Raw genomic sequence first — 56,267 nt, forward strand, 5'->3', positions numbered from 1 at the left:
CCGGTAACAACAGTACCACGGCCAGAGATTGAGAAGACGTCTTCGATTGGCAGCAGGAACGGCATGTCGATCGCACGCTGTGGTTCTGGGATGTAGTTGTCCAGATGCTCAGCCAGTTCGATGATTTTCGCTTCCCACTCAGCTTCGCCTTCCAGCGCTTTCAGCGCAGAACCACGAACGATTGGGGTGTCGTCGCCTGGGAAGTCATATGCTGACAGCAGGTCACGGACTTCCATCTCTACCAGTTCCAGCAGCTCTTCATCATCAACCATGTCACATTTGTTCAGGAACACGATGATGTAAGGAACGCCAACCTGACGACCCAGCAGGATGTGCTCACGGGTCTGTGGCATCGGGCCATCAGTCGCAGCAACAACCAGGATCGCGCCGTCCATCTGCGCAGCACCGGTGATCATGTTTTTCACATAGTCGGCGTGGCCTGGGCAGTCAACGTGTGCGTAGTGACGAGTCGGGGTTTCATACTCAACGTGTGAAGTGTTGATGGTGATACCACGAGCTTTCTCTTCTGGTGCGTTATCGATCTGGTCGAATGCACGAGCCTGGCCGCCGTAAGTTTTAGACAGTACGGTGGTAATAGCTGCAGTCAGGGTGGTTTTACCGTGGTCGACGTGACCGATGGTGCCCACGTTTACGTGCAGTTTGTTACGCTGAAATTGCTCTTTCGCCATGGCGATAATTCCTTACGTTGTGCCTTCACCATCTGGGTGAAGGCATCAGTTCAAATTTAAACCGTAGCTTATTTGCTACGAGCTTCAATAACGGCCTGCGCTACGTTGTTCGGCGCATCGTCATACTTCAGGAACTCCATGGAGTAAGAAGCACGACCTTTGGTCAGAGAACGCAGCTGAGTTGCGTATCCGAACATCTCAGACAACGGAACTTCAGCGTGAATCTGAACGCCAGTAGCGTTAGATTCCTGCCCTTTGAGCATACCACGACGACGACTAAGGTCACCGATGACATCGCCCGTGTTCTCTTCTGGCGTTTCAACTTCAACCTTCATGATAGGCTCAAGCAGAACAGGTGTCGCTTGTTTAAAGCCTTGTTTGAAGGCAATAGACGCGGCCAGTTTAAACGCCAGCTCTGAGGAGTCGACATCATGGTAAGAACCGAAGTGCAGACGCACGCCCAGATCCACCACCGGATAACCCGCCAGAGGGCCTGATTTCAGCTGCTCCTGGATACCTTTGTCAACCGCAGGGATGTATTCACCAGGAATCACACCACCTTTGATGTCGTTGACAAATTCATAGCCTTTCGGATTCGAACCTGGCTCCAGTGGGTACATGTCGATAACAACATGACCGTACTGACCACGACCACCAGACTGCTTGGCGTGTTTACCTTCAACATCGGTAACTTTGTTACGAATCGCTTCACGGTAAGCAACCTGTGGTTTACCCACGTTTGCTTCAACGTTGAACTCACGCTTCATGCGGTCAACGATGATGTCGAGGTGCAATTCACCCATACCCGCGATGATGGTCTGGTTAGATTCTTCATCAGTCCATACGCGGAATGATGGGTCTTCTTTCGCCAGACGGCCCAGAGCCAGACCCATTTTTTCCTGGTCAGCTTTGGTTTTTGGTTCAACGGCGATAGAGATTACCGGCTCCGGGAATTCCATGCGCTCAAGGATGATGACGTTCTCTGGGTCACACAGGGTGTCACCAGTGGTCACATCTTTCAGGCCGATCGCAGCTGCGATATCACCCGCACGGACTTCTTTGATCTCTTCACGCTTGTTAGCGTGCATCTGAACGATACGGCCCAAACGCTCACGGTTTGACTTAACCGGGTTGAACACGGTGTCACCCGTATTAACAACACCAGAGTAAACGCGGAAGAAGGTCAGGTTACCTACAAACGGGTCAGTAGCGATTTTGAACGCCAGTGCAGCAAACGGCTCGTTGTCGTCTGAGTGACGAACAGCCGGCGTGTCTTTACCGTCGTCCAGCATACCGTTGATCGCGGTTACGTCAGTCGGTGCTGGCAGATATTCAACAACTGCATCCAGCATCGCCTGAACACCTTTGTTCTTAAATGCAGAACCACAGGTTACCAGGATGATTTCGTTGTTCAGAACACGCTTACGCAGAGAGGTTTTGATCTCTTCTTCAGTCAGTTCTTCACCACCGAAGAATTTCTCCATCAGCTCATCAGAGCCTTCAGCAGCGGCTTCAACCAGCTTTGCACGCCATTCTTCAGCCAGTTCCTGCATATCAGCTGGGATATCTTCGTAAACGAAGGTCACACCCTGATCTTCGTCGTTCCAGTTGATTGCTTTCATTTTCACCAGGTCAACAACACCGGTGAATTTCTCTTCTGCGCCAATAGCCAGCTGCAGAGGAACTGGAGTTGCGCCCAGACGAACTTCCATCTGGTTAACAACTTTCAGGAAGTTAGCACCCATGCGGTCCATTTTGTTAACGAACGCAATGCGTGGAACTTTATATTTGTTAGCCTGACGCCATACGGTCTCAGACTGTGGCTGAACGCCACCAACTGCACAGTAAACCATTACCGCGCCATCAAGCACACGCATAGAACGTTCAACTTCGATGGTGAAGTCAACGTGTCCTGGGGTGTCGATGATGTTGATGTGGTGTGGTTCAAACTGCTTGGCCATACCAGACCAGTAACAGGTGGTCGCAGCGGAAGTGATGGTAATACCACGTTCCTGTTCCTGCTCCATCCAGTCCATGGTTGCTGCGCCGTCATGTACTTCACCGATTTTGTGGTTTACACCGGTGTAGAACAGAACGCGTTCGGTAGTGGTAGTCTTACCGGCGTCGATGTGCGCACTGATACCGATGTTACGGTAGCGAGCAATGGGTGTTTTACGAGCCATTTGATTCCTCGGTTTTTCGGACGTTCAAAATTAGTCAACCCCAGCGGGTTGGCCCTCTGGGCGCCCGCTGGTTTAACAACTACGCGACTGTTACCAGCGGTAGTGTGCGAACGCCTTGTTGGCTTCAGCCATACGGTGAACGTCTTCACGTTTCTTAACTGCAGTACCTTTGTTCTCTGCAGCATCAGAAAGTTCGTTCGCCAGGCGAAGAGCCATTGATTTATCACCGCGTTTACGAGCAGCATCTACGATCCAGCGCATTGCCAGGGCATTACGACGAACCGGACGGACTTCAACTGGTACCTGATAAGTAGAACCACCAACGCGACGTGACTTAACTTCGACAGTCGGACGCACGTTTTCCAGCGCTACTTCAAAGGCTTCCAGGGAGTTTTTACCTGAACGCTGAGCCAGGGTCTCAAGCGCGGTATAAACGATTGATTCTGCAGTAGATTTTTTACCATCTACCATCAGGATATTTACAAATTTGGCCAGCAGCTCTGATCCGAACTTAGGATCTGGCAGAATTTTACGCTGACCAATGACGCGACGACGTGGCATGGAAATACTCCGTTGTTAATTCAGGATTGTCCAAAACTCTATGAGTTTATTATGACATTTAATTTAAAACGTTTGGCCTTACTTAACGGAGAACCATTAAGCCTTTGGCTTCTTCACGCCGTACTTGGAGCGAGCCTGCTTACGGTCTTTAACACCTGAGCAGTCCAGCGCGCCACGAACGGTGTGGTAACGCACACCTGGCAGGTCTTTTACACGACCGCCACGGATCAGGATCACGGAGTGTTCCTGCAGGTTATGACCTTCACCGCCGATGTAGGAGGTAACTTCAAAACCGTTGGTCAAACGCACACGGCAGACTTTACGCAGTGCGGAGTTTGGTTTCTTAGGAGTGGTGGTGTACACACGAGTACAAACGCCACGTTTTTGCGGGCAAGCTTCCAGCGCCGGCACGTTGCTCTTTGCAACTTTGCGGACGCGTGGTTTGCGAACCAGCTGGTTAACTGTTGCCATTAAATAGCTCCTGGATTTGCTTTTGCTTCGTAAACACGTAATAAATCGCCTCGTAGAATTACGAGGAGGCAGAATTTTAGGGCTGAGTCAAAGGGGTGTCAAGAAATAACCAGGTTTTAGCCGATTACCAGACCATTTGTTGCTGATGCCTGATCGTTAGCGTGACAAAGCCAGTATAGTCTATTGACTGCACACTGGTCGAAATTTGTCCAGCAAGACCGCGAGCCTGAACATCTTCATCCAGCACCCACAGCGTGGCTTCACATTCTGACAGCCGCATCAGTGCGCGACTGCCCGCTAAGGCAGCCAGCACGCCATCCTGCAGCAGCAGCAGGTCATCACCCTCACCCGCGATTAAAAGCAGGGTTTCGAGGTCACAGTATGCGGGTGAATGCATTAAGGTGTGCAGCATTAACGTCTCTTAAAAAGTCAGAATGCGATCGTAGCTGGCCAGCGTCTGCCGCAGCTCCGGCGCGTCCAGTAGCGTAACATCCAGCAACCGGTCAGCGTCAACCGCTAATCCACGCGCTATCAGCGATGCCCGGCAGAGATAGCACTGTTCAATGTCATACAGCGTCAGCACGCCAAAGGTCGCGGCATAGTGACGACTCTTAATCGCCTCAGGCTGCTGGTGCAGATTGAGCTGCAGCACGCCATCACCAATAAAAAACAGGCCGATATCTTCACTGAGTGCACCCGTAGCCAGCGCGGCATCCAGCCCTTCGCGCCCTGCACTGCTGCCATGCGGCGCCTGGGTAAAGACAAATGCGACACGATTCATCAGAACTGCACCACGCGTTCACAGCTTAGCGCCGCTTCCGCCAGCGCACCCAGGCCACTCAGCGTAAAGCCTGGCTGCAGGTTACTGCCCGCCAGCTGGAGTCGGGCCGCTTCCTGCTGATCGCTGACGCCACGCCGCAGCGCAGCCGCTACACAGATGTTCAGTGCCACACCCTGCTCCTGATGTAATGCCTGCCACGCGCGCACCAGATCAAACTCATCACTGGCCGGTGCGGTCAGCTGATTAGCGTTCAACACGCCTTCGCGATAAAAGAAAACGCTGTCAAGCTGATGACCTGCCGTCAGCAGTGCACGGGCAAACAGATATGCACTGGTCGCCTGTTGCGTACCGTAAGCCGGGCCGGTGACCAGCAGGGTATAGCGCATTACCGATCCTGTCCCTGAAAGTCGCCATTTTTAAACTGGCGGATGTAGAGATAAACGGTGTGCTTCGAAATGTTCAGCCGATCGGCCACCTGGTTGATGGCATCTTTGATATCGAAGATTCCCTTCTCATACAGGTTGAGCACAATCTGGCGATTCTTGGCATTGTTCGACACATTGCGATCAGCGCTGACTTCTTCAATGGTGAACTCCAGTGTCTGCATCACCAGATCATCGACCGAACTGGCAAAGTTGACGTTGGAGTCAACCTGCTGCATCTCGGGCGGCATAAAGGTCGACATGATCTGTGAGAACGGCACATCAAGATTCATGTTGATGCAAAGCAGGCCAATAACCCGTTGCTGACGGTTGCGAATCGCAATGGTGACTGACTTCATCAGCACGCCGCTTTTGGCACGCGTGAAATAGGCACGTGACACGTTGCTGTCCGCGCCATGCATATCATGCAGCATACGCAGGGCCAGGTCGGTAATCGGCGAACCGACTTTACGACCCGTGTGCTCACCATTGGCGATACGCACGGCCGAACACTTCAGATCTTCCAGCGAATGCAGGACGATTTCACAATGCGAGCCGATCAACATCGCCAGGCCATCCACGACAGCCTCGTACGATTTCAGAATATCGTAATCAGTTTCTTCGAACGGGCGCTGCTCCAGAAGATCGAAGTCGCTCAGTTCACCCGGATTGAATGGATTAGACATTGAAGAGTATCACCCTGAATGGCTGGAGCCTGTCACAGCGGCTTATGGGCAGACTCAATATTGGGATAATTAGGCAGGCATTAGTCTGGCAAATGTCGTCGGCTTATGCCAGAGGTTTGTCGTGAAGCTAAAATGAAACCGCCGCCCTGAGGCGGCGGTCAGCAGATTACTGCGCTTTTTCTGCAGCAGCAGGCGCAGGGGCCTGTGCTTTTTCATCTGCTTTAGGCGCGGGTTTGATATCAAGCAGTTCAACATCAAAGATCAGAGTGGAGTTAGCCGGAATGCCCGGAACGCCATTTTTGCCATAAGCCAGATTCGGTGGGATCACCAGCTTGATCTTGCCGCCTTTCTTCACGTGCTTCAGACCTTCAGTCCAGCCTGGGATAACACCGTCCAGACGGAACGAGAGTGGCTCGCCACGGGTATAAGAGTTGTCGAATTCATTACCGTCGATCAGCGTACCTTTGTAGTTCACCACGACAGTGTCGCTGTCTTTAGGTGCGTCGCCGGTACCCTCTTTCTCAACTTTATACAACAGGCCGCTTTCGGTTTTCTTCACGCCGCTCTCTTTAGCAAATTTGGTCGCGAAAGCGTCGCCCTTTTCGGCGTTCTCTTTCGCATCTTTTTCCATTTTCGCTGAGGCTGCGCCTTTCACGCGGCCTTCAAAGGATTGCAGCGTCTGCTCAATCTCTTCGTCAGACAGTTTGCTCTTGCCACCAAACGCATCCTGAACACCCGCAATAAGCTGCTGCTTATCCAGTTTGATGCCCAGTTTTTCCTGTTCCTTCAGGGAGTTGTCCATGTAGCGACCCAGTGAAGCACCCAGTGCGTAGGCAGACTGCTGGTCTTCATCTTTGAAAGCAGCATTCTTAGGTGCCTGAGGCGCGGACTGTGGCGCGGCAGCTGGTGCAGCCTGTGGCGCCGCAGCGGTGTCTGCTGCCATTGCCATTGATGCATTCAGCGCAACAGCCATGGTGGTAGCTAACAATGTGACTTTAAACAGTGATTTCATCCATTCTCCAAAACCGAAGCGTCTAACCTCGGGAAACATTGCGGACTTCAGGGCCCACACTATAACTTTACGTGGCAGTGTCGAACACTCCCACAATGTAATTACCCGGTCTACCTCCGACCTTTATAACATCGGGAAGTTTCATCAGAGATGATGCCGCGCTGGCTTTTTTCAAGCGCAACGCCTCCGGGCGTAAAAAAAACAGGTGATTCCTGGCCTTCAGGTCGTAGAATCACGCCCCGAGTCGCACCTTAACAGAGGAACAGGTCATGCAACAATCTGAGTGGGAACAGCGTCTGGAGACGTTAGAGAGCAAACTGGCCTTTCAGGAGATGACGATAGATCAGCTGAACAGCGCAGTGGTTCAGCATGAGCTGGAGATGAATAAGATGCGTGAGCAGATGCGCATCTTAACCGACAAGCTCAAAGCGAATGCGCCCTCGATCGTCGCCTCACAGTCTGAAGAGATCCCGCCCCCGCACTACTGATCGTGGGCTATCTGGCTCCGGTTAGCCGGTCAGAACCAGAGTGACAGCCAAAAGAAAGGCCACCCGGAGGTGGCCTTTAGAGCTCTGTTGAGAGTTAGTGGCTGCAGCCGCAACCGCCAGTACCACAACCGCCTTTACCGTGGTCGTGGTCGTGATCATGGCCGTGATCGTGGTCATGATGATGACCATCTGCACCGTGAACGTGGCCATGAGCCAGTTCTTCCGGTGTGGCTTCACGGATAGCGACCACTTCAACGTTGAAGTTCAGGTTCTGACCCGCCAGCATGTGGTTACCATCAACCACGACGTGATCGTCTTCCACTTCGGTGATTTCTACCGGTACCGGACCCTGATCGGTCTCTGCCAGGAAGCGCATGCCAACCTGAAGTTCATCAACGCCCATGAAGACGTCTTTAGGCACACGCTGCACCAGGTTGTCATCGTACTGACCGTAAGCATCGTTTGCCGGGATATGCACGTCAAACTTGTCGCCGGCAACGTGATCTTCCAGCGCATTTTCCAGACCAGAAATCAGGGAACCATGACCGTGCAGGTAGTCTAACGGTGCACTCACCGGTGACTCATCAACCAACACGCCGTCTTCTGTACGTACCTGATAGGCCAGGCTTACCACCAGGTCTTTTGCTACTTTCATGATATCTCCTAACCGTTGAGAGCTGAGATCCCGTCTCATTGGTCTATTTTTGCGTGCAATAACACCAACCAGAAAGGTTCGGGGTTGAGTGCAAGAGGGGTTTCACTTTCTCTTGCGACTTCAGCCTTAATGGCGTCAATTGTAACGGAATTCAATCCCGCTGTAAGTTTAAGCGTAAAAAAAGCTGCCCGATTACGCTATTCAGGATGGAAAATGCCGATAACCTGCTCATTGGTCCGAACCTGCTCGCGCGCCTGCTTATCTGCCTCACGCATCTGGTGACCACACTTTACGCACTCCACCACATCGACATTGTTTTCACGCCACATCGCCAGCGTGTCCTTCTCCTGGCAGTGCGGGCATGTCGCACCAGCAATAAAACGTTTACGCATTAGGTTCTGCCTGTTTAAAAAGGTTATTGATCATCGTCCCAGCCGTCGATCTGCCGCTTTTCGCGCTGCATTTCGCGCTGGAAGATATCTTCCAGTTCACGCCGCGCTTCACGGACGCGTGAGGCCTGCGCCGCGCTTTCAGAGAGCGTTGGCACCAGCTCGCGCAGCATCCGCATATCAAGCCGGCGAAAATGCTGCTGAGCACGGTGCGCCTGATGAGGATGCATCCCCAGCGACATCAATGTCTTACGGCCCAGCTCCAGCGCACTGGAGAAGGTCTCACGTGAGAACTGCGTGACCCCTGCCTGTAGCAGCTCATGCGCTTCCACACGGCCCCGGGCGCGCGCCTGAATCTGCAGGTGCGGAAAATGCTGCTGGCACAGATGCACGAGAGTCATCACATCTTCCGGCTCATTACAGGTGATTACAATCGACTGGGCGCTGGCTGCACCGGCGGCACGCAGTAACTCCAGCTCGGTGGCATCACCGTAATAGACCTTGTAGCCATATTTACGCATCAGACTCACCACACTGATATCGCGCTCCAGCACGGTAATGCGTGTGTTGTTCGCCATCAGCAGGCGGCCGATCACCTGACCGAAGCGACCAAAGCCCACCACAATCACCTGCGGCTGATCATCTTCGACAAAGTGTTTCTCTGCATTTTCGTCCGGCTCATTAAAGCGGCGTGCCAGCAGTCGGTCGATACCCTTCATCAGCAACGGCGTGGTCATCATCGACAGCGTCACCGTCACCAGCAGCATCGGCAGTTGATCGCCTGAGAAGAGCTTTGCCGACGAGGCCGCTGAAAAGAGGACAAAGGCAAACTCGCCGCCCTGACTCAGCACGCCCGCGAACTGCTGACGCTCGGAACTGCGCAGGCCATAAATGCGCGCCAGCAGATAGAGCACCAGCGTTTTCACTGCCACCAGCGTCACCACGCCCAGCAGGATGGTCACAATATGGGTATAGAGCACACCGAGGTTGAGCGCCATGCCCACCGAAATAAAGAACAGGCCCAGCAGCAGACCCTTAAACGGGTCGATAGCGACTTCCAGCTCATGCCGGTATTCACTTTCTGCCAGCAGGATCCCGGCAATAAAGGTGCCCAGCGCCATCGACAGCCCGAGCGCATCCATAAACAGCGCGGAACCCAGTACCAGCAGCAGCGACGCTGCGGTAAAGACTTCGCGCACGCCTGATGCCGCGATGTAACGGAAGATCGGCCGCAGCAGATAGCGTCCGCCCACCAGCATGCCGGCAAACGCCAGCACTTTCATGCCGACCTTCATCCAGTCTATGTGACCGCTGTCGGTGCCGGCCAGCAGCGGGATCAGCGCCAGTGCCGGGATGACCGCGATATCCTGAAACAGCAGCACCGAAAAGCCCAGTTGCCCCGCTTCGCTGCGGTTCATGCCCTTATCCATCATCAGCTGCAGCGCCATGGCGGTCGAAGACATCGCCAGACCAATCCCGCCGATGATTGCCGCCTGCCAGCTAAAGTTGGTCAGCCACAATAAGCCGCCCAGAATAGCCGCTGAGAAGATCACCTGCGCCGCGCCGACGCCAAAAATGGAGCGGCGCAGCGCCCACAGCTTTGCCGGGTTCAGCTCCAGCCCGATAATAAACATCAGGAAAACCACGCCGAGCTCAGAGAAGTGGAGAATCTCATCGACGTCGCTGATAAAGCCTAATCCCCACGGGCCGATGGCGATACCTGCCACCAGATAGCCCAGAACTGCACCAATACCGAGGCGAGCCGCCACCGGTACAATCAAGACCGCCGCGACCAGATAAATCACCCCGGCGGTCAGCAGCGTTTGCCCTTCCATCTATACCCCTCCATTCGGCAGCGGTGCTGCCAGCCAGTCGCCATAGGCGCGGGCATAATTTTTCATTAACTCCGGGCTCTGCCGACGCGCCCAGTAGACGATCATCGGTGGCATCCAGTGCATACGGCACATCTGCGCGGTCAGCTCAAAAGGACGCATAATGTCATTGAGCGAATAGCGGTTCAGACCCTGCTGTTTAAAGGCACTTTCCGGTTCCCCGGTCGTCACCACGCTGCGCCAGTACTTGCCTTCCAGCGCATTGCCATCCACACCATTGGCGAAACCGCGTGACAGAACGCGATCCAGCCACTCTTTCAGCAGCGCCGGACAGCTATAGGTATAGAGCGGATGCTGGAAAATGATGACGTCGTGTTCGCGCAGCAGCTGTTGTTCATAGTGAATATCGATAAAAAAATCCGGATAGGTCGCGTACAGATCGTGCACGGTGACGTGTTCCAGTGCCTGAGCCGGCTGTAGCAGAATCCGATTTGCGATCGAATCCTGTGATTCCGGATGAGCATAAAGCAGCAAAACTCTGGGTGGCTGCGACATCCTTTCCCTCCAAAGCGTCGTCATTGGTGCGGTTTTCCGCTACCATGCACGACGCAGCAAAATCTCATTATGTTGCCAGTAAATTAACATATTCTGACGATACGGCGCTTACATGATTGTCTTCTCAGCCTTACAAATTCGCCGCGGCATCCGCGTCCTGCTCGACAATGCCACCGCCACCATTAATCCCGGCCAGAAGGTCGGACTGGTGGGTAAAAACGGCTGTGGGAAATCCACGCTGCTGTCGCTGTTAAAAGGTGAAATCACTAGCGATGCCGGTACCGTCACGTTCCCCACACACTGGGCGCTGGCCTGGGTGAATCAGGAAACCCCTGCGCTGGATAAAGCCGCGCTGGAGTATGTGATTGATGGCGATCGCCAGTATCGCCAGCTTGAAGCAGAACTGGCGGAAGCCAATCTGCGTGACGATGGCAATGCCATTGCGCTGTTGCACGGTCAGTTGGACGCGGTGCAGGCGTGGAGCATCCATGCACGCGCCTCAAGCCTGCTACACGGTCTGGGCTTCAGTCAGGAACAATTGCAGCGTCCGGTCAGCGATTTCTCCGGTGGCTGGCGTATGCGCCTTAACCTGGCACAGGCGCTGATTTGCCGTTCCGATCTGCTGCTGCTGGATGAACCGACCAACCACCTCGATCTCGATGCGGTCATCTGGCTGGAACGCTGGCTGAAGAGTTATGAAGGCACGCTGATCCTGATCTCGCACGATCGTGACTTCCTCGATCCGGTCATCGACAAAATTATCCATATCGAACAGGAGTCGATGTTCGAATACACCGGCAACTACAGCTCCTTCGAGCGGCAGCGTGTCGCCAAACTGGCTCAGCAGCAGGCGCTGTATGAGAGTCAGCAGGAGAAAGTAGCGCATTTACACAGCTATATTGATCGCTTCCGCGCCCAGGCCACCAAAGCCAGGCAGGCGCAGAGCCGCATCAAGATGCTGGAGCGCATGGAGATGATCGCGCCGGCCCATGTCGACAACCCGTTCAGCTTCACCTTCCGCAAGCCGGAGAACCTGCCTAATCCGCTGATGAAAATGGAGAAGGTCACTGCGGGCTATGGCGACCGTATCATTCTCGACGCCATCAAACTCAACCTGGTGCCGGGATCGCGCATCGGCCTGCTGGGACGTAACGGCGCCGGTAAATCGACCCTGATCAAGCTTCTGGCGGGTGAGCTGGAAGCGATGGACGGCAAGATGGGGCTGGCGAAAGGGATCAAGCTCGGTTACTTCGCCCAGCATCAGCTGGAGTACCTGCGGGCTGATGAGTCGCCGCTGCAGCATCTGTCGCGCATAGCACCTAAAGTGCTGGAACAGCAACTGCGTGACTATCTGGGCGGCTTCGATTTCCGCGGCGATAAAGTCACTGAAAACACCGAACGCTTCTCCGGCGGTGAGAAAGCGCGACTGGTGCTGGCGCTGATTGTCTGGCAGCGCCCTAACCTGCTGCTGCTGGATGAACCGACCAACCACCTGGATCTCGATATGCGCCAGGCACTGACCGAAGCACTGATCGACTTCGAAGGTGCGCTGGTCGTGGTCTCGCACGACCGTCACCTGCTGCGCGCCACCACCGACGATCTCTATCTGGTTCATGATGGCAAAGTGGATGTGTTTGAGGGCGACCTTGATGATTATCAGCAGTGGCTGAGCGATCTGCAGAAACAGCAGGCGCAACAGGATGCCGCGCCGAAGCAGGATAACGGCAACAGCGCCCAGGCGCGTAAAGACCAGAAGCGCCGTGATGCCGAACTGCGGACCCAGACGCAGCCGTTACGCAAAGAGATAGAGAAGCTGGAAAAGCAGATGAGCAAATGGCAGAGCCAGCTGGCCGATGCTGAAGCGCAGCTCTCAGACAGTGCGATTTATGATCAGAGCCGTAAAGCGGACCTGACCGCCGCGCTGCAGCGTCAGGCGGAGAGTAAATCTGCGCTGGAAGAGGTTGAGATGGCATGGCTGGAAGCCCAGGAACAGCTCGAACAGATGATGGCCTCATAAAAACAATCTCCCCGTTCGCGAGGAGATTGAGATTGTTGACAAAGTCTGCCCCGGCCAGCGGTGAGATCGAGCATGCGAAGGGAAAACGCGCCGTTCGGAAAGTCGCTTAAACCCTCCATGGCCGCTCGGCCCGCGCGATTACGCACCTCATCCCTGAGGTGCGCCCGTAGCCGGGCCAACGCGTTGCGTTGTTCAAAAACGCCTGGCGTTTTTGTCCCAGGCGCGGGACGCTTGCCTCCTCTGTCCGTTCTCCCTGCGCTTTTAGCTAATGCGTTACTGGCAGGGCAACCCTGACTGGGTTTGTCAGCAGTCTGAGATTCTTATTTAACGGGGTTTATCCCCCAGCACGGTTGCCCGCTGCATGATCCGCCGGGCAGGATAGTAGTCGGCATTGGCGTAATGCTGCGTGACCCTATTATCCCAGATTGCCAGATCGTCTGGCTGCCAGCGCCAGCGCACCTGGAACTCCGGTTTAGTCGCATGCGCAAACAGGAAGCCCAGCAGCGCATCACTCTCCTTCTCGCTTAACTCCACAATCCGCGTGGTAAAACCCTCATTCACAAACAGCGCTTTTTTGCCGCTGACCGGATGCGTACGGATCACCGGATGCTGCACCGGTGGATGCTTAGCCACCGCCTGCTGCCAGCGCTGATGCTCCTCTTCGGTTTTGCGGTACTTGTACTCCTGAAATGACTTTTTGAAATCATGCTCGGCGTTTAACCCGGCCAGCAGTTGCTTAAAAGGTTCCGAAAGCGCCTCGTAAGCCGCAATGCCACTGGTCCAGAGCGTGTCACCGCCCGCTTCCGGCAACACTTTTGAGGCCAGTAAAGCGATAGCCGGTGGCGTGTCGATAAAGGTGACATCGGTGTGCCAGTTGTCGTTATCTGGCGGATTATCCCGATGCGTATCCAGCACGATTATCTCCTCAACGCCTTCTGCGTGGGGATAGACCGGATGGATATGCAGGTCGCCAAAGCGAATCGCCAGTGCGCGGTGCTGTTCCGGCGTCATCTTCTGGTCACGCAGAAACAGCACCTGATGACGCAGCAGGCCATGGTAAAGCTGTTCAAACTGCGCATCACTTAATGGCCGGGAAACATCCAGGTTAGAGACCTGCGCGCCGATATAGGGGCCAAGCGGGGTAAAACTGAGACGTTCATTCATGACTGTTCTCCACTCCAGGGCGTCAGACGGCGCTGTAACGCGCGGAGCCCGAGTTCTAAGCTAAAAGCGATAAAGGCGATCACTGCGATACCCGCCAGTACCACATCGGTGGCGAGAAACTCTCCCGCTGACTGCACCATGAAACCGAGGCCGCGCGTGGCGGCAATCAGCTCCGCTGCCACCAGCGTTGACCAGCCCACTCCCAGCCCGATGCGCAGACCGGTCAGAATCTCTGGCAGCGCGCCCGGCAGGATCACCCAGCGCAGCAGCTGCCAGCGGTTAGCCCCCAGCGAGCGAGCGGCGCGAATCCGTACCTGCTGCGTGTTACGCACCCCGGCCAGGGTAGAGAGTGTTACGGGCGCGAAGATCGCCAGATAGATCAGCAGGATTTTCGACGTCTCACCAATGCCGAACCAGATCACCATCAGCGGCAGATAGGCGAGTGGCGGAATCGGGCGATAGAGCTCGATCAGCGGATCAAGCAGGCCGCGAGCGACCGGGCTGAGGCCCATCAGAATCCCCACCGGAATACCGATAGCGGCAGCAGCCGTCAGCGCAATCAGCATCCGCGTCAGGCTGGCAGCCAGATGCTGCCACAGCGTGGCATCCATAAAGCCCTGCGCGCTGGCAATCACCAGCAGCTTGCTGAACACCTGCTGCGGCGACGGCAGGAACAGCGGAGCAATCAGGCCCAGCGCGGTGACGCCCCACCAGAGCAGTAACAGCAGAGAGAGGCTCAGCACGCTCAGCGTAAAGGCGGTTGAAAATGGCCAGCGCAGCCTGCGGCGCATCGGCAGAGACTTATCGTGGATTAACGCGCTCATGCAAACGCCTCCCGCTGATCAAACACCCGGCTCAGCACATATTCGCGCTGAGCGATAAACTGCGGATCGGATTTGATGCTGCGGCACGACTCTCCGGCGGCAAAACGGCGGCCAAATTCGGGCCGCAGCCGCTCCACGATGCGGCCCGGTCCAGGCGACAGCAGAATCAGTTCGCTGGCGAGGAAAATCGCCTCTTCTATATCGTGTGTAATCAGCAGGATCTGTTTACCGCTGTCGCGCCACAGCGTCAGCAGCAGTGTCTGCATCTGCTCACGGGTAAAAGCATCCAGTGCGCCAAACGGCTCATCCAGCAACAGCAGTTGCGGATCGGTGGCCAGCGCGCGCGCAATACCTACCCGTTGACGCTGACCGCCGGACAACTGCCAGATGGCGCGCTTTTCCGCCCCTTCCAGCCCGACCTGCCTGATAAGTTTCCGCGCTATGACCTCACGTGCCTGGCGCGGCATCCCCGCCAGTTGCAGTCCAAAGGAGACGTTATCCAGTACGTTGCGCCACGGCAGTAACCCTTCATGCTGAAACACCACGCCGCGCTCCGCGCCTGGCCCGATCACCGGCTGGTTATCCAGCGTGATGCTGCCCGACTCCACCGGCAGGAATCCGGCCACCAGATTGAGCAGCGTGGTTTTGCCACAGCCGGAGGGGCCGAGCACGACCAGCAGTTCGTGGCTGTCCAGGTGCAGATTGATATCCTGCAACACCGGCTGTCCGGCATAACGGGCATTAAGGTGAGCGATACGCAGCATAGTGCCTCCTTATGGTTTAACTAATGGCGCGACGAAGCGGGAGGTTACATAACTGCTGTAGTCGTTATCTGCCTGCGGCACCCGGCCCTGCGCTTTCAGGAACTGCGCGGTATCGACGATCGCCTTATTGACCGGTTTACCCAGCTGCTCAACCTGCTGCTGCGCCGTCAGGTAGGTATTGCCCTTCACCAGACCGGGAACCTGCGCTTCCGGCACGCCACTGAGGCGTGAGAGTTTGCTGAGGTTATCGGGCTGCTTCAGCCAGCTGTCGGGACTGTTAAGATAGGCCTGCTGCGCATCGATCGCGCTGCGGGCAAAAGCGGTGACGATCTCGGGATGCTGTTCGGCAAAATCTTTGCGTACTACCCAGACGTCCAGCGTCGGCGAACCCCAGCTCCCCACTTCCGCAGAGTCGGTTAACACTTTGCCCTCTTTCTCCAGCTCATTGACTGCAGGGGCCCAGACATAGGCACCATCAATATCGCCACGCTGCCAGGCCGCGATAATCGCTGGCGGCTGCAGGTTTATCAGCTGCACCTGTGACGGCTTAATGCCCCAGTGTTTCAGTGCAGCCAGCAGGCTGTAGTGGGTGGTGGAGATGAACGGCACCGCGATGCGTTTGCCGATAAGATCTTTGGGAGTAGTAATGTTCTTTTTCACCACCAGCGCTTCAGAGTTACCCAGCTGAGAGGCGAGTAAGAATGCTTCAATCGGCAGCTTCTGCGCCGCCGCAACCGCTAACGGGCTGGAACCGATGTTGCCAATCTGCACGTCGCCGGACGCCAGTGCGCGTAAGACGCCTGCGCCGCTGTCAAACTTACGCCAGTCAACGCTGGCCCCGCTCTCTTTCGCAAAACTGTTGTCAGCCTGCGCCACTTTCGCGGGTTCGGCGGAGGTCTGGTACGCCACGGTGACATTGACCGCATCAGCCTGAAACGCCAGCAGCGCCAGCGCTGCGGCTAAAAAAGTTAAACGTGTTGCTGCCATGATCCTTACCCCACCGTTTTTATCGTGGAGGCAGTGTCTATGGCCCCTATAGTTTCATAAAGGAATTAAAAATTATCCCTAATAGAAATAAGTTCTTAGATCACTATCTGCAAAACTAAGTCAAAAATCGCAAATGCTGAAAATAGCTAAAGTAAGCAAAAATGTCAGGCGCTCACATTGTCCCTGTGCTATTGATATGCGTTACCAATTTTTGCCTGTTAAGGTCTCTGTATCCGATGTCGATCGAGAAAGTCGCTCAGCTGGCTGGCGTCTCCAAAGCCACGGTATCGCGGGTTCTCAACGCGCATCCCGGCGTAAAGCCCGATACGCGTGAGAAAGTTCTGGCGGCAATCTCTGCCTGCGACTATCAGCCCAATCTGCTGGCGCGTCAGCTGCGTACGGCGCAAAGCAACATGCTGCTGGTGCTGATCTCGGATATCACTAACCCCTTCTGTTCACGCGTGGTTCAGGGCATTGAGGCCGAAGCGGAACTGCACGGCTATCATATCCTGCTCTGTAACTCCGCCTCGCAGCTTCAGCGCGAAGCCGCCTATCTGAGTTTGCTGACCGGCAAAGTGGTGGATGGTGTGATTACCATGGATGCGGCCTCCGGCTTACAGGATTTGCAGGCGCTGATCGCCGGAGCCCCCTGGGTGCAGTGCTGTGAATTTAATCCCGACATCCCCGCCTCCTCAGTCAGCATTGATCACCTTGAAGCGGCGCGTGACACCGTCCATTACCTCGCCGGTAAAGGGCGTAAACGCATCGGGCTGGTCAATGGCGACATGCGCTACCTCTACTCGCATCATCGTGAAAAAGGCTACCGGCAGGCGATTGAGGAGCTGGGGTATGCGTGGTCCGGCGTCTCTTATACCTGTGAGATCTCCCCTGAAGCAGGCAGTCAGGGGCTGCGGGAGTTGATGGCGCTGCCGGAACCGCCGGATGCGGTGTTTGCGGTATCAGATGTATTGGCGGTGGGCGTGGTACATGCGGCACTGGAAGCAGGTCTGCGCGTGCCGGAAGATCTGGCGGTCGTCGGGTTCGATGGCGTGCCGTTTACCCGCAGCCTGAATCCGCCGCTGACCACCATCGAGCAACCGATGAACCAGCTGGGCGCGCGCAGCGTGCAGCTGCTGCTGCAGAAGATCCGTAATCCGAATGCGCCGGTCATCCGTGAAGTGCTGCCCTGGACGCGCGTTGAACGCGCATCCAGCTGACTTAATGCCAGATTAACAGCACGCAGGCCGCAGTCAGTAGCCCCATAGCGAGGTTAAAGATTTTCCAGGCACGACGGCTGCGCAGAATGCGGCCGATCATCGCGCCAAATCCCATCCAGATCACGCCCGAGACGAGATTAACCAGAAACATACCGACGCTTATCGCCATCACCGAATGGCGATACGCATCACCGGCCAGACTGAAGCTGGCGACCGCGCCCAGTGCCATCAGCCAGGCCTTTGGATTGATCAGCTGCAGCAACCCACCCTGCCAGAACGGCATCGGCGCATCCGGCGCCTGGTCAGTTTCCAGCTTTTCATAACTGGCGGTAGCGATTTTCCATGCCAGCCAGAGCAGATAGAGGCTACCGGCGATTTTCAGCACCAGGTGCAACGAAGGATAAAGCAGGATCAGACCGCCTACGCCAAAGGCCACCATCAGCAGCATCACCTGCATACCAATCATGATGCCGATCATCAGCGGAATGGTGCGCATAAAGCCAAAATTAGCGCCTGAGGCGGTGAGTAACATATTATTAGGCCCGGGCGTAATCGCCGCGACCCAAAGAAAGCCCAACATTGATAAAAAAAGACTGAGTTCCATGGCAATCGGGTACTCCTTACCCCTGCAAGAAAAAACTTATCGAAGCTAACAGTGAGATATGGAACAGACAAGCTTTTACCACATGAAATTTACCGGACCGGAAAACGAGCAGTTCACGCCGCCTGACAGCCTGCGTAACGCCCACCTGCAGACAATGCTGCCGCGCCTGCTGCGTCGCCGTGTCACGTTCGCGCCTTACTGGCAGCGACTCGATCTGCCGGATGGCGATTTTGTCGATCTCGCCTGGAGCGAAGATCCCCAACAGGCGCAGAATAAGCCGCGCGTCGTGCTGTTTCATGGGCTGGAGGGCAGCTTTCACAGCCCCTATATTCATGGCCTGATGGCGATCTGCCGCGCGCGCGGCTGGCTGGCGGTAGTGATGCATTTTCGCGGCTGCAGCGGCAAACCCAACCGGCTCAATCGCATCTATCATTCCGGCGAAACGGAAGATGCCCGCTTTTTTCTGCACTGGCTGCGTACCCGCTGGGGCCAGGTGCCGACCGTGGCCGTCGGTTTTTCGCTAGGCGGCAATATGCTGGGCTGCCTGCTGGGCCAGCAGGGCGCAGCTGCCGAAGTGGAGGCAGGCGTCATTGTCTCCGCCCCACTGCTGCTGGAGCCATGTAGCGTAAAACTGGAACATGGCTTTTCACGCTTCTATCAATACTATTTGCTGGCGCAGCTGAAGAAAAATGCCCGCCGCAAACTGCACGCCTGGCCGGATACGCTGCCGGTCAATCTGGCGCAGTTAAAAGCGCTGCGGCGACTGCGCGATTTTGATGATGCGATTACCGCCCGCGCCCACGGTTTTGTCGATGCGGCCGATTACTATCATCGGGCCAGCGCCATGCCCTGGCTCAAACGCGCAGAGAAACCGCTGCTAATCATCCACGCCAAAGACGATCCCTTTATGAGTGATGAGGTGATTCCGCACAGCAGCCAATTATCTGCCACTATTACTTATCAACTGACACCACACGGCGGCCACGTCGGTTTCGTCGGCGGGACGTTACGCCAGCCCGAAATGTGGCTGGAACAGCGCATCCCGCAGTGGATCGCCCCTTTTCTGGATACCTGATCTCGTGATTATTCCCTGGCAACAGGTCTCTCCTGAGACCCTTGAAAATCTGATTGAAACCTTTGTGCTGCGTGAAGGCACTGACTATGGCGAGCATGAACGTAGCCTGCTGGACAAGGTGGCTGATGTGCGACGCCAGCTGGAAACCGGTGAAGTGGTGCTGGTGTGGTCGGAACTGCATGAATCGGTCAATATCATGCCGCGTAAAGAATTTCGTGGCTGATGCACCCGGCACCCTTTCATGATAACAATGCTCATCCTCCGACCTCACAGGGAGCTTTTCTATGTCTGCACGTCATCCCATTATCGCGGTGACCGGTTCCAGCGGCGCAGGAACCACCACCACCAGCCTGGCGTTCCGCAAAATCTTTCAGCAGCTTGACCTGCATGCGGCGGAGCTGGAAGGTGACAGTTTTCACCGCTTTACCCGCCCTGAAATGGATATGGCGATTCGTAAGGCACGCGATCTGGGACGTCATGTCAGCTACTTCGGCCCGGAAGCCAATGACTTTGGCCTGCTGGAGCAGAGCTTTAAAGAGTATGGCCATAGCGGGGAGGGGCAGTCGCGTAAATATCTGCACACTTACGATGAGGCGGTGCCGTGGAATCAGGTGCCCGGCACTTTTACACCCTGGCAGCCGCTACCGCAGAACACCGATATTCTTTTTTATGAAGGATTGCATGGCGGTGTGGTGACAGCGCAGCACAACGTGGCGGAACAGGTCGATCTGCTGGTGGGCGTGGTACCGATTGTTAACCTGGAGTGGATTCAGAAGCTGGTACGCGACACTGGCGAGCGCGGTCATTCACGTGAAGCCGTAATGGATTCCGTGGTGCGCTCAATGGAAGATTACATCAACTACATCACACCGCAGTTTTCACGCACCCATATCAACTTTCAGCGCGTTCCAACCATCGATACCTCCAACCCGTTCGCAGCCCGCGCCATTCCGTCACTGGATGAGAGTTTTGTGGTGATCCACTTTCAGGCGCTGGAAGATATCGACTTCCCCTACCTGCTGGCAATGCTGCAGGGCTCGTTTATCTCGCACATCAATACGCTGGTGGTGCCCGGCGGCAAAATGGGTCTGGCGATGGAGTTGATCATGGGTCCGCTGGTGAAGCGGCTGATGGAAGGTAAGCGGATAGAGTAAGAGGTCATAAGGGCCTTTCCAGACTAATGCCAATGCAGGATCAATCTGACAGCAGCGAAAAAGCTTAACACGCAGGGAACCGGGTCAGAAGAGGAAAGCGTCCCGCGCCAGGGACGGCGCGGGCCGAGCGGCCAGGGATTGGCTTAAGCGACTTTCCGATCTGACCCGGTTCCCTGCGCAGGCACAGTATCAACGCGGATTCCCTATGCAGGCACAGTCTGACAGCGGACCGACACAAACCGCTCTGACCCTGTTCACAACGCAGGCACAATCTCAAAGCGGATTTCCGGACCAGGCACAGTCTTAAAGCAACCTGCATCAGATACTGGAAGTGAAGTTAGCAGGTCTGCAATAACCCCTGCGGCTACTAAAGTTCGATCACTTCATAGCTATGCGTAATGTTGACGCCTTTACCCAGCATGATGGCCACCGAGCAATATTTTTCAGCCGAAAGATCGACCGCGCGTGAGACCGCTTTATCCTGGAGCGCTTTGCCACTCACGATAAAATGCAGGTTGATGTGCGTAAAGATTCGCGGCGCCTCTTCACGACGTTCTGAGGTCAGTTTTACTTCACAATCAGCCACATCGTTGCGGCCTTTTTGCAGAATTGATACCACGTCAATCGCGCTGCATCCACCTGCCGCCATCAGCACCATTTCCATTGGGCTGGGCGCTTTATCACCTGAATTGCCATCCATCAGTATCTGATGGCCGGATGAGGATTCTCCAAGGAATGTCAGCCCTTCTACCCATTTCACTCTTGCCTGCATGATTTTTGCTCCGGAATACGCTGTTTTGTCGCCAGAGTACGCTTTCGCCTGGTAAACAGCAATCCAGAGAAATCCGCCTGTAGCTGAAGCGAGACAACAGAAGACAGTCGGCAAAAGCTGTGCTACAAACAGTGCTGAAAATATTTTTCGTCACCCGATGGCGAAGCCGGGAAGAATGATGCGCACTGCGCCTGATGCGGCCCGAATAATTTCCTGAAAAGGAAACGCTTGAAGCTTTCACCGCCTGACAGGGAAAACTGCCCCCTGTATTTTGGGCACGATTACAACAGAGGATAATAGCGAATGGTTCTCGGCAAACCGCAAACAGACCCTACACTCGAATGGTTCCTGTCCCATTGCCATATTCACAAGTATCCATCCAAAAGTACGCTGATTCACCAAGGTGAAAAAGCAGAAACGCTTTACTACATCGTGAAAGGTTCCGTCGCGGTTCTGATTAAAGATGAAGAAGGCAAAGAGATGATTCTTTCCTACCTGAATCAGGGCGATTTTATTGGTGAGCTTGGCCTGTTCGAAGAAGGTCAGGAACGCAGCGCCTGGGTACGTGCGAAAAGCGCGTGCGAAGTGGCGGAGATTTCTTACAAGAAATTCCGTCAGCTGATCCAGGTTAACCCCGATATCCTGATGCGACTCTCATCGCAGATGGCGCGTCGCCTGCAGGTGACGTCTGAAAAAGTGGGTAACCTCGCTTTCCTCGACGTTACCGGCCGCATTGCACAGACTCTGCTTAACCTGGCGAAGCAGCCAGATGCCATGACGCATCCCGACGGCATGCAAATTAAAATCACTCGTCAGGAAATTGGTCAGATTGTGGGTTGTTCACGTGAAACCGTGGGCCGTATTTTGAAGATGCTGGAAGATCAGAACCTGATCTCCGCACACGGCAAAACCATCGTCGTTTACGGCACCCGCTAATTCCTGTCACCCACGGCGTGATGGCAACATCACGCCGTTATTGTTTGTGTTGGGCCGATGTGGCGTCGAATCATTTACCATCCTGAAGTTAACTACGCCTTGCGGCAAACGCTGGTGCTCTGCCTGCCGGTGGCGCTGGGCTGGCTGGCTGGCGACCTGCAAAAAGGTCTGCTGTTCTCATTAGTGCCCGCCTGCTGCAATATCGCCGGTCTCGATACGCCGCATAAACGCTTCTTCAAACGTCTGATTGTGGGCGGTAGCCTGTTTGCCCTCGGCAGCTTTCTGATCCAGTGGCTCACCCTGCATGCGATTCCACTGCCGCTGATCCTCTTCGCTATGCCTTTGCTGCTCGGCGTCACGGGTGAGATCAGCCCGCTGCATGGCCGTCTGCTGCCCGGTACGCTTATCGCCGCCATCTTTACCCTCAGCCTGGTTGGCCGCATGCCCATCTATGTCACCCCGCTGCTCTATATCGGCGGCACGCTCTGGTATGGGCTGTTTAACTGGTTCTGGTTCTGGCTGTGGAAAGAGCAGCCGATGCGTGAGAGCCTGAGCCTGATCTACCGCGAGCTGGCTAACTACTGCGACGCCAAATACACCCTGCTGACGCAGCTGACCGATCCGGAAAAGGCGCTGCCGCCACTGCTGGCCCGTCAGCAGAAAGTGGTCGATCTGATTAACACCTGTTATCAGCAGATGCACATGCTGTCGGCAAATCGCGATCACAGCCATAAACGGCTGACGCGCGCTTTCCAGGTGGCCCTCGATCTGCAGGAGCATATCTCGGTCAGCCTGCATCGGCCGGAAGAAGTCCAGAAGCTGGTGGAGCAAAGCCATGCTGAAGCGGTGATCCGCTGGAATGCCAAAACCATCTCGGCCCGGCTGCGGGTGCTGGCAGATAACATTCTTTATCACCAGTTACCCGACCGCTTTGCGATGGATAAACAGCTCGGCGCACTGGAGAAAATTGCCCATCAGCATCCCGATAATCCGGTGGGTAACTTCTGCCTTTATCACTTCAACCGCATTGCGCGGGTGCTACGCACCCAGAAACCGCTTTACCAGCGCGATCTGATGGCAGACCGCCAGCGCCGCCTGCCGCTGTTACCGGCGCTGCGCAGTTATCTCTCGTTTCGCTCGTCGTCGCTGCGCACGGCGGGTCGCTTTGCGGTGATGCTGATGCTGGGCAGCGCGCTGGCGCTGTTCTTCAACATCCCTAAACCCTACTGGATCCTGATGACCATTATGTTCGTCAGCCAGAACGGCTACAGCGCCACCCGCGTCCGTATCCAGCACCGGGCGCTGGGCACCTTTGCCGGCCTGGTCATCGCGGCCGCTACGCTGCGGCTCGCGGTACCGGAGTCACTGGTGCTGCTGATCATGCTGGCGATAACCTTTATCAGCTATCGCTTTACCCGCCAGTTCTATGGCTGGTCGATGATTGGCTTTACGGTCACGGCAGTTTACTCGCTGCAACTGCTGTCACTGAATGGCGCGCAGTTTCTGCTGCCGCGATTGATGGATACGCTGATGGGCTGTCTGATCGCCTTTGGTGGGATGCTGTGGCTGTGGCCGCAGTGGCAGAGCGGCTTACTACGGCAGAACGCCCACGACGCGCTGGAAACCTATCAGGATGCGCTGCGGCTGTTACTGGGCGACGAACAGTCGCCAGAGAAACTGGCTTATCAGCGCGTGAAGGTTAATCAGGCGCACAATGCGCTGTTTAACTCACTGAATCAGGCAATGCAGGAACCCGCGTTCAACTCCCGTTACCTGAGTGATATGCGGCTCTGGGTCACCCACAGTCAGTTTATTGTCGAGCATATCAATGCGATAACGATTCTGGCGCGCGAGCACACTATGCTGACCGCCTCGCTGGCTCAACGCTATCTGCAATCCTGCGAAATTGCGCTGCAGCGGTGTCAGCAGCGGCTGGAATATGATGGTGAAAGCTCACAGGTGAATCTGCTGGATGACCTGGAAAACATCAGTGAGGGACCGATTACTGTGGTGGAGCAGCATGTGCGGCGCATTCTCGATCATCTGAGCGTGATGTACACCATTTCATCGCTGGCGTGGAACCAGCGACCGCAACATGGCCGCTGGCTGATCAGACGCTTACGTAAAAACTAAGCTAGCCGTTAAGCACTTTGCCGACGGCGGTGGCGAAGCGGCTCATGCCCTCTTCAATGTCGGCCGGTTCGATGATCAGCGACGGGGCAAAACGCATCACATCGGTGCCAGCTACCAGCACCATCACACCTTCAGCGGCGGCGGCATTCAGAATGTCGCGCGACCTGCCGGCATGCTGAGGTTTCAGTGCCGCGCCAATCAGCAGACCTTTGCCGCGAATGTCACTGAACAGGTCATACTTCGCGTCAATAGCCTGCAGCGCCGTGACAAAGTGCTGGCGACGCATCTCTACGCCCGCCAGCACCTCCGGCGTGTTGATAATATCCAGCGCGGTTTCGGCAATGGCACAGGCGAGCGGGTTGCCGCCATAGGTGGTGCCATGCACGCCCGGTGCCATGGTTGAAGCAATCTCGTTGGTGGTCAGCATGGCGCTGACCGGGAAACCGCCGCCCAGCGCTTTGGCTGAAGTCAGGATATCGGGCTGGACGCCATAATGCTCATAGGCGAACAGCTTGCCGCTGCGTCCCATGCCGCTCTGCACTTCGTCCAGTACCAGCAGCGCCTGATGCTGATCGCAAAGCGCACGCAGTCCCTGCATAAATTCCTGCGTCGCAGGCATGACGCCGCCCTCACCCTGAATCGGTTCAACCACAATGGCGCAGGTGTGATCGTCAATGACCGCTTTTACAGCATCCAGGTCATTGAACGGCACGTGGACAATATCCGCCGGTTTCGGACCGAATCCGTCAGAATATTTTGGCTGGCCGCCGACCGTAACGGTAAACAGCGTCCGGCCATGAAAAGCATTATGAAACGCGATGATTTTACTTTTGAACGGACTGTGACGTTTGCAGGCATAGTAGCGCGCCAGCTTAAACGCAGCTTCATTGGCTTCGGCACCGGAGTTGGCGAAGAAGACGCGATCGGCAAAGGTCGCCTGAATGAGCTTACTGGCGAGACGCAGTGCCGGTTCGTTGGTAAAGACATTGCTGGTGTGCCACAGCGTCTCGCCCTGGCTTTTCAGTGTTTCCACCAGCGCAGGATGGCAGTGTCCAAGTGCGGTAACAGCAATACCACCCGAGAAGTCGATATACTCTTTGCCCTGCTGATCCCATACGCGACTGTCCTTGCCTTTTACCGGCACGAACTGCGCAGGTGCATAAACAGGCAAAATAACGTTATCGAACGTCTCCCGCGTGACCGCAATTTTTTCGGCTGCCATTAGTAACCCCATCTGAATGATTGTCGTACTGAATTGAAATAATAATCACAAAATATGCATAAAAAATCACTCAAAGGCAACTTATTGCGTAAGGAAATTGCGCAGCAGCTGATGTCCCTGCTCGCTGAGAATGCTTTCGGGATGGAACTGCACGCCTTCCAGCGCCAGGGTTTTATGGCGAAACCCCATAATTTCGTCAGGCTCGCCGTCACGTACCGTCCAGGCCGTTACCTCGAATGCGTCGGGCAGAGAGTCGCGCTGCACAATCAGCGAGTGATAACGGGTCACGGTAAGGGGATTATTGAGATTGCGGAACACGCCCTGGCCGGTGTGCTGAATCGCGGAGGTTTTGCCGTGCATCACCTGACGGGCTCGCACGACCTGCGCGCCATAGGCCTGCGCGATCGCCTGATGGCCCAGGCAGACACCCAGCACCGGCACGTTACCGGCGAAATGCCGAATCGCCGCCAGCGAGATGCCCGACTCTGACGGCGTGCAGGGGCCAGGAGAGATCACCAGATGGGTCAGCGGTAACGCTGCCATCTGCTCCAGGGTGATGGCATTATTGCGCACCACCTGAACCTGCGCGCCCAGCTCGCAGAAATATTGATAAAGATTCCAGGTAAAGGAGTCGTAATTGTCGATAAGCAGCAGCATGACGCGTCCAGAATGATAAACCGCGCCGCTATTCTACGCGGTTAAGCCGCCTCACTCACCACTTTCGCAAACACCTGCTCCAGCGGCGTCAGATCGCCGGCTACACCCGCCTGATTAGCAGCTTTCCAGCTCTCCGCGTCCGTCTCTTCCCACGACAGCAGATAACCGGCATGCAGCGCCAGCTGTTCAAAGAAAATCCGCTGTGCCCGGCCATTTCCATGACGGAAAGGATGCAGCATATTGATTTCGCAGTAGTAGTGGGCGATGCGCTGAATAAACGCGTCGCGCGGCAACTCAGCGAGTCCTTTCTCCTCTTCCAGCGCAGCCATCAGCGCGTTGCCTTCCTTTTCGATATATTCAAAATGGCAGAACGGCGTTTCATCTCGCCAGATATCGATGGTGCGCAGTTCGCCGGCCCAGCTGTAAACGTCCTGGAACAGCGTGCGATGGATCTGGCGCAGGTAAGGCAATCCGGGATTACGCGGTCCCAGTTCCAGGGTGGCGGCACGCGCTGCACTGAAGCTCAGCTCCGCCTTACGCAGTTGGGCGGCATCATGAATATCGGGCAGGTTTTTCAGCACGTTGTCGTGCTGCCACAGGTAGGGATCCTGGGTCACTGCGGTATTAGAGTCCATATTGCCTCCTCAGTGACGCCAGACGCGCGGCTGCATCATCGCTGTTTACGCTGGTTTCATTCGATGAGAAGCCTTCCAGCCGACAGCTGGCCTGATAGCTGGCGCTACGCCGCTGTTGCCACAGAGTGACCTTCTGTTTTTCGGTGAGTTTGTTCGCCATACCGCCTCCTGCTCAGGTTTTTGCCCTAAGTATAAGAGCAAATTCTGGCTTTGCCGGAAGCGGCAGGCGGTCGCCATCCGCAGATGGCGACAAAAAGCGTTAAGGCAGGACTTTGGCGGAGAGGATAACTACCGGTTTGGACGGCACATTCTGGTACGGACCCACATCTTTGGTCGGGACCTGAGAAATTTTTTCAACCACATCCTGACCTTTCACAATCTTACCAAATACGGCATAGCCAAAATCGCGCTGGCCGTGGTCGAGGAATGCATTATCCGCGACGTTGAGGAAGAACTGGCTGGTGGCACTGTCTTTATCGGCGGTACGCGCCATAGAGATGGTACCGCGCAGGTTACGCAGTCCATTGTCCGCTTCGTTTTTAATTGGCGCGTTGGTCTGCTTCTGCTGCATATCCGTGGTGAAGCCACCACCCTGCACCATAAAGCCCGGGATCACGCGATGAAAAATAGTGTTGTTGTAAAAACCGTTGTTGACGTAATCAACGAAGTTTTTCACAGAAACCGGCGCTTTCTGGTTATTCAGTTCGAGTTCGATATTGCCGGCGGAGGTGGTGAGCAGAACGTGGGTGTCACCTTTTGCGGCCAGCGCCTGGGCGGAAACGGTAGAGAGCGCTAACAGGGTGATGGCCGCTGTTAAAGTACGTTTAAACATGAAAGATTCCTTACCTGGGAGAGCGGGCACAAAAACGTGATTGATTGTAAAGAGACTCTATTCCATGAGCCAGCGTTTTACTTATATTTACGCTGTTGCGGCAAATGCACTGAGCAAACGTTAAACAACCCTAATTGCGTGATTAAAATCACACAACACATGAAATCTAGATCTGTAGTTTCACTGCTTGTTTATTAAGATCACAGTTCCGTTTACACTTTCTGACACTTTTTGGCACCCGGTTCTCAACAGGTTCAGAACATGACAAACCGTAATCGTATTGGCCTTACCTGGATAAGCTTCTTCTCCTACGCGCTGACCGGCGCGCTGGTGATCGTTACCGGCATGGTAATGGGCGATATCGCAAAAGATTTCCAGATTCCCATCTCCAGCATGAGTAATACCTTCACCTTCCTCAACAGCGGCATCCTGGCGGCGGTTTTCCTGAACGCCTGGCTGATGGTGATTGTGCCACTGAAGCGCCAGCTGATTTTCGGCTTCGTCCTGATGGTGCTGGCGATAATCGGGCTGATGACCAGCCGCGATCTCACCATCTTCTCGCTCTGTATGTTTGTGCTGGGTGTGGTCAGCGGCATCACCATGTCGATCGGTACCTTCCTGATCACTCACCTGTATGAAGGCCGTCAGCGCGGTTCACGCCTGCTGTTTACCGACTCCTTCTTCAGCATGGCGGGCACGCTGTTTCCGGTGCTGGCAGGCATTCTGCTGGCGCGTCAGCTGCCGTGGTACTGGGTCTATGTCTGCATCGGCGTTATCTACGTCGCCATTTTCGTCATGACGCTGTTTGTGGAGTTCCCGGTACTGCGTAAGCCTGAAAACAGCCCGACGGTTGAGAAAGAGAAATGGGGTGTGGGCGTGCTGCTGCTGGCTGTCGCGGCACTCTGCTATATTCTGGGCCAGCTCGGCTTTATCTCCTGGGTGCCGGAATATGCCACCAAAGTCATGGGCATGAATATCAATGACGCCGGACAACTGGTGGGCAGCTTCTGGACGGCGTATATGGTGGGTATGTGGGCCTTCAGCTTCCTGCTGCGCTTCTTCGATCTGCAACGCATTCTGATGGTGCTGGCGGGTCTGGCGACCGTACTGATGTACTGGTTCGTCAGCAGCAACGATGCCAGCATGCTGAAATGGATCATCATGATTCTTGGCTTCAGCTCAAGTGCTATCTACACCACCATCATCACCCTGGGTTCATTGCAGACCAGAGTGGCGTCACCGAAGCTGGTGAACTTCATTCTGACCTGCGGCACCGTCGGCACCATGCTGACCTTTGTGGTCACGGCGCCTATCGTTGAGAAAAGTGGTGTGCATACCGCACTGGCGACGGCGAACGCGCTCTACGCCGTGGTATTTGTAATGTGTGCCCTGCTCGGCTTTGTCAGCCGTCATCGTACTCACGGTCACGTCACGCATTAATCCTTCAGGGCGGCGAGCGATCGCCGCCCTGCTCGTTAACGCCGGAAGTCTACGCGCTCCCGTTCCCGCCAGTAAATCTCGCTTTCTGCAGGCTTCGTCTCCGCCACGACCACACCGCGACGCAGTGAATAGCGCACCGGGACCTGCCTTCTTACCGCATCAAAACCGCTCTCTGCTGGCAGTATAATCAGACTGGCCTCATTGCCGCTCTGAATGCCATAGCCTGCAAGCTGCATCGTCTTCGCACTGTTGTGCGTAATCAGATCCAGACCGGCATCAATCTGCTCATAGCCCATCAGCTGACAGACATGTAATCCCATATGCAGCACCTGCAGCATGTTGGCGGTCCCCAGCGGATACCAGGGATCAAACACATCGTCGTGGCCGAAGCAGACGTTAATCTCTGCCTCCAGCATCTCTTTTACCCGCGTAATGCCGCGCCGCCTGGGATAGGTATCGAAGCGGCCCTGCAGGTGAATATTGACCAGCGGATTGGCGACAAAGTTAATGCCCGACAGCTTCAGCAGCCGGAAAAGTCGTGAGGTGTATGCGCCATTGTAAGAGTGCATCGCGGTGGTATGACTGGCCGTCACGCGTGCGCCGTTGCCGTCGCGATGGGCCAGCGCCGCCACGGTTTCCACAAAGCGCGACTGTTCATCATCGATCTCATCGCAGTGAACATCGATCAGCCGGTCATAGCGGTCAGCCAGCGCAAAAGTTTTATGCAGCGACTCGACGCCATATTCGCGGGTGAATTCGTAGTGCGGAATGGCGCCGACGACATCCGCGCCCAGCCGCAAGGCTTCTTCCAGCAATGCTTCGCCGTTGGGATAGGAGAGAATGCCCTCCTGGGGAAACGCCACTATCTGAATCGTGATCCAGGGCGCCATCTCCGCTTTCAGCTCCAGCATCGCTTTCAGCGCCGTCAGTGAGGGGTCTGACACGTCAACATGAGTGCGCACAAACTGAATGCCGTTGGCGATCTGCCACTTCAGCGTCTGCAACGCCCGCTGTTTCACATCTTCGTGGCTGAGCAGCGCCTTGCGCTCAGCCCAGCGTTCAATCCCCTCAAACAGCGTGCCAGACTGATTCCATGCCGGTTCACCCGCCGTCTGGGTGGTATCCAGATGAATATGCGGCTCAATAAAGGGCGCGCAGGCTAAGCCGCCCTCGCCGTCCAGCGATTGTCCCACCGGAGAAGGCTGCTGCGGCTGGGCTGAGATGCGGGCAATTTTTCCGTCGGCGATTTCGATTTGCCACAACCCTTCCCGCCAGGGCAAACGCACATTATTGATCCACTTGGGTGACAGCATGGCTGATTCCTTATCCGATTAACCTGTATGGTTAAAACTAACACGATTCATACCCTCAGCAGCAATGCAGGATATTCAGCAGGTTAGCCGCATCCGATAAACCAAATTAAAATCAACTACATACCTCTTAATAGGTATATGGCGTTGTGGTTGATACATATCAATAAGCGTCAGAAAGGGCGCGCTATTGTAGCCGCAGATATCGCAAATTTGAGGCAAAAATGAGCAAGCACAATGTCGTCGTTATCGGTAACGGCATGGTCGGCCACCGCTTCATAGAAGAGTTACTTGAGAAAGCGGAACCCGACCAGTTTTCGCTGACCGTCTTTTGTGAAGAACCCCGCGTCGCCTACGACCGTGTCCATCTGTCCGCTTACTTCTCCCATCACACCGCCGAAGAGCTGTCGCTGGTTCGTGAAGGCTATTACGACAAACATCAGGTCAATCTGCTGCTGGGTGAGCGCGCTATCACCATTAACCGTGATGAAAAGCTCATCCACTCCAGCACCGGTCGCGCGGTTCACTACGACACGCTGATTTTTGCCACCGGCTCTTATCCATGGATCCCGCCGATTAACGGTGCCGAAGGTAGCGACTGCTTTGTCTACCGCACCATCGAAGATCTCAATGCCATTGAAGCCTGCTCACGCCGCAGCAAACGCGGTGCGGTGATTGGCGGCGGTCTGCTGGGACTGGAAGCGGCGGGCGCACTGAAAAATCTGGGTATTGAAACTCACGTTATTGAATTTGCGCCGGTGCTGATGGCAGAACAGCTCGATCAGCAAGGCGGGGAACAGTTGCGTCGTAAGATTGAGCAGATGGGCGTGCGGGTCCACACCGGCAAAAACACCCAACAGATTGTGCATCACGAGCACGGCGGCAAAACGCTGCAGTTCGCCGACGGCAGTGCGCTGGAGGTCGATTTCATTGTCTTCTCCACCGGCATTCGCCCGCAGGACAAACTGGCAAAACAGTGTGGATTAACCCTGGGTCCGCGTGGCGGCATCGCCATTGATGACCAGTGCCGCACCAGCGATCCCGCCATTTACGCCATCGGTGAGTGTGCCGCCTGGCAGAATCGCGTCTATGGCCTGGTGGCGCCGGGGTATAAAATGGCGCAGGTCGCCAGCGACCATCTGCTGGGCCGCGACAATGCGTTTACCGGTGCGGACATGAGCGCCAAACTCAAGCTGCTGGGTGTCGATGTCGGTGGGATTGGCGATGCGCGCGGTACCACGCCAGGTGCACGCAGTGTGGTCTGGCTGGATGAAAGCAAATCGGTCTACAAACGCCTGATTATCAGCGAAAATCAGAAAACTCTGCTGGGTGCGGTGCTGGTGGGCGACACCAGCGACTATGGCAACCTGCTGCAACTGGTGCTGAATGGTATTACGCTGCCGGATAACCCGGAAGCACTGATTCTGCCAGCGGGCAGCGGGGATAAACCGGCCATCGGCGTCGATTCCCTGCCTGACAGCGCGCAAATCTGCTCCTGCTTCGACGTCAGCAAAGGCGACATCATCAAAGCGGTTCAGGGTGGCTGTCACACCGTGGCCGCGCTGAAAAGTAGCACCCGAGCCGGTACGGGCTGCGGCGGCTGTATTCCCCTTATTACCCAGGTACTTAACAGCGAACTCAGCCGTCAGGGCATTGAGGTCAATAACCACCTTTGTGCCCACTTCGCCTGGTCACGCCAGGAGCTTTATCACCTGATTCAGGTGGAAGAGATCAAAACCTTTGATGAACTGCTGGTCCGCTATGGGCAGGGTTACGGCTGTGAAATATGCAAGCCTGCGGTGGGGTCTCTGCTCGCCTCCTGCTGGAACGAATACGTACTCAAGCCGCATCACGCGCCGTTGCAGGACAGCAACGACCTCTATCTGGGTAATATCCAGAAAGATGGCACCTATTCGGTGATCCCGCGCTCGCCCGGCGGTGAAATCACGCCGCACGGACTGAAGGTGATTGGCGAGATCGCCGAACGCTATCAGCTCTATACCAAAATCACCGGCTCGCAGCGCATCGGCTTGTTTGGCGCGCAGAAAGACGATCTGCCCGCTATCTGGTCACAGCTGATCGAGGCCGGATTTGAAACCGGTCAGGCCTACGCTAAAGCACTGCGTATGGCGAAAACCTGCGTCGGCAGCGCCTGGTGCCGTTACGGCGTGGGCGACAGCCTCGGCTTCGGCGTAATGCTGGAGAACCGCTATAAAGGCATCCGCACACCGCACAAAATGAAGTTTGGTGTCTCCGGTTGCACCCGTGAATGCGCAGAAGCCCAGGGCAAAGATGTCGGCATTATCGCTACCGAAAAAGGCTGGAATCTCTACGTCTGCGGCAACGGCGGCATGAAACCGCGTCATGGCGATCTGCTGGCGGCCGATCTCGATCAGCAGACGCTGGTCAGCTATCTCGACCGCTTCATGATGTTCTATATCCGCACCGCCGACCGTTTGCAGCGCACCTCGCTGTGGCTGGAGAGTCTGGAGGGTGGCATCGACTATCTGCGTAGCGTGATCGTGGATGACAAACTTGGCCTTAACAGCCAGATGGAACAGCAGCTCGACGCGCTGCGCGCCAGCGTTTGCTGTGAATGGCAGGCGACGCTGGAAGATGAGAACCAGCTGACGCGCTTTGCCCACTTTATTAACTCGCCGCAGCGCGATCCCGCTGTACAACGGATAGCAGAGCGCGACCAGCATCGCCCGGCGCGCCCCGAAGAACGCATTGCCGTGACACTGATTGAGGAGACCGAATCATGAGCCAGTGGAATCCGGTGTGCCCGCTGACGCAGATCCTGCCCGCCACGGGCGTCTGCGCGCTGGTCAAAGGTCAGCAGGTGGCTATCTTCCGTCCACGCAACGATGAGCAGCTTTATGCCATCAGCAATATCGATCCGTTTGCCGATGCCAGCGTGCTGTCACGCGGCATTATTGCCGAACATCAGGATGCGCTCTGGGTGGCCAGCCCGCTGAAGAAACAGCATTTCCGCCTCAGCGATGGCTACTGCATGGAGGACGAAACGCGCTCCGTGGCGGCATGGCCGGTGCGGGTCAATGCCGGACAGGTTGAAGTCTGCCTGTAACGCCCCTCAACAGCCCGCCTGCGCGGGCTTTTTTAAGGACCTCTGATGGACTACTTCCCCTTGTTCTGCCGCCTGCAGGACCGTCGCTGCCTGCTGGTCGGCGCGGGTGACGTGGCTGAGCGGAAAGCGCGCCTGCTGCTGGAGGCCGGTGCCGAGCTGTGGGTCGGTGCCCGTGAGTTCTCCCCCACCTTCCAGGAATGGGCGCAGCAGAAAGCCATCACGCTGCTGCCAGGGCCTTTCGATCCCGGGTGGCTCACCGGCTGCTGGCTGGTGGTCGCCGCCACCAGTGATGACGCGGTCAATCAGCAGGTGGCAGAAGCAGCCGAAACACAGCAGATCTTCTGCAATCTGGTGGATGCGCCGCAGGAGGCCAGCGCGATTATGCCGTCGATTATCGACCGCTCCCCGCTGATGGTTGCCGTCTCTTCTGGCGGACGCGCGCCGGTGCTGGCGCGTCTGTTGCGGGAGAAGCTGGAGGCGATACTGCCGCAGCATCTCGGCCAGCTGGCGCAGCGGGCCGGCGGCCTGCGTGCACGGGTGAAAAAGCAATTCGGCTCCATCAATGCCCGCCGTCACTTCTGGGAGCGCTACTTTAACAGCGAACGGCTGGCCCAGACGCTGGCTAACGGCGACGGTGAACGCGCGGAACAGATTACCGACGCGCTTTTTAGCGCAGACCTCTCGCAACAGGGTGACGTGGCGCTGGTGGGTGCCGGTCCGGGCGATGCCGGATTACTCACCCTCAAAGGTTTACAGCTGATCCAGCAGGCGGATGTCATCGTCTATGACCGGCTGGTTTCCGATGAGATCCTGAATCTGGTGCGCCGTGATGCCGAACGCATTTTTGTCGGGAAACGCGCCGGACATCACTGCGTACCGCAGGATGCGATCAATCAGCTGCTCTGCGAACAGGCGCTACGCGGAAAACGGGTGGTGCGGCTGAAAGGCGGCGATCCCTTTATCTTTGGTCGCGGCGGTGAAGAGCTGGAAGCGCTGGCACAGCTGAAGATTCCGTTCAGCGTGGTGCCGGGGATCACCGCGGCATCGGGTTGTGCGGCCTACAGCGGTATTCCGCTGACCCACCGCGATCATGCACAGAGCGTCAGACTGGTTACCGGGCATCTGCAGAAATCCGGCACGCTCGCCTGGCAGATGCTGGCGGCAGAGCAGCAGACGCTGGTCTTTTATATGGGGCTGGCCCAGGCCGGAGAAATTCAGCAGCAGCTGATAAAACATGGAATGCGCAGTGATATGCCGGTAGCACTGGTGGAAAACGGCACCAGCACGCGTCAGCGCGTGGTCACCGGGAGACTGGACGAACTGGAAGCGTTAGCCGGTCAGGTGAGCAGTCCCAGCCTGATGATCATCGGCAGCGTGGTGAGTCTGCGCGATAGCCTGCGCTGGTTCTGAATCGGCAAATAAAAACGGCGGGCATAACGCCCGCCGTTCTGTTTGTCCGCTCAGCCATTACGGCATCGCGACAAAGCCTACCGCTTCATAAACCTTCTTCAGCGTTTCCTGCGCCTGTGCGCGTGCTTTAGCCGCACCATCACGCATCACCTGCTCCAGCAGTGCTTCATCGTTGCGGAAGCTGTGATAACGCTCCTGCAGCTCAGAAAGCATGCCTGACACCGCATCGGCTACTGCGCCTTTCAGGTGGCCATACATCTTGCCTTCGAACTCCTGCTCCAGCTCGGCGATGGTTTTACCGGTCACGCCCGACAGAATATCCAGCAGGTTAGAGACGCCCGCTTTCTCTTTGATGTCGTAGCGCACCACTGGCGGCTCTTCAGAGTCAGTAACGGCGCGTTTGATCTTCTTCACGACCGCTTTTGGATCTTCCAGCAGGCCGATAACGTTGTTGCGGTTGTCGTCAGACTTGGACATTTTTTTGGTCGGCTCCAGCAGCGACATCACGCGCGCGCCAGACTTCGGAATGAACGGCTCTGGTACCCTGAAGATATCGCCATAGATCGCATTGAAGCGATGTGCGATATCGCGGCTCAGCTCCAGATGCTGCTTCTGATCTTCACCAACCGGCACCTGATTGGTCTGATAGAGCAGAATGTCAGCCGCCATCAGAACCGGGTAGTCGAACAGACCGGCGTTAATGTTCTCTTCGTAACGCGCTGATTTGTCCTTGAACTGCGTCATACGGCTCAGTTCGCCGAAATAGGCGTAGCAGTTCAGGATCCAGCTCAACTGCGTATGCTCTGGCACATGCGACTGAACAAAGATGGTGCTTTTTTGCGGGTCGATACCACAGGCCAGATAGAGCGCCAGCGTATCCAGCGTCGCTTTACGCAATGCAGCAGGATCCTGACGCACGGTGATCGCGTGCAGATCAACAATGCAGTAAATGCAGTGGAAATCATCCTGCATCTGCACCCACTGACGCAGCGCTCCCATATAGTTGCCAATGGTCAGTTCGCCGGACGGCTGTGCGCCGCTGAAAACGATGGGTTTCATACTTAAATCCTGATATTTACAGCCCCAGTGTGGGCAAAAGTTCGTCGAAAGAGTCGAGGGTTAAATCGGGCTGGCTGGTCGCAATCGGCTCGCCATAGTTATAGCCAAAGGTCATACCAACGTTGGGTACACCTGCCGCCTGCGCCGCCTGGATATCATTGCGTGAGTCGCCAACAAACAGCAACTCGTTCGGCAGGACGCCGAAGGTGCCCAGCACCATAAAGATCGCTGCAGGGTGCGGTTTTTTAACCGGTACATCGTCGCCACCGATAATCAGCGAAAACGCATCGGCAATACCAAGCGATTCAAGCAGCGGTGCCACAAACGGCGTCGGCTTGTTGGTCACAATCGCCATCGGCAGCCCGGAAGCCTTTAAGGCATCCAGCGTCTGCTTCACCTGTGGGAACAGCGTGCTGCCCGCATCCACAGTGTCGGCATAGTGGCGGTCAAACAGCGCGCGTGCATCGCGCTGCTCTTCCGGCTGCGGCTCACGGCCCAGCGCAAAGGTCAGCGCACGGGCCATCATGATATCGGCACCGTTGCCAATCCAGGTTGAGACGCGCTCAAGGCCCGCCTGCGGCAGGCGGAGATCGTTCAGCGTGCGGTCGATCGCATCGGCAAGGCCTGGCGCGCTATCCACCAGCGTGCCATCAAGATCAAACGCCAGCGCACGAATATCAGTGAAATGAGCCATTGGCTTTCTCCAGTTCATTGCGCATATCATCGATCACTTTTTTATAGTCAGGATGACCGAAGATGGCAGAACCCGCGACAAACATATCGGCACCGGCAGCCGCAATCTCGCGGATATTGTCGATCTTCACGCCGCCATCCACTTCAAGACGAATGTTGTAGCCGCTCTGATCGATACGTCGGCGTGCTTCCCGCAGTTTATCCAGGGTGCCGGGAATAAATGACTGCCCGCCAAAACCAGGGTTCACGGACATCAGCAGAATGATATCCAGCTTATCCATGACGTAATCGAGGTAGCTCAGCGGGGTCGCCGGATTAAAGACCATACCCGCTTTACAGCCATGCTCCTTGATCAGTTGCAGAGTACGGTCAACGTGTTCGCTGGCTTCGGGATGAAAGGTAATATAGGTGGCACCGGCTTTGGCAAACTCCGGGATCAGCGCATCCACTGGTTTCACCATCAGATGCACGTCGATAGGCGCAGTGATGCCATAGTCGCGCAGTGCTTTCAGCACCATCGGACCCATGGTCAGATTAGGGACGTAGTGGTTGTCCATTACGTCGAAGTGAACCACGTCACCTCCGGCCGCCAGCGCTTTGGCTGTGTCTTCGCCCAGGCGGGCAAAGTCCGCCGACAGGATTGAAGGGGCCAGCAAATATTGTTTCATCCGATTCTCCCACTGTTGTGCGCCAGCCCTGCGGCTGGCGTAATGCGTTGGTCGCGGACGAAACAGACTAGCGATAAAGTGCCAGCAGTTCGTCGACCTTGGTGCGACCGGCTATGCTCCGGCTGATAGAACGCCGGGCTTTGACCACATGTAACACTGCATCCTGATACCATAAACGTGTCAGCGCAGTGTCGTGGTTAGAAATCAGTACCGGAATCCGGTGCTCCGACGCAGCCAGCTGTGCCGCTAACGCCGCCAGATTCTCCTGCTCACGCAGGCTGAAGCTGTTGGTGTGATAAGCCGTAAAATTGGCCGTGGCCGACAGCGGTGCATAAGGCGGATCGCAATAGACCACCGAGCCTTTACCGGCACTGGTCAGGGTAACATCGTACGATTCACAGACAAACGTCGCTTTTTGCGCACGCTCGGCAAACCACAACAATTCGGCTTCAGGAAAGTAGGGTTTGCGATAGCGGCCAAACGGCACGTTGAACTCACCACGCAGGTTATAGCGGCAGAGGCCGTTGTAACAGTGACGGTTCAGATAGAGGAACAGCAGCGCGCGCTGGTAGGCGTCGGTGCTGCTATTAAATTCGGTGCGCCGCTGGTAATAACAGATTTCGTTGTTACCCTCCGGCGTAAACAGCAGCTGCGCGTCACGGATGAAATCCGCCGTGCGCGTTTTGACAATGTTGTAGAGATTAATCAGGTCACTGTTGATATCAGCCAGATGGTAGCGATCAAACTCAGTGTTCAGAAACACCGAACCTGCGCCAACAAATGGCTCAACCAGACAGTCGCCTTGCGGCAGATGACGATGGATCTCTTCTACTAAGGGAAATTTTCCCCCTGCCCATTTCAGGAAAGCGCGATTTTTTTTCATGCTGTCGTGGTTATTACATCTTATTGTGAGGCTGTGGCTGGACCGACAGCAGATCTGCGCTTAAAACGGGGCCAGAGCCTGGCCCCACATCCGCTATTGGCTGGCTTCTTTCTTCACCTGGCTGACTGGTTTTACCCACGGGTTCTTCGCACGCACGTCTGCAGGCAGCGATGCTACAGCGCGTTTGGCATCGGCCGGTGTGGCATAGGAGCCACTCACCAGCACGTACCACGACTGACCGTTACGGGTGGTTTTGTAGACGTGATATCCACTCAGATTCTGTTGCTTAGCCCAGGCATTCAGGCTTTCCGGCTTTGATGCACCGCTCAGCTGCAGAGTATAACTGCCCCCTGGCAGTGATTTGCTGGCTGAATTGCTGCCCGCTGCCGTGGTAGCTGGCGCAGAACTCACTGGCGTACGCGCTGGCGTGGTATGCGTTTTGCTGTCACGGGTTACTGGCTTCGACGCTGTTTTATGCGATGAATCGTGCGCCGGACGAGCAGCCGTATTTGATTTGTTCGGTGTCTGACGGACTGAAGGTGCCGTGACAGGATTGGCAGCCGTTCCGGCATTGCCGCTGACCGTTGCTGGCGCCGTTGGCAGTGAACTGCCGTTCTGCGTGCCCATCGCGGCACTGTCAACCTGCTGCTGCTGATTAGTCAGCGCGCTGTTCAGATCGCCCGGCAGCGTGACACGCTGCTGATTTGCGGGTGCCTCAACCGGTGCGGCCTGCGTAGGCGTTGAAGCCACAGGCGGCATCGAGATGTCGCGCTGCGGATTAGAGGCAGCATCACCGCTGGTCGCCGCGTTATTTTCGCTGGTGGCGGGGGTAGTCTGCGCATCTGACGGAGGAGTCTGTCCACCGGACATGGAAGAGGAGCCGCCCAGGTCAATATTCTTTTCGCTGCCGGAACCGCCATTGGCGGCAGGGGTTGTGCCCGCCGTGGCCGGTTTTTTCTCATCCGGGCCATTCAGCGCCGAACCAATCCCCAGCACCAGTAACAGCAGAACCAGGATCCCGACACCCATCATGATACGCTGGCGCGAAACCGGTGTTTTGGCCGCAGTAGACGACTTACGAGGGCGCGAGGGACGGCGGTCGCTGGCGTCAGGTTTTAACTCGTCTTCCGGTTTAAACTCATCCATTTTGGCTCCTCCGTAAAGCGGCATTCCGCACTGCGCACCCTGCGCGCCGCGTCACCACTCAACTGCTTAATCTCAGGGTTGCTGACAATCGTTAATTGCAGCCAGCACCATATCATGTGCCACGCCACCACGCACTTCAGAGCGGCCAATCGACAGCGGGAGTATCAGCCGCAGTTCGCCCGCCAGAACTTTTTTATCGCGCATCATGTGTGGCAGATACATCTCTGCACTCATCGCCTGCGGCCCATGCACCGGCAAACCGGCACGCTGGAACAGGGCAATAATGCGGTCGGTCTCCTGCGGCTGGAACTGTCCCAGACGTTCAGCCGTACGTGCCGCCATCACCATGCCCGCCGCAATCGCTTCACCGTGCAGCCAGTTGCCGTAGCCCATGTGCGCTTCAATCGCATGACCAAAAGTATGGCCCAGATTAAGCAATGCCCGCTGACCGTTTTCACGCTCATCGGCCGCTACAACCTCTGCTTTCAGTTCACAGCAGCGACGAATGCAGTACGACAGCGCCTGTTCATCCAGTGCCAACAGCGCATCAAGATTCTGCTCCAGCCACTCGAAGAACGCACCGTCGAGGATGATGCCGTACTTTATGACTTCCGCCAGACCAGACGCCAGTTCGCGCGCGGGCAGCGTCTTCAGACAGGCCGTATCAATCACCACCGAGGCGGGTTGATAAAACGCGCCGATCATGTTTTTGCCCAGCGGATGGTTAACGGCCGTTTTGCCGCCAACCGAAGAATCAACCTGCGACAGTAAGGTGGTCGGTACCTGAATAAAGCGTACGCCACGCTGATAACTGGCCGCAGCAAAACCGGTAAGATCGCCAATGACGCCGCCGCCTAAGGCGACAAGCGTTGTATCACGACCGTGAGGCTTTTGCAGGAGCGCAGTAAAGACCTGATCCATCACGGTCAGCGTCTTATATTGCTCGCCATCGGGTAAGATCACCTGATCCACTTTTACACCTGCCGCCGTCAGCCGTGCTGTCAGCTGGTCAAGATAGAGCGGAGCCAGCGTCTGGTTTGTCACCACCATGGCGTTTTCGCCCGCGGTCAGCGGCCAAAAAGAAGCCGGATCGTTAAACAGTCCGGCGGCGATAGTGATGGGGTAACTGCGTTCCCCCAGTGAGACGGTGATCTTCTCCATGATGCCCGATACCTGTTAAAAAGCCTTCGAACGTTGGATCAACTTTTTTCCAACATGTGGATAATCTGATTCGCCACCACCTTCGCACTCTGATCATCTGTGCGAATGGTGACATCGGCGATCTCTTCGTAGAGCGGGTTGCGTTCGCCAGCCAGCGCTTCAAGCACTTCGCGCGGCGGTGAATCCACCTGCAGCAACGGACGTTTTTTGTCACGTTGGGTGCGCGCCAGTTGCTTCTCGATGGTGGTTTCAAGATAAACCACAACACCGCGGGCGGAGAGACGATTACGCGTTTCCCGGGATTTGACGGAACCACCGCCTGTCGCCAGGACGATGCCTTGCTTCTCGGTCAGTTCGTTAATGATTTTTTCTTCGCGATCGCGAAAGCCAGCTTCGCCTTCGACATCAAAAACCCAGCCCACATCCGCTCCGGTGCGTCGCTCAATTTCCTGATCGGAATCGAAGAACTCCATGTTGAGTTGCTGAGCCAACTGACGGCCAATAGTGCTTTTGCCGGCACCCATCGGCCCAACCAGAAAGATATTGCGTTTCTCTGCCATTTTGTCGGTATTACTAAGAATTCGTTAATGATACCCCGCGTTCAGCATTTGCTGGCGGGACAGGAACTGAGACCTCATGAGCGTTAGCAAGAGTCAGATGAAAAATTATCTCAACACTCAAGGCTGTTTGGCAACCGATTATATTGCCTTCAGCACATCCATTTCTGAATTGGCCTGTGTTCGCGAAACTGTAACGCGCCAGCGCTGCGTCTTTACAACGCTGCTTACAGAGGAGTTTTCTGATCTGTTTGCCGGGATTTACCCTGCATAGACGGTTACACCGTATTGAAAATCGCTAAACCTTGTAAGCTAATTCCTCTCCTGCGTCAACGCAGATGGCCTTAAGGGACGCATTTTCCGTTTTATCCAGCCGTAAGCGCTGCTTCCCTGACCAATCGCGGCGTTATGAAGATCACCAGCTCTCTTTTTTTGCGCTGCTCTGATTGCTGACGAAACAACCCGCCAATCAGCGGCACATTTCCCAGCAGCGGCACCTTATTCTCTCCGTGACTGCGCTGCTGCTGAAAGATACCCCCTAACGCCAGTGTTTGCCCGTCACTGACCGTGACCTGCGTCTCAATTTCCTGTTTATCAATGGATAATATGTCGCTGTCGCCGGTTCTGATGCTGCGACCCGGCATGTTCTGACTGATATGGATCTTCAGCTGGATGCGGCCATGCCCGGAAATCGTCGGTGTCACCTCCATGCCCAGCACCGCTTCTTTGAACTCAATACTGGTGGCTCCGCTGTTTCCCGCCGACACTTCATAAGGAATCTCAGTGCCCTGCTTAATCGACGCGGTCTGTTGATGTGAGGTAAAGAGGCGTGGACTGGCGATGATTTCAATCTGGTTCTCCTGCTCCAGCGCACTTAATTCCAGATCCAGAAGCTGACCGCCGATGCGCGCCAGTGCCATACCCACGCTGACGCCGGGCGAACTGACCGCCAGCGGAATATCCAGCCGGGGATGATGCAGGATGTCAGTCACGGCGGCGTCACCCGCCTGCAATCCCCACTTCACACCCAGCTCCTGCAGATGCTCTTCGCTGATGGTGACGATATGCGCCGATAGCTCGATCTGCTCCAGTGGCAGGTCCAGCGCCCGTATCCAGCGCTCCGTCTCTTTCAACGCTGCCGCCGTATCGCGCAGTAACAGGGCGTTGGTGCGTTTGTCGACCGTTACGCTGCCGCGCTCACTCATCAGCGACTGCCGCTCACTCAGCAGACTGGCATGCACCTCGCTGGCGCTGGCGTAACGCAATATCACGGCGCGCTGCTGCAAAGGCTCCTGCAGCAATCGGGCCTGCTGCTCAGCCTGCCGTGTCTGCTGCTGTTCCTGTTGCCAGCTTTCCGGATAGACCAGCAGGACATTACCCTGTTCTATCAGCGTCAGCTTTGCCATGCGCGCCACCAGCTCCAGCGCCTGATGCCACGGCAGGTTATCGAGCCGCAGCGATAACGCCCCTTCAACTTCTGGCGCAATCATCAGGTTGATCTGCTGATAGTCAGCCAGCGCCTGCAAAATGCGCGCTACCGGCGCGTTATCAAACGTCAGGCTGAGAGGCTCCTCATCAGCGGCGTAAACCGGCAGCAGGCAGTTTATGAGCAGCAGCAGAGTGGCTATCCTTTTCATGCGAACGTCCTTTTAAATAAAACGAAGTCTGTTGAGCAGTGCAGCTATTCGATACCGTTAAGGAGATGCTGCGGCGGGTCATATCAGCGAGTTGCCAGGGCGGCAGGGGAAATGGCTTGCCTGTACGGACTGCGACGCTCTCTCCCTGCGGGTTCAGTAGCCAGGCATGAAAATGCGTCTTACGGCCAATGATCCCCTGCAGACGCCAGCCGGTAAGCGGCTCTGCAGGCGCCTCACAAACTGATCCGGCAACAGGACGGAACGGATCACGCGCCAGCACACCGCCACAGCACAGCAGTAAAATCAGCAGGTTATGGCGCATCGTCAGGCTCCAGCCAGAGTTGGGCCACCAGATGCTGCGGCTGCGCCAGCAGCTGGAAATGCACCGGAAACACCAGGGAAGTATCGGCAAGCTCAGCAAAAAGTGACTGAAACGCCGGCCACTGCAGATGCAGGGTCAGCGTGCGTGAAGGAGAATCCGGCTGCCACTCTTCGAGCTGATGACGTCGTGCCGCCAGGATCGCTTCCACTGCCCGGCCCGATGCGCCCGGTGCAGATCTCGTGAGCGGCATCGACTGCAGCTGCGCCTGCAACTGTGCATTATCGGGATTCTGATGCCACTGCTGCTGGCGTTGCTGAAGGGTACGGTTCAACTGCAACAGTGTCTGCTGTTCAGCGATCAGCGCCTGCTGCTGTGGCCGCAACCATAATACCCATGAGATCAGTAGCAGGCCGGATGAGAGGGCGGCGAGCATGCCGTAGCGTGGAAGTGCAGCCATCTGCCACCAGCGATCCCACCACTCATTCATCAGCCACTTCCTGCACCTCTGCCCGCAGTGAAAAGCGATAATGACCATCAGCCTGACGCTTAACGCTGCCCTGCCTCACCTGACCAAACAGAACAACGGTGGTTAACTGCTCACGGAACTGCCGAACCGCCGCCATATCCTGCGCCAGCCCCTCCAGCGTGAGACGATTGTCGCGCTTCTCCAGCCGGGTCAGCCAGGCGGTGTCAGGCAATAACGCGGGTAAATCGATCCAGAACTGATGCCATGCAGCAAGTTGTACAGCCTGCTGGCGCTGCTTCGCCTGCTGTTTTTGCACTACCGCGAGCTGCGCCAGTAACGTCTTCTGCTGCGCCAGCTGCACGTCCAGATTTTGCAGTGCCTGCTGCTGCATCCTGCTCGTCTGGGCCACCTGCTCACGCACCTGATAGATGCGCCAGCTTTGCTGGATGATTCCCACCAGAACAGCACTCAGCATCAGTGACAGCACGACAAGGCTCTGTCGCCGCTGCTGTTGCTGACGGCACTGCCGCCACGGCAGCAGATTCACGGCGACCATCATTTATCTCCGTCGCGCAGCGCCAGCCCGGTCGCCAGCGCAAAGGCACCCGGAATTTCCGGTAACGGCGGCTGTTTATAACGGAACAGATCAAAGGGGGAAAACGCGCGGGCGTCAGCGGGCAGCGCAGAATTATCGGCTGAGCACCAGGCGACAGAAGGGGCGTCGGGGAAGGCCTGTTGCTGCAGTGCCGCAAGCGAAGTGGCTTCGCCGTTCTCAGCCGCGGTATGCACATCGCTCCAGAGCCAGCGGTTATCCTGCTGCAGGACCAGCACCGCGCCATCCTGCAACGCAGCCTGGCGGGCTAACCGCCTGAGCGCTTCGGTAGTCAGTTCAAACACCTGCGGCTTTAATCCCGCCTGCAGCAGTGGCGCTGCCCACTGGTCTATAATCTCCAGCCGGGCCGCCGTGACGCAGAGCTGGCCGCTCTGTGCATCCATGCGGTAATCCAGCGCCAGCGCAGCAGGCTCCAGTGGAAAGAGACGGCGCGCAGCCGCCTGCACGTAGTGCCCCAGCGCAGGCTCATTGAGCGACTGAACAGGCAGCGGGAGCTGGCGCTGCAGGACCAGCCGGGTGGGCAGCGCGACCCGCAGCGAGTAACGACGCGGCAACCGCTGACGCCAGGCCGTTAAGGCTGCCAGTAATTCAGGCGAAGATTGCAGCACGCCGTTTCTTAACGTATCTTGCGGCAGCCGCTGCTGCCACCAGTGGCGTAGCTGCCAGCCATCACGATGAGGCTGGAGGGCCAGGGCACAAATCTGCCTATTCTGAATATCCAGCCCAATTTGCCAGGTATGAAAAGCCATGTGCGCGATCTCCTTATCGTCCGGGAAAGATGGACATATCAAAGCGTCTGGCTTGCCTTTATACTACCGCGCGGTTGTTTATAAACTGCTCAAACGACAAGAGATGGGAAATTCCAGGTGAAGTTCGTAAAGTATTTATTGATCCTTGCAGTGTGTTGCATCCTGTTGGGAGCTGGCTCGATTTATGGTTTATACAAATACATAGAGCCACAGCTGCCCGACGTAAACACGCTGAAAGATGTGCGTCTGCAAACCCCGATGCAGGTTTACAGCGCCGATGGCGATTTAATCGCCCAGTATGGCGAAATGCGCCGTATCCCTTTGACTCTGCAGCAAGTGCCACCTGTGATGGTGAAAGCGTTTATTGCGACCGAAGACAGCCGTTTCTATGAGCACCATGGTGTTGACCCGGTGGGTATTTTCCGTGCGGCCAGCATTGCGCTGGTTTCCGGTCACGCCTCACAAGGTGCCAGTACTATCACTCAGCAGCTGGCCCGTAACTTCTTCCTGAGCCCGGAACGCACCCTGATGCGTAAAATAAAGGAAGCGTTCCTGGCGATCCGCATTGAGCAACTGCTGAACAAAGATGAAATTCTTGAGCTTTACCTGAATAAGATCTACCTCGGCTACCGTGCTTATGGCGTCGGTGCCGCCGCACAGGTCTATTTTGGTAAGCCGGTTGACCAGTTGTCGCTGAGTGAGATGGCGATGATTGCCGGTCTGCCAAAAGCGCCATCCACCTTTAACCCGCTGTACTCGCCGAGCCGCGCCCTGTCGCGCCGTAACGTGGTACTGGCGCGTATGCTGGATCAGCATTACATCACGCAGCAGCAGTATGACGAGGCACGGAATACGCCGCTGGTGGCGAAGTATCACGGTCCGGAAATCGCCTTCTCTGCCCCCTATCTCAGCGAGATGGTGCGTCAGGAGATGGTGAAACGCTACGGCGACAATGCCTATACTGACGGTTACAAGGTTTACACCACTGTCACCCGCCGTCTGCAGGAAGCCGCTCAGACCTCGGTGCGCAATAACGTTATGGCTTACGATATGCGTCATGGCTATCGCGGCCCGACCAGCGTGCTGTGGAAAGTGGGTGAACCTGCCTGGGATCAGACAAAGATTGAGAAGGCGCTGAAGACGCTGCCGGTCTATGGACCGTTGCATCCGGCCGTGGTCACAGAAGCACGCAGCGATGAAGCGACCGTAATGCTGAAAGATGGCAGCAATGTGTCGCTGGCACTGGCTGGTGTGCGCTGGGCACGTCCTTATAAGTCTGACACCGTACAGGGCCCGACGCCGAAAAGCGTGACGCAGGTCCTGCAGGCTGGCCAGCAGATCTGGGTGCGAAAAGTGGGTGATGACTGGTGGCTGGGCCAGGTGCCGGATGTGAACTCGGCGCTGGTCTCGCTGGATCCAAATGATGGTGCGGTGCGCGCGCTGGTCGGCGGTTTCGCCTTTAACCAGAGCATGTTTAACCGTGCGACCCAGGCGCTGCGCCAGGTCGGTTCTAACATCAAGCCTTTCCTCTATACCGCCGCAATGGATCGCGGGCTGACGCTCGCCTCCATCCTTAACGATGTGCCGATTTCCCGCTGGGATGCGGGTGCCGGGGCTGACTGGCGTCCAAAGAACTCCCCGCCGACATATGATGGTCCGATTCGTCTGCGTCAGGGACTCGGTCAGTCGAAAAACGTCGTCATGGTACGTGCGATGCGTGCGATGGGTGTGGACTACGCCGCAGAGTATCTGCAGCGCTTTGGTTTCCCGGCTCAGAACATTGTGCACACCGAGTCGCTGGCATTAGGTGCGGCCTCATTCACACCGTTACAGGTGGTGCGCGGCTACTCCGTGATGGCGAATGGCGGCTTCCTGGTCGATCCTTACTTCATTACTAAAATTGAGAACGAACAGGGCGGCACCGTATTTGAAGAGAAACCGAAGATCGCCTGTCCACAGTGCAATCTGCCGGTCATCTACGGTGAGACCAAAAAAGCGCTGGCGTTAAATGAAGAGAGCGTCGAGAACGTTGCCGCCTCAAATAACAACCAGAATCAGGCCGTTCCTCAGCCTGAACTGGAGCAGGTTCCGGCGCAGGCACAGCAAGGTGAGCAGCAATATGCGCCGCACGTGATCAATACCCCACTCACCTTCCTGATTAAGAGCGCGCTGAACAGTAATATCTTTGGCGAACCGGGCTGGATGGGAACTGGCTGGCGTGCCGGGCGTGACCTCAAGCGTAATGATATCGGCGGTAAAACCGGTACCACCAACAGCTCGAAAGATGCCTGGTTCTCGGGTTACGGCCCTGGCGTGGTGACTTCAGTCTGGATTGGTTTTGATGATGCGCGCCGCAATCTGGGCCGCAGCACGCTCTCCGGTGCCATTCCCGATCAGATTTCGGGCTATGAAGGCGGCGCTAAGAGCGCACAACCGGCATGGGATGAGTACATGAAGAGTGCGCTGGATGGTATACCGGTACAGCCGTTAACGCCGCCGGATGGTGTGGTCACTGTGACGATCGATCGCAGCACCGGCAAGCTGGCCAATGGCGGTGGCAACACCCGTCAGGAGTACTTCATCAATGGCACCCAGCCAACCGAATATTCGGTGCATGATGTGGGGACTACCATTATGGATAACGGTGAGAGTCACGAGCTGTTCTGATGTGATATCTGCAATGTGAAATATCTGAGGCTGGTCACCTGACGTGATCAGCCTTTTTTATTGGCCCGCTTATCATGATGAAACACGCGATGCTTTTCGTGCCTGAGCGACTCAGTCAACTGGGATGGGAAAAAAAGAAAGGTAAAGCCGGAGAGAGATCATCATCTGTTGCTGAGGAAAATGCCGATCACCCTGAGCGATCGGCATTAAATCAGTCAGATAATATAAAGCAATGTGTATGAAGTGATTCAGAAAGTGAACCTAAAAAAGAATATCGTTATTATATCGCTATGATTAGCTTAGTCTTCCCTGGTGCCAGCAAATATAATTATTGGCATGTCCGCTGAACAACGATAACCAGCTTAATATTTATTGCGCCCAATAACAGGAGGGATATTAACTCTTGCGCATCGCTTACCATCATGATAAGAATGGAAAGTTCGAAAACCTCTATTTTGATTTAATCACCTATGGATACTTTTATATATGGAAATTAAAGTGGGCCATACGCAAGACCCCGAAACTGAAGAATATATTATTCAGCGACTCTGGCAGCATAATGGACGCTTTGCTGACATCAATATGAAAACGCTGAATGTTATCCTGTATGACGAACAGAAAAATATCCAGGGTGGCCTGTTAGCCCATACCTGGTGTGGCACGCTGGATATTCATTATTTATGGATAGAGGATGCCTGGCGCCTGCATGGCTCCGGACGTCAGCTGATGCAGGCCGCGGAAGAGGAAGCGCGCAATCGCGGCTGCCATATGGCCGTTGTTGACACGTTAAGTTTCCAGGCACGGGTTTTTTACGAAAAACTGGGCTATCGCGTCTATGGCGAACAGGATGGCTATGCGCAGCGCTATGCCCGTTATTATCTGGCAAAAAGATTATAATCTGAATGCTTTCAGCGAGGCGCTATGGACAGCCCATACCGTAGTATTGATGAATTCATTTCTGCATTCGCCACCACCATGGATTTATTACCGACACCCTGGGGGTTTAAGAATGCCGCATCGCAGCATCTTTATATGAATGAAGCTGCAAAAAAGTATACCGCTACGCCGAAAGGTTATTTATTTGAGGGAAAAAGAGACAGTGAGTTTCCCACCCCCTGGAGTGATTGCGCCGATGAATTCTGCGAGCACGATCAACAGGTAAAATTGAATAACAGTCGCGTGGCCGTGATTGAAACCCACTACTGGTATGGCAACAACTACCTCACCCCTTTTATCAGCGAAAAATACCCTGTTTTCGACGATCAAAATCAGTGGCTGGGCTGTATCTGGAATGCACGTCCGGTGGATAACCTTACGGCAATGAGCTTTATCGATCCCAGAAAATCCTCTGTACTGACGACGCGCCTGGAACACGCCCTGTTTACCCCCGCCGAGCTGGATGTCATTTTCCTGCTGCTACGACGCTTCAGCGCGAAAGAGATCGCCCGCATCTATAACCTCAGCGCAAAAACTATCGGTAACCGCATCACCATGCTTTATCAAAAAGCGGGTGTGCATTCGCTACAACAATTTGAGAACTACTGTCGTGCGGAGTCACTGGAGAATTATCTGCCAGAGCGGTTTCTCCGCACAGGCATTATTTATATATAAACCGGTAAGGAAACCCTGTTGTGAGTAAATTTGATGATTATCCTCTGAGCCCTGTTCCTGCAAATAAAAGGCTCTCACTGCTGAGCGTCGCTATTGTGCATATGGGCATGCTGACTGCGCTGGATCAGTTTATGCTTGGCGCGGTTCTGGGCAACAGTATGACGCCAGGCGAGGCGTTTACCGCCATCACGCTGGCCAGCCTGCTATTTGGCGTGCTGACCTTCGCGCTCGGCTATGCAGGAATGCGCGAGGGATTGCCGGGCAGTCTGCTGGCTCGCTGGTGTGGTTTTGGTCGCCACGGCTCAGTGTTCATTGGTCTGCTGGTCGCGGTCAGTCTGCTGGGCTGGTTCGGCATTCAGAATGCCGTTTTCGCCCGATCGCTGAGCTATGCCCTGAACGGCACACTCAGCTTCTCAGAGTCGGCAGCACTTTCAGGGGCCGTGTTGACGTTACTGGTTACCTTTGGCTTTAAGGCGCTGCGCTTTACCGCACGCATTGCGGTTCCACTCTTCATCGCACTGATCGGCTGGATTTTCTGGCACGCGTTCCACGGCCAGCCTGGCCAGCACACACCGCCGGTTATCGCCAGCCAGGCCATTACCGTGAGCGCCGCCATTACCATGGTAATTGGCGGTGCAATCCTGGCCAGTCTGATGACGCCCGACCTGACGCGTTTCTCACGTAACGGTAAAGATGTCTTCGCCATTACGCTGCTGACCATTCTGGCGGGAGAATATGGGATTAATGGGCTGGCCATTCTGATTGCCAGAGAACTGAAGACCTCAGACATCATCGCGATCATTACGCAAACTACCAGCTCACTGGGTTTGCTGGTTGTGGTCTTTTCTACCCTGCGCATTAACGACCTGAATCTCTATTCGTCAACGCTGGGCATCGCCAATGCGATTGAAGGCTTAACCGGCTATAAGCCGCGTTATCCTGTGATTACGCTGCTGCTCGGTATGCTCGGCACACTCTGTTCAATTCTTGGGATTCTTGATCGTTTTGTCGATTTTCTGGAACTTCTGGGGGTCATCTTCCCGCCGGTACTGGGCGTGATGATCATTGACTACTATGTGCTGAAAACTGACCGCCAGACGCTGGCGCTGAGCCGCAACAGCAATTCCTTACCGGCAACGTCTCAGCTTATCGGCTGGCCCGCGCTCATAGCCAGTGCAGCGGGCGGAGCCACCGGACTGTTGGTTGAGCGCGGCGTACCGGTACTTAATTCGATTCTCGTGGCATGCGTGGTTTATCTGTTAACCGCCCCCCTGTTGAAGCCTGCATCAGCCATACAGGAAAATGCAAGAGCAGAATAAAATCGAAACGCGCCTGCTGACAGGCGCGTTTCCTTACTTATGCGCTCGCTCAGTAACTCAGCCGCCCCTGCTTCACCAGCCATTCGCGCGCCATAAACAGCGCACTGACATTACGTGCCTCGCGGAAATCGGGTTCATCCAGCAGCGACATCATATCGCTCAGCGGCCAGCGGTGGACAATCAGCGGCTCCGGCTCATCGCCTTCCAGCTTTTCAGCGTAGAGACCTTCCGCCACCACAATGTTCATTTTGCTGGAAAAGTAGGAGGGTGCCATGGTGAGTTTGCCCAGCGTTGTCAGTTGATCGGCACCAAAACCGACCTCTTCTTTCAGCTCGCGAACTGCCGCTTCATTCACGGTTTCACCTGCATCGATCAGCCCTTTCGGAAAACCCAGCTCATAGGTTTCCAGTCCGACGGCATACTCCTGAATCAGGATCAGATGGTCATCAATAATCGGCACAATCATCACCGCTTCACGCTCAGAGGGCTTCATCCGCTCATAAACGCGATGCGCCCCATTGCTGAAAGCCAGATCGACCGACTCAATAGTGAATAACCGTGAACGCGCCACGGCGGTGATATTGAGGATGTCAGGTTTTTTTGGAATTTTCATATCAGCCTCAAATTATTCTGCGCCGGCTATCTGGAGCGAATTAGCATACCTAACCACAGGCAATTGTGCGACAGTCAGACAGTGTCGTTATCGTTGCATAGATTACAGCGATTGAATAACAGCCTTTGGTTATCAGTTAAGACTAAATTTGCATTAGTCAATATGCTGCGATAAGTTTCAGATAATACCGATATTTAATCCAGTCTGTGCCAGTTACCATTCGGACAAGGCAGGGTTTAAAAAATGCCAGTCAGATATACGCTGGCACTATTTCATCGGGTGCCTGACTCCTCAGGGTTATATAATCTTCCGGAATGCCTCTTTTATAGTGAGCATAACCGGAGGCGAAAGTTTAAAGTGAAGGCAGCATTTTGGCTGAATTGAGCAGAGCATGAGCACAATCTTTATGATCCTGGCCATAGTGCTGACCTGTTCAATCCTGGCAGGTATTGGGTTCTGGTACGCTATGCGGCATCGCCCGCCGTTGGCGAAACCGCTGCCATTCATCAGTCCGCCCTGCCGTAAACTTTCTGCCCAGGAGCGTGAGGCGGTCGATAAATATGTCGCCGCGCTGGAAAAGCAGCCCCGTACCACACTGACTACGGATAAGCGCAGCGCGTCTGAACGTCTGACACTGACGGCGCAGAGCAACAATGTCTATCCGGTTACCCGCGCCATTACACGCTATGGCCTCTCTACTGACGATCCCCATAAATGGCGCTACTACCTGGATGAAGTTGAAGTTCATCTGCCGCCGCTGTGGGAACAGTACATCACTGACGAAAACTACGTTGAGTTAATCCGCACCCAGTCCATTCCGCTGGTGATCTCACTGAATGGCCACTCGCTGGTGGATTACGCCGTCGACCAGCAATCGCTGCCGACACTGATGCGCCCTGTGTCGACTAACGCCTCTATCCGCAAAGCAGAAACGGAAAACGTCGAACTGCTGCAGGTGCGTAAAGAGACAGCGGAAGAATATCGCCTCTCGCGGCCAGACGGCACGCGTGAAGCGGTGATGATCTCCCTTGCCTTCTTACTCTTCTTCTTCAGCCTGTTAGTGCCCACCACACTGATGATCTGGCTGGTCCTGACCGGCGCAGTCACGATCGCGGCTAGTCTGTGGCTGCTCTATCGCATTCCGGGTGAGCGCGGACTACGTGATATCCACTGCCTGCGCGGCGCGCCAAAGCGCTGGGGCCTGTTCAGTGAGTCGAACCAGGAGCAGAGCAACATCACACTGGGGATTATTGACCTCGCCTATCCTCCGCACTGGCAGCCTTATGTGGCACACGATCTCGGTCAGGTGACCGATGTGGAAATCTACCTCAATCGTCAGGTCGTGCGTCAGGGACGTTTCCTGTCGCTGCAGGATGAAGTCAAAAATTTCCCTATCCAGCGCTGGCGAAAAAACGTGGTGCTGGCCTGTGGTTCGCTGATGGTGCTGACCATGCTGGTCACCTGGATCCCGCTTGGTATGCCGATTAAGCTCAGTCTGGCCTGGGCCAGAGGCACCGACAGTCTGGAGGTCAGCAGCGTCGATAAACTCAGCAGCGTGCCGCTGAATATTGGCGACAACCTCAAAGTGAGTGGCACCGGCATGTGTTCCGTGCCAGACAACTACCAGAGCAACCGCAGTTACGCCTATATGCCGTTTGACTGCTCGGCGGTCTACTGGAATAACGCCACGCCATTGCCGCAGCCACAATCGGACATCATCGACAAAGCCGCGGCGCTGCTGGATACCACCACAAAGCAGCTTCATCCGGAAACCAATACCGATCCCAAACTCAATCCACAACTGGCCTCCGCGATTCAGAAGTCAGGCATGATCCTGCTGGATGATTTTTCCGATCTGGTGATGAAAACGCAGGATCTCTGCAATCAGCCGCAGGACTGTATGCGCCTGAAAAATGCGCTGGTGAACCTGGGCAATGCCAAAGACTGGGAAGCGCTGATGCGCCGGGCAGATTCCGGCCAGCTAAACGGCATGAATGTCCTGCTGCGGCCGGTCAGTGCGGAAGCCCTGGAAAATCTGGTCAATACCGCTACCTCGACCTTCTTTTTCCGCGAAACACGCCGGGCGGCAGAAAACCTTAATAGCCCGCCACCTGGGGGATTCCTGATCGTCAGCGACGAGGGTCGCCAGTTGGTCAATCAGCCGCAGCCTTCCGTATCGCTGTTTGATCTCGATCCCCCCTCCCAGTGGCGCGAGCTGCAACGTATTTCCGCCATGCTGCTGCACACGCCGTTCAGCGCCAGCGGCATCATTACTGGCATTTCGACCGATGCCAACGGCACACGTCACATCATGCTGCACAATGAACCGGATGCTATGGCGCAGTGGCGCTATCTCGGCACCGTGTTGCTGCTGCTGGTGCTGCTGGCCTGCGGCGTAATCAACGGACTGCTGGCGCTGCGCCGCATGCACCGTAATCGCCAGCGCATGATCGATATCCAGCAATACTACGACAAGTGTTTCAACCATAACCTCGGCACTTTGCAGAGCGTGCGCTCGATATTCTGAGCCCTGCCCTTCTGTGCTACCCTGTCGCCCGGTTTTTTACAGGGTCTGACACTACGATGCTCAACTGGTCTGAGATTGATACCGTGCTGCTCGACATGGATGGCACGCTGCTGGATCTGGCATTCGATCGCTATTTCTGGCTGGAGCATGTCCCTGAACAGCTCAGCCAGCAACGCGACATCAGCCGGGCAGAAGCCGACGCGATCATCACGGAAAAGTATCAGGCCGCTGCCCATACGCTAAACTGGTATTGTCTGGATTACTGGGCAGAGGCGCTGTCGCTGGACATCCGTGCCATGACCTGGGCGATGCGCAGCCGGATCGCACTGCGTGACGATACGCTGCCTTTTTTGCAGGCCCTGCGTCGCGCCGGAAAGTCCACGATTCTGCTGACCAATGCGCATCCTTACAATCTGGACGTCAAACTGGCGCAGACAGGTTTAGCGCCGCACCTTGATTTATTACTTTCCACCCATACCTTTGGGTATCCGAAAGAAGACCCGCGTTTATGGCACGCGGTACAACAGCACACCGGCTTTTCTGCGCCGCGCACGCTGTTTATCGACGATAGCGAAGTGATTCTGGATGCTGCGAAGCTATGGGGCATCGGTGAGTGCTTAGGCGTGAAGAACCCCGATTCGGGTCGTCCTGAGCAAATCTTTCAGCGTCACCGCGCCACGGACGATTACCGGACGCTGATCTGAGTCAGGAGCAGCAATGAAAGAGAAAAGCAGCGAAGAGGTCCGCCTCGACAAGTGGCTGTGGGCCGCGCGCTTCTACAAAACCCGGGCGATGGCGCGGGAAATGATTGAAGGCGGCAAGGTGCATTACAACGGCCAGCGTAGCAAACCCGGCAAAGTGGTAGAGCTGAATGCGGAACTGACACTGCGTCAGGGCAATGATGAACGCACCGTAGTAGTGGCTGGCATCACCGCGCAGCGCCGTCCCGCCAGCGAGGCCCAGCAGCTCTATCGTGAAACCGATGCCAGCATTGAAAAACGCGAAAAAATGGCGCAGGCGCGCAAGATGAATGCGCTGACTATGCCGCATCCCGATCGGCGACCAGACAAAAAAGAGCGTCGCGATTTGATGAAGTTTAAATTATCGGGCGATGAATAACGCCGTCTTCGCTGACGCACCATCGCCCCGTCCCAGTGAGAGAAAAAATATGTCAGTCCAGGATCAACTGCACCGTTATCTGTTTGAAAATGCCGCCGTGCGCGGCGAGCTGGTGAACGTCTCTGACACCTGGCGTGAAACCGTGAAGAACCACGACTATCCGGCACCGGTTAAAACGCTGCTGGGTGAGATGCTGGTCGCCACCAGCCTGCTGACCGCCACGCTGAAGTTCGATGGCGAAATCACCGTGCAGTTGCAGGGTGACGGTCCGCTGTCGCTGGCAGTGATCAACGGTAACAATAATCAGGAGCTGCGCGGCGTTGCACGTATCAAAGGCGACATCCCGGATGACAGCACCCTGAAAAGCATGGTCGGCAATGGTTATCTGGTGATCACCATCTCCCCTGAAAAGGGTGAACGTTATCAGGGCGTGGTCGGGCTGGAAGGTGACACTCTGGCGGCGTGCCTGGAAGATTACTTTATGCGCTCCGAGCAGTTGCCCACGCGCCTGTTTATCCGCACCAGCGACAAAGGCGCTGCCGGTATTCTGTTGCAGGTACTGCCAGCGCAGGATACAGAGAAAGAGGTCTTCGAACACCTGGCGACACTGACCGAAACCATCAAAACGGAAGAGCTGATCGATCTGCCTGCTAATGAAGCGCTGTGGCGTCTCTACCATCAGGAAGAGGTTACCCTCTACGATCCGCAGCCGGTGATCTACAAGTGCACCTGCTCGCGTGAACGCTGTGGCGAAGTGCTGACCACGCTGCCGCAGGAAGAAGTGGATGAGATCATCGCGGAAGATGGCAAAATCGACATGCACTGCGACTATTGCGGCTCAAACTACGTGTTTGACGCCGTAGACATTGCCGGCATCCGTAGCCACTCCCATGAGAATAACGACCGACTGCACTGATTAATCGGGCGGCGTCTGCCGCCCCTTCTCTTTTCCCCCGCGCTATCCCCATAATTTTTCTGACAAATTATCTTTTTTTACTTTCATAACATCTTTTAAACGTTCGAAACATAGCCTTAACGCGCCCTGAGTCGCATTTTTAGATCACTGCCCTTTTTCCCTCTTCGCAGAAGAGTAAACTGCGCGCGATCGTGCAAACGCCCGGACGCCTGGGGCAGATGCCCTGAATAGCCCGGTTAGCTTTGCAGGCTGTCGTAACGACGCGCAGTAAACCGTCAGTGATTCACCGCACCCGATACCACAGCCGGTGGCACGATCCCAACCTATCTCTGCTTTGCAGAACAGACACCGATTTAAGGAGCAGTAAAATGCGCGTTAACGGCCTGACCTCGCAAGACCTTGCCGCTTTGGGCATCGTGGATACCACGGAAGTGGTTTACAACCCTGATTACGACACGCTATTTCAGGAAGAGACGCGCCCGGACCTCGAAGGTTTTGCTCGTGGCACCCTGACGCAGAGCGGCGCGATTGCAGTAGACACCGGGATTTTCACCGGGCGATCGCCAAAGGATAAGT

Annotated in this window: 60 protein-coding genes (1 of these 60 running past the window's edge); 22 read left to right on the forward strand and 38 right to left on the reverse strand. The window is 55.7% G+C overall.

The annotated features are described in order from the left end of the window. From N1689_RS15510 to fkpA, 9 genes are all read right to left on the reverse strand, one after another. Positions 1–689: GTP-binding protein (locus tag N1689_RS15510; protein WP_260059390.1), on the reverse strand; the 689-nt coding region annotated here is incomplete at its 3' end. 68 nt (positions 690–757) lie between these two features. Further along, on the reverse strand, positions 758–2,872 hold the full coding sequence (gene fusA / locus N1689_RS15515) for an elongation factor G (protein ID WP_033734130.1): 2,115 nt from the start codon (positions 2,870–2,872) through the stop codon (positions 758–760). Between the two features lie 90 nt (positions 2,873–2,962). Further along, a complete protein-coding gene (gene rpsG / locus N1689_RS15520) occupies positions 2,963–3,433 on the reverse strand; it encodes a 30S ribosomal protein S7 (protein WP_009087603.1) in 471 nt (156 codons plus the stop codon). Positions 3,434–3,529: 96 nt separating this feature from the next. Further along, the gene (gene rpsL, locus N1689_RS15525; protein ID WP_003852912.1) at positions 3,530–3,904 is read right to left on the reverse strand and encodes a 30S ribosomal protein S12; all 375 of its coding nucleotides are present in this window, start codon (positions 3,902–3,904) and stop codon (positions 3,530–3,532) included. A gap of 124 nt (positions 3,905–4,028) precedes the next feature. Beyond that, positions 4,029–4,316: a sulfurtransferase complex subunit TusB gene (tusB, locus tag N1689_RS15530; protein WP_161733620.1), complete on the reverse strand. Its 288-nt coding sequence runs from the start codon at positions 4,314–4,316 to the stop codon at positions 4,029–4,031. Positions 4,317–4,325: 9 nt separating this feature from the next. Next, complete coding sequence (gene tusC, locus N1689_RS15535; RefSeq protein ID WP_161733622.1) at positions 4,326–4,685, reverse strand: sulfurtransferase complex subunit TusC; 360 nt, start codon at positions 4,683–4,685, stop codon at positions 4,326–4,328. Next, positions 4,685–5,071, reverse strand: coding sequence for a sulfurtransferase complex subunit TusD (gene tusD / locus N1689_RS15540; RefSeq protein WP_161733624.1), 387 nt, complete (start codon positions 5,069–5,071; stop codon positions 4,685–4,687). Before tusD ends, tusC begins: the two co-directional genes overlap by 1 nt. After that, on the reverse strand, positions 5,071–5,793 hold the full coding sequence (locus N1689_RS15545; RefSeq protein ID WP_013359249.1) for a transcriptional regulator: 723 nt from the start codon (positions 5,791–5,793) through the stop codon (positions 5,071–5,073). The genes tusD and N1689_RS15545 overlap by 1 nt, the downstream gene beginning before the upstream one ends. A gap of 166 nt (positions 5,794–5,959) precedes the next feature. After that, positions 5,960–6,805 (reverse strand): FKBP-type peptidyl-prolyl cis-trans isomerase, encoded by an 846-nt coding sequence (fkpA, locus tag N1689_RS15550; RefSeq protein ID WP_253420218.1) that lies wholly within the window; start codon positions 6,803–6,805, stop codon positions 5,960–5,962. 269 nt (positions 6,806–7,074) lie between these two features. On the opposite strand from fkpA, the gene N1689_RS15555 reads away from it, so the two are divergent. Next, on the forward strand, positions 7,075–7,293 hold the full coding sequence (locus N1689_RS15555) for a SlyX family protein (RefSeq protein ID WP_161733626.1): 219 nt from the start codon (positions 7,075–7,077) through the stop codon (positions 7,291–7,293). Positions 7,294–7,387: 94 nt separating this feature from the next. Here N1689_RS15555 and slyD read toward each other — a convergent pair whose 3' ends face one another. The 4 genes from slyD to kefG all read right to left on the reverse strand — a co-directional run bounded on the left by slyD (position 7,388) and on the right by kefG (position 10,724). Further along, entirely contained in the window at positions 7,388–7,948 is a 561-nt protein-coding gene (gene slyD, locus N1689_RS15560; protein WP_161733628.1) for a peptidylprolyl isomerase, read from the reverse strand. 197 nt (positions 7,949–8,145) lie between these two features. Then, on the reverse strand, positions 8,146–8,340 hold the full coding sequence (locus N1689_RS15565) for a YheV family putative zinc ribbon protein (protein WP_161733630.1): 195 nt from the start codon (positions 8,338–8,340) through the stop codon (positions 8,146–8,148). A 23-nt stretch (positions 8,341–8,363) separates the two neighbouring features. Then, complete coding sequence (gene kefB, locus N1689_RS15570; protein WP_161733632.1) at positions 8,364–10,172, reverse strand: glutathione-regulated potassium-efflux system protein KefB; 1,809 nt, start codon at positions 10,170–10,172, stop codon at positions 8,364–8,366. After that, positions 10,173–10,724, reverse strand: coding sequence for a glutathione-regulated potassium-efflux system ancillary protein KefG (kefG, locus tag N1689_RS15575; protein ID WP_033784144.1), 552 nt, complete (start codon positions 10,722–10,724; stop codon positions 10,173–10,175). 112 nt (positions 10,725–10,836) lie between these two features. Here kefG and N1689_RS15580 point away from each other — a divergent pair, with 112 nt between their 5' ends. Continuing rightward, positions 10,837–12,741 (forward strand): ABC transporter ATP-binding protein, encoded by a 1,905-nt coding sequence (locus tag N1689_RS15580; RefSeq protein WP_161733634.1) that lies wholly within the window; start codon positions 10,837–10,839, stop codon positions 12,739–12,741. A gap of 324 nt (positions 12,742–13,065) precedes the next feature. Here N1689_RS15580 and tauD read toward each other — a convergent pair whose 3' ends face one another. The 4 genes from tauD to tauA are packed head-to-tail and all read right to left on the reverse strand — an operon-like array spanning position 13,066 to position 16,480. After that, on the reverse strand, positions 13,066–13,905 hold the full coding sequence (gene tauD, locus N1689_RS15585) for a taurine dioxygenase (RefSeq protein ID WP_161733636.1): 840 nt from the start codon (positions 13,903–13,905) through the stop codon (positions 13,066–13,068). After that, positions 13,902–14,729, reverse strand: coding sequence for a taurine ABC transporter permease TauC (gene tauC / locus N1689_RS15590; RefSeq protein WP_161733638.1), 828 nt, complete (start codon positions 14,727–14,729; stop codon positions 13,902–13,904). The genes tauD and tauC overlap by 4 nt, the downstream gene beginning before the upstream one ends. Next, positions 14,726–15,493 carry a taurine ABC transporter ATP-binding subunit gene (gene tauB, locus N1689_RS15595; protein ID WP_222924921.1) on the reverse strand — a complete coding sequence of 256 codons (768 nt, stop codon included), beginning with the start codon at positions 15,491–15,493 and terminating at the stop codon, positions 14,726–14,728. Before tauB ends, tauC begins: the two co-directional genes overlap by 4 nt. A gap of 9 nt (positions 15,494–15,502) precedes the next feature. Further along, a complete protein-coding gene (gene tauA / locus N1689_RS15600; RefSeq protein WP_260059395.1) occupies positions 15,503–16,480 on the reverse strand; it encodes a taurine ABC transporter substrate-binding protein in 978 nt (325 codons plus the stop codon). A 236-nt stretch (positions 16,481–16,716) separates the two neighbouring features. On the opposite strand from tauA, the gene N1689_RS15605 reads away from it, so the two are divergent. Then, complete coding sequence (locus N1689_RS15605) at positions 16,717–17,697, forward strand: LacI family DNA-binding transcriptional regulator (RefSeq protein ID WP_161733644.1); 981 nt, start codon at positions 16,717–16,719, stop codon at positions 17,695–17,697. A 1-nt stretch (position 17,698) separates the two neighbouring features. Here N1689_RS15605 and N1689_RS15610 read toward each other — a convergent pair whose 3' ends face one another. Further along, on the reverse strand, positions 17,699–18,301 hold the full coding sequence (locus tag N1689_RS15610) for a LysE family translocator (protein ID WP_161733646.1): 603 nt from the start codon (positions 18,299–18,301) through the stop codon (positions 17,699–17,701). A gap of 58 nt (positions 18,302–18,359) precedes the next feature. Here N1689_RS15610 and N1689_RS15615 point away from each other — a divergent pair, with 58 nt between their 5' ends. From N1689_RS15615 to N1689_RS15625, 3 genes are all read left to right on the forward strand, one after another. Next, positions 18,360–19,376 carry a hydrolase gene (locus N1689_RS15615; protein ID WP_161733648.1) on the forward strand — a complete coding sequence of 339 codons (1,017 nt, stop codon included), beginning with the start codon at positions 18,360–18,362 and terminating at the stop codon, positions 19,374–19,376. 4 nt (positions 19,377–19,380) lie between these two features. Further along, entirely contained in the window at positions 19,381–19,599 is a 219-nt protein-coding gene (locus tag N1689_RS15620) for a YheU family protein (RefSeq protein ID WP_013359263.1), read from the forward strand. A gap of 61 nt (positions 19,600–19,660) precedes the next feature. Beyond that, entirely contained in the window at positions 19,661–20,530 is an 870-nt protein-coding gene (locus N1689_RS15625; protein WP_161733650.1) for a phosphoribulokinase, read from the forward strand. A gap of 367 nt (positions 20,531–20,897) precedes the next feature. Here N1689_RS15625 and N1689_RS15630 read toward each other — a convergent pair whose 3' ends face one another. Then, positions 20,898–21,302, reverse strand: a complete 405-nt coding sequence (locus tag N1689_RS15630; protein WP_010253071.1) for an OsmC family protein — start codon at positions 21,300–21,302, stop codon at positions 20,898–20,900. A gap of 303 nt (positions 21,303–21,605) precedes the next feature. Here N1689_RS15630 and crp point away from each other — a divergent pair, with 303 nt between their 5' ends. Both crp and N1689_RS15640 read left to right on the forward strand, forming a co-directional pair. Continuing rightward, positions 21,606–22,238: a cAMP-activated global transcriptional regulator CRP gene (crp, locus tag N1689_RS15635; RefSeq protein WP_003852956.1), complete on the forward strand. Its 633-nt coding sequence runs from the start codon at positions 21,606–21,608 to the stop codon at positions 22,236–22,238. A 57-nt stretch (positions 22,239–22,295) separates the two neighbouring features. After that, the gene (locus tag N1689_RS15640) at positions 22,296–24,371 is read left to right on the forward strand and encodes a YccS/YhfK family putative transporter (RefSeq protein ID WP_260059398.1); all 2,076 of its coding nucleotides are present in this window, start codon (positions 22,296–22,298) and stop codon (positions 24,369–24,371) included. A gap of 1 nt (position 24,372) precedes the next feature. Here the strand turns inward: N1689_RS15640 and N1689_RS15645 are convergent, their stop codons facing one another. The 5 genes from N1689_RS15645 to ppiA form a co-directional block, all read right to left on the reverse strand. Continuing rightward, entirely contained in the window at positions 24,373–25,593 is a 1,221-nt protein-coding gene (locus N1689_RS15645) for an aspartate aminotransferase family protein (RefSeq protein ID WP_253420229.1), read from the reverse strand. Positions 25,594–25,674: 81 nt separating this feature from the next. Beyond that, entirely contained in the window at positions 25,675–26,250 is a 576-nt protein-coding gene (locus N1689_RS15650) for an aminodeoxychorismate/anthranilate synthase component II (protein ID WP_253420232.1), read from the reverse strand. Between the two features lie 41 nt (positions 26,251–26,291). Continuing rightward, positions 26,292–26,885 (reverse strand): putative adenosine monophosphate-protein transferase Fic, encoded by a 594-nt coding sequence (locus N1689_RS15655; RefSeq protein WP_161733658.1) that lies wholly within the window; start codon positions 26,883–26,885, stop codon positions 26,292–26,294. Further along, positions 26,875–27,045 (reverse strand): YhfG family protein, encoded by a 171-nt coding sequence (locus N1689_RS15660; protein ID WP_090966735.1) that lies wholly within the window; start codon positions 27,043–27,045, stop codon positions 26,875–26,877. Before N1689_RS15660 ends, N1689_RS15655 begins: the two co-directional genes overlap by 11 nt. A 99-nt stretch (positions 27,046–27,144) precedes the next feature. Then, positions 27,145–27,717 (reverse strand): peptidylprolyl isomerase A, encoded by a 573-nt coding sequence (ppiA, locus tag N1689_RS15665; protein WP_150011056.1) that lies wholly within the window; start codon positions 27,715–27,717, stop codon positions 27,145–27,147. Between the two features lie 261 nt (positions 27,718–27,978). Between ppiA and tsgA the strand changes: the two genes are divergently transcribed. After that, positions 27,979–29,157, forward strand: a complete 1,179-nt coding sequence (gene tsgA, locus N1689_RS15670) for an MFS transporter TsgA (protein ID WP_222924913.1) — start codon at positions 27,979–27,981, stop codon at positions 29,155–29,157. A gap of 35 nt (positions 29,158–29,192) precedes the next feature. On the opposite strand, the gene N1689_RS15675 is transcribed toward tsgA, so the two are convergent. Then, the gene (locus N1689_RS15675; protein ID WP_260059402.1) at positions 29,193–30,470 is read right to left on the reverse strand and encodes a cytosine deaminase; all 1,278 of its coding nucleotides are present in this window, start codon (positions 30,468–30,470) and stop codon (positions 29,193–29,195) included. 221 nt (positions 30,471–30,691) lie between these two features. On the opposite strand from N1689_RS15675, the gene nirB reads away from it, so the two are divergent. From nirB to cysG, 3 genes are read left to right on the forward strand one after another with little or no spacing between them, the layout of a single operon-like run. After that, positions 30,692–33,232 carry a nitrite reductase large subunit NirB gene (nirB, locus tag N1689_RS15680; protein ID WP_260059403.1) on the forward strand — a complete coding sequence of 847 codons (2,541 nt, stop codon included), beginning with the start codon at positions 30,692–30,694 and terminating at the stop codon, positions 33,230–33,232. After that, complete coding sequence (gene nirD, locus N1689_RS15685; protein WP_159227114.1) at positions 33,229–33,555, forward strand: nitrite reductase small subunit NirD; 327 nt, start codon at positions 33,229–33,231, stop codon at positions 33,553–33,555. Before nirB ends, nirD begins: the two co-directional genes overlap by 4 nt. A gap of 45 nt (positions 33,556–33,600) precedes the next feature. Beyond that, positions 33,601–34,965 (forward strand): siroheme synthase CysG, encoded by a 1,365-nt coding sequence (gene cysG, locus N1689_RS15690; RefSeq protein WP_260059405.1) that lies wholly within the window; start codon positions 33,601–33,603, stop codon positions 34,963–34,965. Between the two features lie 57 nt (positions 34,966–35,022). On the opposite strand, the gene trpS is transcribed toward cysG, so the two are convergent. The 7 genes from trpS to aroK all read right to left on the reverse strand — a co-directional run bounded on the left by trpS (position 35,023) and on the right by aroK (position 41,135). Beyond that, positions 35,023–36,024 (reverse strand): tryptophan--tRNA ligase, encoded by a 1,002-nt coding sequence (gene trpS, locus N1689_RS15695; protein ID WP_013359276.1) that lies wholly within the window; start codon positions 36,022–36,024, stop codon positions 35,023–35,025. Between the two features lie 16 nt (positions 36,025–36,040). Continuing rightward, positions 36,041–36,718 (reverse strand): phosphoglycolate phosphatase, encoded by a 678-nt coding sequence (locus tag N1689_RS15700; protein WP_061063545.1) that lies wholly within the window; start codon positions 36,716–36,718, stop codon positions 36,041–36,043. Beyond that, positions 36,702–37,385 (reverse strand): ribulose-phosphate 3-epimerase, encoded by a 684-nt coding sequence (gene rpe, locus N1689_RS15705; RefSeq protein ID WP_013359278.1) that lies wholly within the window; start codon positions 37,383–37,385, stop codon positions 36,702–36,704. The genes N1689_RS15700 and rpe overlap by 17 nt, the downstream gene beginning before the upstream one ends. A 67-nt stretch (positions 37,386–37,452) precedes the next feature. Then, positions 37,453–38,268 (reverse strand): adenine-specific DNA-methyltransferase, encoded by an 816-nt coding sequence (gene dam, locus N1689_RS15710; protein ID WP_161733667.1) that lies wholly within the window; start codon positions 38,266–38,268, stop codon positions 37,453–37,455. 93 nt (positions 38,269–38,361) lie between these two features. Further along, positions 38,362–39,414, reverse strand: coding sequence for an SPOR domain-containing protein (locus tag N1689_RS15715; protein ID WP_161733669.1), 1,053 nt, complete (start codon positions 39,412–39,414; stop codon positions 38,362–38,364). 72 nt (positions 39,415–39,486) lie between these two features. Then, entirely contained in the window at positions 39,487–40,575 is a 1,089-nt protein-coding gene (gene aroB / locus N1689_RS15720; protein WP_253420243.1) for a 3-dehydroquinate synthase, read from the reverse strand. 38 nt (positions 40,576–40,613) lie between these two features. Beyond that, the gene (gene aroK / locus N1689_RS15725) at positions 40,614–41,135 is read right to left on the reverse strand and encodes a shikimate kinase AroK (RefSeq protein WP_003852989.1); all 522 of its coding nucleotides are present in this window, start codon (positions 41,133–41,135) and stop codon (positions 40,614–40,616) included. A gap of 97 nt (positions 41,136–41,232) precedes the next feature. Here aroK and N1689_RS15730 point away from each other — a divergent pair, with 97 nt between their 5' ends. Beyond that, complete coding sequence (locus N1689_RS15730; protein WP_223811662.1) at positions 41,233–41,406, forward strand: hypothetical protein; 174 nt, start codon at positions 41,233–41,235, stop codon at positions 41,404–41,406. Between the two features lie 91 nt (positions 41,407–41,497). Here N1689_RS15730 and hofQ read toward each other — a convergent pair whose 3' ends face one another. Genes hofQ through pilM form a run of 5 tightly spaced genes read right to left on the reverse strand, consistent with a single transcriptional unit; the run spans position 41,498 to position 44,919 of the window. Further along, a complete protein-coding gene (gene hofQ / locus N1689_RS15735; protein WP_253420245.1) occupies positions 41,498–42,769 on the reverse strand; it encodes a DNA uptake porin HofQ in 1,272 nt (423 codons plus the stop codon). Further along, on the reverse strand, positions 42,708–43,091 hold the full coding sequence (locus tag N1689_RS15740; protein ID WP_161733675.1) for a HofP DNA utilization family protein: 384 nt from the start codon (positions 43,089–43,091) through the stop codon (positions 42,708–42,710). The genes hofQ and N1689_RS15740 overlap by 62 nt, the downstream gene beginning before the upstream one ends. Next, a complete protein-coding gene (locus N1689_RS15745) occupies positions 43,081–43,578 on the reverse strand; it encodes a hypothetical protein (RefSeq protein ID WP_253420248.1) in 498 nt (165 codons plus the stop codon). The genes N1689_RS15740 and N1689_RS15745 overlap by 11 nt, the downstream gene beginning before the upstream one ends. Beyond that, positions 43,571–44,116, reverse strand: coding sequence for a PilN domain-containing protein (locus tag N1689_RS15750; RefSeq protein ID WP_260059406.1), 546 nt, complete (start codon positions 44,114–44,116; stop codon positions 43,571–43,573). The genes N1689_RS15745 and N1689_RS15750 overlap by 8 nt, the downstream gene beginning before the upstream one ends. Continuing rightward, positions 44,113–44,919, reverse strand: a complete 807-nt coding sequence (gene pilM / locus N1689_RS15755; RefSeq protein WP_222924906.1) for a type IV pilus biogenesis protein PilM — start codon at positions 44,917–44,919, stop codon at positions 44,113–44,115. The genes N1689_RS15750 and pilM overlap by 4 nt, the downstream gene beginning before the upstream one ends. Positions 44,920–45,036: 117 nt before the next feature. Between pilM and mrcA the strand changes: the two genes are divergently transcribed. The 4 genes from mrcA (at position 45,037) to N1689_RS15775 (ending at position 50,516) form a co-directional block, all read left to right on the forward strand. Beyond that, a complete protein-coding gene (gene mrcA, locus N1689_RS15760) occupies positions 45,037–47,586 on the forward strand; it encodes a peptidoglycan glycosyltransferase/peptidoglycan DD-transpeptidase MrcA (protein WP_253420254.1) in 2,550 nt (849 codons plus the stop codon). Between the two features lie 486 nt (positions 47,587–48,072). Further along, positions 48,073–48,483, forward strand: coding sequence for an N-acetyltransferase (locus N1689_RS15765; RefSeq protein ID WP_260059407.1), 411 nt, complete (start codon positions 48,073–48,075; stop codon positions 48,481–48,483). Positions 48,484–48,750: 267 nt separating this feature from the next. Then, on the forward strand, positions 48,751–49,197 hold the full coding sequence (locus tag N1689_RS15770; RefSeq protein WP_237566700.1) for a helix-turn-helix transcriptional regulator: 447 nt from the start codon (positions 48,751–48,753) through the stop codon (positions 49,195–49,197). A gap of 20 nt (positions 49,198–49,217) precedes the next feature. Continuing rightward, positions 49,218–50,516 (forward strand): cytosine permease, encoded by a 1,299-nt coding sequence (locus N1689_RS15775; protein ID WP_161733687.1) that lies wholly within the window; start codon positions 49,218–49,220, stop codon positions 50,514–50,516. Positions 50,517–50,565: 49 nt separating this feature from the next. Here the strand turns inward: N1689_RS15775 and nudE are convergent, their stop codons facing one another. Continuing rightward, positions 50,566–51,129, reverse strand: a complete 564-nt coding sequence (gene nudE / locus N1689_RS15780; RefSeq protein WP_161733689.1) for an ADP compounds hydrolase NudE — start codon at positions 51,127–51,129, stop codon at positions 50,566–50,568. Positions 51,130–51,520: 391 nt separating this feature from the next. Between nudE and N1689_RS15785 the strand changes: the two genes are divergently transcribed. The 5 genes from N1689_RS15785 to pckA all read left to right on the forward strand — a co-directional run. Next, entirely contained in the window at positions 51,521–53,656 is a 2,136-nt protein-coding gene (locus N1689_RS15785; protein WP_161733690.1) for an intracellular growth attenuator family protein, read from the forward strand. Between the two features lie 56 nt (positions 53,657–53,712). After that, complete coding sequence (gene yrfG, locus N1689_RS15790; protein ID WP_253420260.1) at positions 53,713–54,360, forward strand: GMP/IMP nucleotidase; 648 nt, start codon at positions 53,713–53,715, stop codon at positions 54,358–54,360. A 13-nt stretch (positions 54,361–54,373) separates the two neighbouring features. After that, positions 54,374–54,775, forward strand: a complete 402-nt coding sequence (gene hslR, locus N1689_RS15795) for a ribosome-associated heat shock protein Hsp15 (protein ID WP_033734209.1) — start codon at positions 54,374–54,376, stop codon at positions 54,773–54,775. Between the two features lie 49 nt (positions 54,776–54,824). Further along, complete coding sequence (hslO, locus tag N1689_RS15800) at positions 54,825–55,691, forward strand: Hsp33 family molecular chaperone HslO (RefSeq protein ID WP_150011098.1); 867 nt, start codon at positions 54,825–54,827, stop codon at positions 55,689–55,691. 368 nt (positions 55,692–56,059) lie between these two features. Further along, positions 56,060–56,267, forward strand: partial view of a phosphoenolpyruvate carboxykinase (ATP) gene (gene pckA, locus N1689_RS15805; RefSeq protein ID WP_013359292.1) — the 5' end (the start) only. Its footprint extends 1,412 nt past the window's final position; 208 of the gene's 1,620 nt are visible here — the first part of the coding sequence; its start codon is at positions 56,060–56,062; its stop codon lies beyond the right edge, outside the window.

The sequence above is a fragment of the Pantoea sp. XY16 genome (genome assembly GCF_025153065.1).
In the GTDB taxonomy this organism is placed as follows: Bacteria; Pseudomonadota; Gammaproteobacteria; order Enterobacterales; family Enterobacteriaceae; genus Pantoea; species Pantoea alfalfae.

Coding starts and splice junctions, on each gene's coding strand:
- fusA (WP_033734130.1), bottom strand. CDS start 2,872: ATGGCTCGTAAAACACCCATTGCTCGCTACCGTAACATCGGTATCAGT.
- rpsG (WP_009087603.1), bottom strand. CDS start 3,433: ATGCCACGTCGTCGCGTCATTGGTCAGCGTAAAATTCTGCCAGATCCT.
- rpsL (WP_003852912.1), bottom strand. CDS start 3,904: ATGGCAACAGTTAACCAGCTGGTTCGCAAACCACGCGTCCGCAAAGTT.
- tusB (WP_161733620.1), bottom strand. CDS start 4,316: ATGCTGCACACCTTAATGCATTCACCCGCATACTGTGACCTCGAAACC.
- tusC (WP_161733622.1), bottom strand. CDS start 4,685: ATGAATCGTGTCGCATTTGTCTTTACCCAGGCGCCGCATGGCAGCAGT.
- tusD (WP_161733624.1), bottom strand. CDS start 5,071: ATGCGCTATACCCTGCTGGTCACCGGCCCGGCTTACGGTACGCAACAG.
- N1689_RS15545 (WP_013359249.1), bottom strand. CDS start 5,793: ATGTCTAATCCATTCAATCCGGGTGAACTGAGCGACTTCGATCTTCTG.
- fkpA (WP_253420218.1), bottom strand. CDS start 6,805: ATGAAATCACTGTTTAAAGTCACATTGTTAGCTACCACCATGGCTGTT.
- N1689_RS15555 (WP_161733626.1), top strand. CDS start 7,075: ATGCAACAATCTGAGTGGGAACAGCGTCTGGAGACGTTAGAGAGCAAA.
- slyD (WP_161733628.1), bottom strand. CDS start 7,948: ATGAAAGTAGCAAAAGACCTGGTGGTAAGCCTGGCCTATCAGGTACGT.
- N1689_RS15565 (WP_161733630.1), bottom strand. CDS start 8,340: ATGCGTAAACGTTTTATTGCTGGTGCGACATGCCCGCACTGCCAGGAG.
- kefB (WP_161733632.1), bottom strand. CDS start 10,172: ATGGAAGGGCAAACGCTGCTGACCGCCGGGGTGATTTATCTGGTCGCG.
- kefG (WP_033784144.1), bottom strand. CDS start 10,724: ATGTCGCAGCCACCCAGAGTTTTGCTGCTTTATGCTCATCCGGAATCA.
- N1689_RS15580 (WP_161733634.1), top strand. CDS start 10,837: ATGATTGTCTTCTCAGCCTTACAAATTCGCCGCGGCATCCGCGTCCTG.
- tauD (WP_161733636.1), bottom strand. CDS start 13,905: ATGAATGAACGTCTCAGTTTTACCCCGCTTGGCCCCTATATCGGCGCG.
- tauC (WP_161733638.1), bottom strand. CDS start 14,729: ATGAGCGCGTTAATCCACGATAAGTCTCTGCCGATGCGCCGCAGGCTG.
- tauB (WP_222924921.1), bottom strand. CDS start 15,493: ATGCTGCGTATCGCTCACCTTAATGCCCGTTATGCCGGACAGCCGGTG.
- tauA (WP_260059395.1), bottom strand. CDS start 16,480: ATGGCAGCAACACGTTTAACTTTTTTAGCCGCAGCGCTGGCGCTGCTG.
- N1689_RS15605 (WP_161733644.1), top strand. CDS start 16,717: ATGTCGATCGAGAAAGTCGCTCAGCTGGCTGGCGTCTCCAAAGCCACG.
- N1689_RS15610 (WP_161733646.1), bottom strand. CDS start 18,301: ATGGAACTCAGTCTTTTTTTATCAATGTTGGGCTTTCTTTGGGTCGCG.
- N1689_RS15615 (WP_161733648.1), top strand. CDS start 18,360: ATGGAACAGACAAGCTTTTACCACATGAAATTTACCGGACCGGAAAAC.
- N1689_RS15625 (WP_161733650.1), top strand. CDS start 19,661: ATGTCTGCACGTCATCCCATTATCGCGGTGACCGGTTCCAGCGGCGCA.
- N1689_RS15630 (WP_010253071.1), bottom strand. CDS start 21,302: ATGCAGGCAAGAGTGAAATGGGTAGAAGGGCTGACATTCCTTGGAGAA.
- crp (WP_003852956.1), top strand. CDS start 21,606: ATGGTTCTCGGCAAACCGCAAACAGACCCTACACTCGAATGGTTCCTG.
- N1689_RS15640 (WP_260059398.1), top strand. CDS start 22,296: ATGTGGCGTCGAATCATTTACCATCCTGAAGTTAACTACGCCTTGCGG.
- N1689_RS15645 (WP_253420229.1), bottom strand. CDS start 25,593: ATGGCAGCCGAAAAAATTGCGGTCACGCGGGAGACGTTCGATAACGTT.
- N1689_RS15650 (WP_253420232.1), bottom strand. CDS start 26,250: ATGCTGCTGCTTATCGACAATTACGACTCCTTTACCTGGAATCTTTAT.
- N1689_RS15655 (WP_161733658.1), bottom strand. CDS start 26,885: ATGGACTCTAATACCGCAGTGACCCAGGATCCCTACCTGTGGCAGCAC.
- N1689_RS15660 (WP_090966735.1), bottom strand. CDS start 27,045: ATGGCGAACAAACTCACCGAAAAACAGAAGGTCACTCTGTGGCAACAG.
- ppiA (WP_150011056.1), bottom strand. CDS start 27,717: ATGTTTAAACGTACTTTAACAGCGGCCATCACCCTGTTAGCGCTCTCT.
- tsgA (WP_222924913.1), top strand. CDS start 27,979: ATGACAAACCGTAATCGTATTGGCCTTACCTGGATAAGCTTCTTCTCC.
- N1689_RS15675 (WP_260059402.1), bottom strand. CDS start 30,470: ATGCTGTCACCCAAGTGGATCAATAATGTGCGTTTGCCCTGGCGGGAA.
- nirB (WP_260059403.1), top strand. CDS start 30,692: ATGAGCAAGCACAATGTCGTCGTTATCGGTAACGGCATGGTCGGCCAC.
- nirD (WP_159227114.1), top strand. CDS start 33,229: ATGAGCCAGTGGAATCCGGTGTGCCCGCTGACGCAGATCCTGCCCGCC.
- cysG (WP_260059405.1), top strand. CDS start 33,601: ATGGACTACTTCCCCTTGTTCTGCCGCCTGCAGGACCGTCGCTGCCTG.
- trpS (WP_013359276.1), bottom strand. CDS start 36,024: ATGAAACCCATCGTTTTCAGCGGCGCACAGCCGTCCGGCGAACTGACC.
- N1689_RS15700 (WP_061063545.1), bottom strand. CDS start 36,718: ATGGCTCATTTCACTGATATTCGTGCGCTGGCGTTTGATCTTGATGGC.
- rpe (WP_013359278.1), bottom strand. CDS start 37,385: ATGAAACAATATTTGCTGGCCCCTTCAATCCTGTCGGCGGACTTTGCC.
- dam (WP_161733667.1), bottom strand. CDS start 38,268: ATGAAAAAAAATCGCGCTTTCCTGAAATGGGCAGGGGGAAAATTTCCC.
- N1689_RS15715 (WP_161733669.1), bottom strand. CDS start 39,414: ATGGATGAGTTTAAACCGGAAGACGAGTTAAAACCTGACGCCAGCGAC.
- aroB (WP_253420243.1), bottom strand. CDS start 40,575: ATGGAGAAGATCACCGTCTCACTGGGGGAACGCAGTTACCCCATCACT.
- aroK (WP_003852989.1), bottom strand. CDS start 41,135: ATGGCAGAGAAACGCAATATCTTTCTGGTTGGGCCGATGGGTGCCGGC.
- N1689_RS15730 (WP_223811662.1), top strand. CDS start 41,233: ATGAAAAATTATCTCAACACTCAAGGCTGTTTGGCAACCGATTATATT.
- hofQ (WP_253420245.1), bottom strand. CDS start 42,769: ATGAAAAGGATAGCCACTCTGCTGCTGCTCATAAACTGCCTGCTGCCG.
- N1689_RS15740 (WP_161733675.1), bottom strand. CDS start 43,091: ATGCGCCATAACCTGCTGATTTTACTGCTGTGCTGTGGCGGTGTGCTG.
- N1689_RS15745 (WP_253420248.1), bottom strand. CDS start 43,578: ATGAATGAGTGGTGGGATCGCTGGTGGCAGATGGCTGCACTTCCACGC.
- N1689_RS15750 (WP_260059406.1), bottom strand. CDS start 44,116: ATGATGGTCGCCGTGAATCTGCTGCCGTGGCGGCAGTGCCGTCAGCAA.
- pilM (WP_222924906.1), bottom strand. CDS start 44,919: ATGGCTTTTCATACCTGGCAAATTGGGCTGGATATTCAGAATAGGCAG.
- N1689_RS15765 (WP_260059407.1), top strand. CDS start 48,073: ATGGAAATTAAAGTGGGCCATACGCAAGACCCCGAAACTGAAGAATAT.
- nudE (WP_161733689.1), bottom strand. CDS start 51,129: ATGAAAATTCCAAAAAAACCTGACATCCTCAATATCACCGCCGTGGCG.
- N1689_RS15785 (WP_161733690.1), top strand. CDS start 51,521: ATGAGCACAATCTTTATGATCCTGGCCATAGTGCTGACCTGTTCAATC.
- yrfG (WP_253420260.1), top strand. CDS start 53,713: ATGCTCAACTGGTCTGAGATTGATACCGTGCTGCTCGACATGGATGGC.
- hslR (WP_033734209.1), top strand. CDS start 54,374: ATGAAAGAGAAAAGCAGCGAAGAGGTCCGCCTCGACAAGTGGCTGTGG.
- hslO (WP_150011098.1), top strand. CDS start 54,825: ATGTCAGTCCAGGATCAACTGCACCGTTATCTGTTTGAAAATGCCGCC.